The following is a 57671-nucleotide window of genomic DNA, read 5'->3' as shown; positions in this document are numbered from 1 at the left end:
TGACAAAAGCAGATTCTTATAAAAATAACAGGGAAAAAAGAAAAAAGGAAGAGAAAAAGAAAAAGCTTCTGTTCCGTCTGAAGACGGCTCTGGCGGCAGTGATTATTGTACTGATTGTTGTCTGGATCGGATTTTCCGGATATCAGAAGATTGAAGAGAGCAGACCGAGAGCAAGTGTGACAGCTGATTATTCCGCGTTTGAGGAATATCTTAATGGCCTGAGCGGCACAGAAGAAACGGAATAAGATCCTATGTAATGAAAGGCGAAAAGGCAGTATGGTTTCATCCATACTGCCTTTTATTTTGTTCCGGGAAAAGCCCGCAGGACTCTTAACAGACGTGAAAACCTGTAAGAAATTATTAAGAATCATTTTGGAAAAAACACTTGAAAAAGCAGGGTGTGTGGTTTACAATGGTTTCAAGTGGTAGAAAGTGGAGAGAAGTGGTACAAAATGGTGGAGACCATCCCCATTTTGGAAGAAGGTGATTGTATGTTGAACGGAGAATTCAATCATAGTATTGATGCAAAAGGCCGCCTGATCATCCCTTCCAAGTTTCGCGAAAGTCTGGGAGAACATTTCGTGATAACAAAGGGAATGGACGGCTGTTTATTTGTGTATCCGGACGACGAATGGAGTGCCTTTGAGGAAAAACTCCGGGAATTACCACTTACAAACAAAAAAGCCAGAGACTTCAAACGTTTCTTTCTTGGAAGCGCTGTCGATGGTGAACTTGACAAACAAGGTCGAGTACTTATCTCTTCTGCCCTGAGAGCATATGCCGGACTGGAAAAGGAAGTGGTTCTGGCAGGTGTCCTTGACAAGATTGAAATCTGGGACAAGAAAGCCTGGGATGCACATAGTGAAGAAGTGGAAGCGGATATCGATGATATCGCAAGTGACATGGAAGATCTGGGCCTTAGTATTTAAGATCATATGATGGAGGAGAACGCCATGGCATTTGAACACAAATCAGTATTGTTGGAAGAGGTCGTAAATGGTCTGAACATCAAGCCAGACGGCATTTACGTAGATGGAACGCTTGGTGGAGGCGGACATGCTTTTGAAGTGTGTAAGCGGTTAAACGACAAGGGGAGTTTTATCGGAATAGACCAGGATGCCGCCGCGATTGAAGCGGCAGGAATCAGGCTTCGCAGTTTCGGGGAGAAGGTTACAATAGTAAGGAGCAATTATTGTGATATGAAGCTGCGGCTCCGGGAATTAGGCATTGACAAGGTGGATGGGATTGTCCTCGATCTGGGCGTATCGTCCTACCAGCTGGATACGGCAGAGCGTGGATTCTCATACACAAAAGATGCACCGCTCGATATGCGGATGGATACGAGGCAGACAAAGACGGCTGCCGATATTGTCAATGGATACAGTGAGATGGACCTTTTTCGGATTATCCGGGACTATGGAGAAGACAAATTTGCGAAGAATATTGCAAAGCATATTGTTCAGGCGAGGGAAAAAGGTCCTATTACAACCACTGGCGAGCTTACAGAGATTATAAAAGCATCGATTCCAATGAAGTTTCAGAAGATGTCAGGACATCCGGCCAAGAGGACGTTTCAGGCGATCCGGATTGAGCTGAATCAGGAACTGACAGTTTTGAAGGAATCTTTGGATGAGATGATTGATTTATTAAATTCAGGAGGAAGGATCTGTATTATCACTTTCCACTCACTGGAAGACCGGATTGTAAAGGAAGCATTCCGACGGAATGAAAATCCGTGTACATGTCCAAGTCATTTTCCGGTATGTGTATGCGGGAAGAAGTCAAAAGGAAAGGTCATCACCAGAAAGCCGATCCTTCCGGGGGAAACAGAAACCGAGGAAAACAGCAGATCAAAAAGTGCAAAGCTCCGTATTTTTGAACATATCTGATACGGGATGGAATACGAGAATACCAGACACAGAAAGAGGGAACGTGTATGGCAGCAGGAAAGAAAAGAAAACAGGGAAATGACATCTATATGTATGATAATCTTGTCCGGGTCAGACAGACACAGGCGGAGCAGAATACAGATGGTTACGAAGAAGAAAAGCAGGTGAGTCCTCAGACAAGGAAAAATCAGCGCAGAGCGATGAAACTCGGCTTTGGATATGTGACATTTCTGGCCGGGGCAGTGGCAGCGGCATTATTTGTCTGTTTCCATTATGTGGGAGTCCGGGCGGATCTGGATAAGCAGACAAGAAAGATTGAAAGCCTTCGCACGGAAATCACCAGCCTGAAAGAAAAAAATACATCGGAATACAACTATATTGCCAACTCTGTCAATCTGGAGGAAATCCGGGAAAGGGCTGAAGAACTTGGAATGGTCTACGCGGATTCGTCTCAGATCGTGAAATATCAGAGTGCAGGCACTCATGAAATCAGACAGTATGAAAGTATTCCGGAGGATGGGGAAGCATCGGATAAATAACAGCATATTGACAAGGGGAATTACATGATAAAAAGAAAAAAAAGAAATGAATTCCGACATTTTCCAAAAAAATTTCCAAAGAAAATGAAGATAAAGCTGGTAGGAGTGTTTACGGCAATCGTACTGGCTTTTGTTTTTTTGACAGGCAGGGCAGCGGCTTTAAATCTCACAAAAGGAGACGAATACCAAAAACAGGTGATGAGCCAGATGCGAAGCGGAAGTCAGACGATCCCGTTTAAACGGGGTGATATTCTGGATACGAATGGTACGGCGCTTGCGACAAGTGAACGCTCCTACAATGTGATTCTGGATGTGGCAGGGCTTCTGGAAACAAAAACGACATATCAGAACAAACGGATCAATGCTACAGTGGAGGCACTTGTAAGTGCATTTGGACTGGATGAGCCGGAGCTCCGGGAGATTTTGCAGGATCAGGCGGACAGCAGATATGTCATACTGAAATCCAATGTGGATTATGAGACAGGAAGAGACTTTCAGAGCCAGATGGATCAGAATGCCGATATTGTGTGTGTGACACTGGAAGATTCGTATGTAAGAACTTATCCTTATGGAACGCTGGCAAGCGATGTGATCGGATTTACCTCATCCGGAAATGTTGGGACGATCGGGCTGGAGGCATATTATAACAGCGAATTAAACGGAACGGACGGAAAGAGGACCGGATATCTGTCATCCGGATCAAGTTCGGAAAGTGTAATACAGAGCCCGACGGACGGCAATTCGATTGTTACAACAATTGACGCCAATCTCCAGGCGATCGTCGAAAAACATATTCTCGCATTGAACGATCGTCTGCGGGACAATGACCATGAAGGAGAAGGGACAAAAAATACAGCCGTCATCGTCATGGATCCGAATACGGGAGCCATTCTGGCTGAGGCGAGTTACCCGAATTTTGATCTGAATAATCCAAGGGATCTGTCAGAGTACTATACCACGGAGGAGCAGGAGGCAATGACGGATGAGGAACGTCTGGATACTCTGAATGCGCTCTGGAGAAACTTCTGTGTCAGTGACACGTTTGAGCCGGGATCTACAATGAAACCATTTACAATGGCGGCAGGATTTGAGACGGGAAAACTGACAGGAAATGAAACGTATGTCTGTACCGGTTCTTATTCCTATGAGGGAGTGGCAAATCCGGTTTCCTGTATTGCAAGAAACGGACATGGGACAGAAACATTAAAGCAGGTTTTGGAAAATTCATGCAATGTTGGTATGATGCAGATTGCTGAAGTGCTTGGTACGGACGATTTCTGCCGGTACCAGCATCTGTTCGGGTTTGGAGAATATACCGGAATTGATCTTCCGGGAGAGGGAGATACATCAAATCTTCTTTATTCGGCTGACAACATGCAGCCGATTGACCTTGGAACCAACTCGTTTGGTCAGAACTTTAATGTGACAATGACACAGCTTGCGGCCGGATTTTGTTCACTGATCAATGGCGGGAACTATTATGAGCCGTATCTTGTCAAAGAGATCCGCAATGCCAACGGAGATGTAGTGGAGACAAAAACACCGGTACTGGCGAGAAAAACGGTTTCTCAGGAGACCTGTGACATTCTGAAAGACTACATGTATGGAGTTGTGCAGGAAGGAAGCGGAACATCGGCCCAGGTAGAAGGATATGCAATTGGTGGAAAGACGGGAACAGCGGAAAAACTGCCAAGAAGTGAAGGAAAGAATCTGAACTCCTTTATCGGCTATGCGCCGCAGGAAAATCCGGAGGTCATGATCTACGTAATTGTGGACGAACCGAATCTTGCGCAGCAGGCAGCAAGTTATCTCGCAACGGGCCTTGCAGCAGATATTATGGAAGAAGCATTTCCATATCTGAATATCACAAAAACAGAATAAAAAGAATAACCTCACAGAAGGATTAATAAGTTATATCAATCACTTCTGTGAGGTTTTTTGATGAAAAACAAAACCTATAATAAAAAGAAGATACTGATTGTCTTTCTTGCCGCCACTGTCATGATTCTTGGACTGATCGGGAGGCTCTGCTATCTGATGATTTTGGACGCGGAATATTATCAGAAAAAGGCGGAAGATCTTCATGAGAGAGAACGGGAGATCAAAGCGGCAAGAGGGGAAATTGTAGACAGAAACGGCAAGGTGCTGGCTACCAACAAGACTGTCTGCACGGTTTCCGTGATACACAGTCAGATTGAAGACCCCGAGGCAGTAATCAGGGCGCTGAGCAGCACTCTGGAACTGGAAGAAAGCGAGGTGCGGAAAAAGGTGGAGAAGGTATCCTCCATGGAACGGATTAAGACCAATGTGGAAAAGGAGACCGGAGACAAGATCCGGGAGATGAACTTAGCGGGGGTCAAAGTGGATGAAGACTTTAAACGGTATTATCCATATGAAGAACTGGCGAGCAAGGTGCTTGGATTTACCGGAGGAGACAACCAGGGAATCATCGGGCTGGAAGTAAAATATGAAGACTATCTGAAAGGAGAAAACGGGAAAATTCTCTCGACAACAGATGCCAGAGGAGTGGAACTGGAAGGTATAGCGGAAGACCGGATTGAACCGTCAGCGGGAAATACGCTTCAGATCAGCATCGATTATAATATCCAGAAATACGCACAGCAGATGGCACAGAAGGTGATGGAGGAAAAACAGGCGGATAAAGTGGCCATCATCCTGATGAACCCGCAAAACGGGGAGATCTGTGCGATGGTCAACTGGCCGGAATTTAATCTGAATGAGCCGTTTGAACTGCCGGAAGGCGTATCTGCCTCCTCGGAGGAAGAAAAGCAGGAACTTCTGAATCAGATGTGGAGAAACGGGTGTATCAATGATACCTATGAACCGGGATCCACCTTTAAGATCATCACCTCCAGCGCCTGCCTGGAAGAAGGGGTAGTCGATCTGGATGATACATTTGTGTGCCCTGGATATAAGATTGTAGAGGATCGGAGAATCCGGTGCCACAAAGTAGGAGGACACGGGGCGGAGACATTCGTGGAAGGAGTGCAGAATTCCTGTAATCCGGTTTTTATGGAGATCGGGCTCAGACTGGGAGCGGAGCGGTTCTGCGATTATTTCGAGCAGTTCGGCCTGATGGAAAAAACCGGGGTGGATCTCCCGGGAGAGGCAGGAACAATCATGCACCGGCTGGAAGATATCGGGGAGGTGGAACTTGCCACCATGACTTTTGGCCAGTCGTTCCAGGTAACGCCGGTTCAGATGGCAGCGACAGTCAGTTCGCTCATTAACGGGGGAAAACGTGTGACACCGCACTTTGCGGTATCGGTACAGGACGGTGAGAGAGGGAGGACGATCAAGACATTTTCCGATAAGCAGGGAAAACGGATTGTTTCGGAAGAAACATCGAAGACCATGCAGAAAATTCTGGAAAGTGTCGTGTCAGAAGGCTCCGGGAAAAATGCCTATATCGAAGGATACAGCATCGGAGGGAAAACAGCGACATCTCAGACGCTTCCAAGAAGTGCCAATAAATACATCTCTTCCTTTATCGGTTTTGCTCCTGCCGAGGATCCGCAGGTTCTGGGAATGTGTGTCATTTACGATCCCCAGGGAATCTATTATGGCGGAACGATCGCAGCTCCGGTCGTGAGGGAGATTTTCGATGATGTGCTTCCGTATCTGGGAATTGAAAAAGAAGAGTGAGCGCAGGCGGTAAGCTTGCAAAGACAGGGCAAATACGTTATAATTGAACGCAGGCATAAGGCCTGTTTAGAAACCAAAGGATGAAGAGGTGCAGATATGGATTATACATTTGTAATTCCGGTTCTTATATCATTTGTGCTGAGTGTGATTATGGGGCCGATCGTGATTCCAATTTTACGAAAAATGAAGATGAAGCAGACAGAACGTGTGGAGGGAGTGGAGTCCCACCTTCAGAAGGCGGGCACACCGACGATGGGAGGAGTCATGATACTGGCTTCGATTGTCATTACATCCCTTTTTTATGTGAAAGATTATCCGAAGATCATTCCGATTCTGTTTGTAACACTTGGATTTGGACTGATCGGTTTTCTGGATGATTATTTGAAAGTAGTGATGAAGCGTTCCGACGGGCTGTATCCAAAACAGAAATTCGCACTTCAGATTGTAGTTACGGCAGTATTTGCCTATTATCTTGTCAATGTCACCAATACACCGCTTACACTTTTGATCCCGTTTTCCGGGGGAAAATACTGGAACATTGGATGGCTTGCCATTCCGCTTTTGTTTGTAGCGGTGATTGGTACGGTAAACGGTGTCAATTTTACAGACGGACTGGACGGTCTTGCCTCCAGCGTGACAGTGCTGGTTGCTACCTTTTTCACGGTTGTCGCAGTGGGAACAAAGAGCGGGATCGAACCGGTCACCTGCGCGGTAGTAGGAGCTCTGATGGGATTTTTGCTGTTTAATGTCTATCCGGCCAGTGTTTTTATGGGAGATACGGGTTCGCTGGCACTTGGGGGATTTGTGGCATCCACGGCTTATATGCTTCAGATGCCGATTTTCATTATTATTGTCGGCCTGATTTATCTTGTTGAAGTGGCTTCCGTCATGATTCAGGTCACATACTTTAAAAAGACAGGCGGAAAAAGAATCTTTAAAATGGCCCCGATCCACCATCATTTTGAACTTTGCGGGTGGTCGGAGACAAGGATTGTGGCAGTATTCTCAATTATAACGGCGATTTTATGTCTGATTGCGTTGCTGGCACTGTAAGATAAGAAAGGACGGGAAGAAGATGTTTGACGGTAATGGAAAAAAGGTACTTGTGTTTGGCTCGGGAAAAAGCGGAATCGGCGCTGTAACACTGCTTGAGCACGAAGGTGTTGAGACGATTTTGTATGACGGAAATGAAAAGCTGAGCAGAGAGGAAGTGGCAGGCCGTCTTCCGGAAGGATGCAGAGCAGAGATTGTAATCGGAGCATTTCCGTACGAGAGAGTGGATGAGATTGGGATGCTTGTGCTAAGCCCGGGAGTCCCGACTGATCTTCCGGTTGTGCAGGATATGGAAAAGGCCGGAATTCCTGTCTGGGGAGAAGTGGAACTTGCAAGCTGCTTTGGAAAAGGAGATGTGCTGGCGATTACCGGAACGAATGGAAAAACGACGACGACAACACTCCTTGGAGAGATTATGAAAGCATACAAACCGGAAGTTTTCGTTGTGGGCAATATAGGAAATCCGTATACGCTGGAAGCATTGAAGATGACACCGGCCAGTGTGACAGTTGCGGAAATCAGCAGTTTCCAGCTGGAGACGATCCACCGGTTTGCTCCGAAAATCAGCGCGATCCTGAATATCACACCGGATCATCTGAACCGTCACCATACAATGGAAAACTACATCAAGGCCAAAGAGGCAATTACAGAAAATCAGACAAAAGAAGAGTTCTGTGTACTGAATTATGAGGATGAAGTCCTCAGAGAGTTTGGAGAAAAGACGAATGCGACTCCATTTTTCTTCAGCAGTAAACGAGAACTGGAAACGGGAATTTTCTTAAAGGACGGGGAGATTATCTTCCGGAATCCGGATGAGGTACGGGTGTGCAAAACAAACGAGCTTCAGCTCCTTGGCACACACAATTATGAAAATGTGATGGCAGCTGTCGCCATGGCGGCACTTTACGGCGTCCCGATGGATACGATCCGGGATGTTATCCGAAGATTCTCAGGAGTGGAACACCGGATCGAGTACGTGACGGAAAAGAACGGCGTAGCTTATTACAATGATTCCAAGGGAACGAATCCGGATGCTGCAATCCGGGGAATCACTGCGATGAACCGTCCTACGGTCCTGATCGGAGGAGGCTTTGATAAGCAGTCGGAATACGATGAGTGGATTGAGAGTTTCCACGGAAAAGTGAAAAAGCTGATTCTGATCGGCGAAACAAAAAAGAAGATCGCCGAGACGGCCAGAAAGTGCGGCTTTACAGCGTATATGTTTGCGGATACACTGGAAGAGGCGGTGACACTTGCAAGCCGTGAGGCAAAAGAGGGAGATGCGGTACTGTTATCTCCTGCATGTGCAAGCTGGGATATGTTCGGAAGTTATGAAGAACGTGGAGAGAAATTCAAAGAGTTGGTAAAATCGCTGTAAGGAGAGGATAGATTGAAGCAGGCGGAAAAACCGGAGTCCGGAGGAATTGACAAAGTCCTTCTGGTGATCGTTTTTTTACTTGTGATAACGGGATTGGTGATCCTGTACAGTACCAGTTCCTATAATGGAAGGATAAAATTTGGAGATTCTTTCTATTATTTAAAAAAACAGATATTTGCTACAACGCTTGGCATTGCCGGGATGTACGCAGTGGCAAAGACCGATTATCATATCTGGGCGAAGCTTGCTGTACCAGGATATATTCTGGCGATTGTGCTCTGCATCGCCGTCATGCTGTTTGGCGATGAATACAATGGTTCCAAAAGATGGCTGTCTTTGGGACCATTTTCTTTTCAGCCATCAGAGTACGTCAAAGTTGCTCTGATCGTGTTTCTGGCATGGCTTGTGACAAGAAATGCAAAGAAGATCGGAAAGCTTACCACCTTGTTTCGGATCATGCTTTTCGCTCTGCCGGTTGTGGGTCTTGTAGGAGCAAGCAACTTAAGCACGGCAGTAATCATTCTTGGAATCGCCGTGATCCTGATTTTTACGGCCAGTCCCAAATATGGCCAGTTCATCTGGATGGCGGTGACAGGGACCGGCTTTATGGCAGTCTTTCTCGGCCTGGAAAGTTACCGTCTGGAGCGGATCGCGATCTGGCAGAATCCGGAGAAGTATGAGAAAGGATATCAGACCCTTCAGGGGCTTTACGCCATCGGATCAGGAGGACTGTTCGGGAAAGGACTTGGAAGCAGTATCCAGAAGCTGGGTTTTGTCCCGGAGGCGCAGAACGATATGATTTTCTCTATTATATGTGAGGAACTGGGGCTTGTGGGAGCGGTTCTTGTTATTCTGCTGTTCTTCCTTTTGATCTGGCGCTTCTTTGTGATCGCATCTCACGCACCGGATCTTTTCGGGGCACTGATTGCGGCAGGAGCCATGGGGCATATGATGATTCAGGTGATTTTGAATATAGCCGTTGTAACCAATACAATTCCCAATACCGGAATTACCCTTCCTTTTATCAGTTATGGAGGAACATCTGTTGTTTTCCTTCTCGTGGAAATGGGGCTTGTATTCAGCGTTGCCAGTTGGTAAAATAAAAGCGTTAATGATAGGAAAAATACAGGAGGCACATCCATGAATGATCAGATTGTGCAAAGGGATGAGAAGAGAAAGAGGATCAAGCGTACCAGGCGAAGGCAGATTCTGACAAGACTGGGAACAGGGGCAGCTGTCATTGCCGGCATCATCGTGTTTCTTCTTTTGTTCCAGCTCAGAGATATCCGGGTGAGGGGGAACGATTTTCTTACAGACAGCGAAGTAAGCCGGTACATCCGTGAACAGGGAGGGGATGGGAATTCTCTGGTTCTGCTTTTAAGCACAAAACTGGGAGACTATCCGGAGCCGCCGACTGTCGAAAGTATGGAATTTCATATGGTGAATCCCTGGACGATCCGGGTGGATGTGAAGGAAAAAAGTCCGGCCGGGTATGCCAGACGGGATGAGGAATATGTCTATTTTGACAACGAAGGCATGGTTCTCGGGGTTACGGATAGCCAGAGAGACGGTCTCAGTCTTGTAGAGGGGCTTGATGTTTCGAAAGCCGAAAAAGGAAAGAAACTTACCGTTCAGGATTCTTCCGTATTTGAATATATTGTCCGGATCCAGGAAATTCTTGGAAGAAGCGGGGTCAGCCCGGACCGGATTGTATGCGATGGAGAAAATCTGACACTGTATTTCGGGAACATCTGCGCGGAACTTGGAAGCGGGGATCCGCAGGAGAAGGCGGCACAGCTTCCGGCTATTCTTGAGAAGCTGGAAGGACAGAGCGGGACGCTCCATCTGGAACATTATGGAGAGCTGACGGAGACGATCCGCTTTGAAAAAAGTGAAACAACAGAGGAATCAAATACCTGAAAGTACCATAGGAATCTGGCGTAAAAAAATCGAAAAATAGGAAAAATTCTATTGAAATTTAGAAAGAAAGACTATATTATATAGTATATATGGCAGAATACATGAACTAGTAGGGTGTATAAATAATAAAGCATAACAAAGGAGGAGACACTCTTGTTAGAAATTAAGACAAATGAATCAGAAGCAGCAGCAAAAATTATCGTCGTTGGTGTAGGTGGAGGCGGTAATAATGCTGTCAACCGCATGATAGATGAGCAGATTGCTGGAGTAGAATTTATCGCCATCAACACAGACAAACAGGCTCTCTCATTCTGCAAGGCCCCTACACTGATGCAGATCGGAGACAAGCTCACAAAAGGACTTGGAGCAGGAGCAAAGCCGGAAGTTGGAGAAAAAGCAGCAGAAGAAAGCGCAGATGAGATCGCGGCAGCACTCAAAGGCGCAGACATGGTATTTGTTACATGCGGAATGGGCGGCGGTACAGGTACAGGTGCAACACCGGTTGTAGCACGTATCGCAAAAGAGCAGGGATCCCTGACAGTCGGCGTTGTTACAAAGCCTTTCCGTTTTGAATCCAGAGCCCGTATGAATAATGCACTTGCCGGCATTGAAAAATTAAAAGAAAATGTAGACACACTGATTGTCATTCCGAATGATAAGCTTCTTGAGATTGTCGACAGAAGAACAACGATGCCGGATGCACTGAAAAAGGCAGACGAAGTACTTCAGCAGGGTATCCAGGGAATCACTGACCTGATCAATGTACCATCCCTGATCAACCTTGACTTTGCCGACATTCAGACAGTTATGATCGACAAGGGTATCGCCCATATCGGAATCGGACACGGAAGAGGAGATGACAAGGCGCTGGAGGCTGTAAAACAGGCTGTATCCAGTCCGCTGCTTGAGACAACAATCTCAGGAGCATCTCATGTCATCATCAATATTTCCGGTGATATCACTCTTATGGATGCAAGCGACGCAGCAGAGCATGTTCAGGAGCTTGCAGGAGAAGATGCAAACATCATCTTCGGTGCTATGTATGATGAATCCAAGTCTGATGAAGCAACAGTGACGGTCATCGCGACGGGTTTACATAACAGCAAGGAAAGTACAGCATCCAAGCTGAAATCCAAAATCGGAACAGCCAGACCGGCAGGATCTGTATTTGCCGAGACTCAGGATACATCCTCTCTTAAATCAGATATGGGGAGAGTGACAAGAATGCCGCAGCAGCCGAGGACATCTGCAGCACCGGAAAGCAGCACAACTGCTCAGTCTTCCACACCATCCTACTCTGCAGGAACGGGAAGAGTAAAAGAGCAGACTATCAAGATTCCGGATTTCTTTAAAAAATAAAAAGTGAATTAAGATAATCAGAAGGTATGGAGGCGAGAGTTTCCATACCTTTTTTCTATGTTTGCATGTCGAAAGAAAACAAGTTTCTCTGTCAGTTTCTGACAAAATTTCAAGTTCCTTTTTTTTATAATACTATTTGTTCGTATACTGAATCGATTTAGCAGCGACAGGAGAAAAGAGGGTGAAGCATGTATTATGAAATCTACATGGATGTATTCTTCCTCGTCAATTTTATGATGGATTATCTGCTTTTAGCAGCGGTGTGCAGGATGCTGGCCGGTGATTTCCGGAGAAGACGGGTGCTTCCGGGAGCGGTTCTGGGCTCTTTGCTGACCTGTCTTACGATGATGCTCCCGGTCCCCGGCTTTGTGAAACTGCTGCTATACCATGTGGCGGTGAATACGGTTATGATCAAAGCGGCAATTCCCGTACACGGCATGAGGGAGTTTGTGAAAGCTTTTTTTATGCTTTACGGGGGCGGATTTCTGTTGGGCGGTATTTTTAGCTTTTTCGGGCAATATATTCGTACAGGAAGTCTTTTTTTTCTGTTTGCCGTCGTCAGCTATGAACTGATGCAGGCGGTGTGGGCATTCTGGCGTCAGATGCAAAGGCAGAATCAATATACCTGCGAACTTCTGGTGGAACAGTCCGGGAGGAAGGTACGGCTGAAAGGGCTGATTGATACGGGAAACAGCCTGACGGATCCGCTTACCGGACAGCCGGTCTGTATCGTGGAAAGAGAGGCGGTCGAAAGCCTTATGGAGAGCACGCAGAAAAGGCGCTATATCGGTTTTCGGTCTGTCGGAAATGAGCATGCCAGACTGCTTCTGGTACAGTTTGACAGTCTATATCTGCCGAGGAAAGAGAAAAAGCAGATCTGTGATATCTGGATCGGGATATCGGATACCAGGATTTCAACAGACGGAACATACCGGATACTTGTAAATCCGGATATTTTTAGGAGGGGATGTAAATGATTATGAACATTACGGTGCCGAACACATTCAGACAGAAAATTTTTCCGGCTTTCCGGACATGGCTTTTTCCGGAAAAGCAGGAAGTGTATTACATAGGAGGTTCAGATATTCTTCCGCCGCCACTGGAAGTGGAAGAAGAGGCAAAGGCGATTGAACAGCTCTGTACGGAACAGCATGAGGACGCAAGAAAGCAGCTCATCGAGCATAATCTGCGGCTTGTTGTTTATATCGCAAAAAAATTCGACAATACAGGAGTCGGAGTGGAAGATCTGATTTCGATCGGTACAATCGGCCTGATCAAAGCGATCAATACATTTAATCCGGATAAAAATATCAAGCTTGCGACGTATGCATCCAGATGTATTGAGAATGAGATTCTGATGTATCTCAGACGCAACAGCAAGACAAGACTGGAGGTTTCCATAGATGAGCCGCTCAATGTAGACTGGGACGGAAATGAACTGCTGCTTTCTGATATTCTCGGAACAGAAGAAGATACAATCTACAAGGATATGGAAACGGAAGCGGAGAAAAACATGCTGATCCGGGCCGTGGGGAGACTTTCTGTCAGAGAGCGCAGAATTGTAAATATGCGGTTCGGGCTGGGAACTCCGGACGGAGAGGAAATGACACAAAAAGAAGTGGCGGACGTGCTTGGAATCTCACAGTCTTACATATCCAGACTGGAAAAAAAGATTATGATACGTCTGAAAAAAGAAATTACGAAACTGGAATAAAAATTCAGAAAAAGGGAGAAGAAACTGATAAAAAGTGATACAATATCTACATACGATACCACAGGAAAAGGGGCGATGTTATGAAACTAAGATTTATAGGTGCGGCACATGAAGTGACGGGAAGCTGCCATCTTCTGGAAGCGTGCAATAAACATATTCTGGTAGACTGCGGGATGGAACAGGGGCCGGATCTGTACGAAAATCAGGAAATCCCGGTGTCGGCGTCCGAGATAGACTATGTACTCCTGACCCATGCACACATTGACCATTCCGGTAATCTGCCACTCCTTGTCAAGAACGGATTTCAGGGAGATATTGTATCGACCTTTGCGACTGCGGATCTGTGCAGCATTATGCTTCGTGACAGTGCGCATATCCAGGAATTCGAGGCGGAATGGAGAAACCGTAAGGCCAGAAGAAGCGGCGCACCATTCTATGAGCCTCTATACACGATGCAGGACGCGGTGGATGCGGCGGCATTGTTTTCACCATGTGACTACGGACAGAAGATTGTACTTTGTGACGGGATTGAAGTCCGGTTCAGCGATGTGGGACATCTTCTCGGCTCAGCATGCATTGAGGTGTGGATCACAGAAGACGGAGAAACGAGAAAGATCGTATTTTCCGGCGATGTAGGAAATATCAATCAGCCGATTATCAAGGATCCGTCGACGGTTAAAGCAGCAGATTATGTGGTCATTGAATCTACATACGGAAACCGGACACATGGCGCGGGAATTCCGGACTATGTGGGCGATTTCACGAAAGTGATACGGGAAACATTTGCAAAAGGCGGAAATGTTGTTGTACCGTCCTTTGCGGTAGGAAGAACACAGGAACTGCTTTATTTTATCCGGGAGATCAAGGAAAAAAATCTCCTTCCGGAGTATCCGGACTTTGAAGTGTACGTGGACAGTCCACTGGCCATTGAGGCAACCAATGTGTTTAATAAAAATATGCTGGGATGTTTCGATGAAGAAGCAATGGAGCTCGTGAATAAAGGAATCAATCCGCTCCGGTTTTCCGGATTGAAACTGACGACAACAAGCGAAGAATCCAAACAGATCAACTTTGACGAAAAGCCGAAGATTATCCTTTCTGCTTCCGGTATGTGCGAGGCGGGACGGATCCGGCATCATCTGAAACATAATCTGTGGAGAAAAGAGTGCACGGTTCTTTTTGTCGGCTATCAGGCAGCGGGAACGCTGGGACGCAAACTGATAGAAGGAGCGGAGTGTGTCAAGCTGTTCGGAGAAAATGTAGAAGTCAATGCCAGAATCTGTACACTTCAGGGAATCAGCGGGCATGCGGATAAAAACGGGCTGCTGAACTGGCTTTCCGCTTTTGAAACGCCGTTGAAGCATGTGTTTGTCGTACACGGGGAAGACCAGGTGACGGATGAATTTGCCGCATCCATCAAAGAGACACTCGGATACGAAGCGTTTGCGCCGTACTCCGGAGCATGTGTGGATCTGATAGAGGATGAAATCTTAAGCGAGGGAGTCAGAGTGCCGAAGAAGTCTTCCGAGAAACCGGCCAGAATCCGCGCAAATCAGGTGTTTGGCCGTGCGGTTTCCGCGGCAAAACATCTGCTGGATGTTGTTATGAAAAACGAAGGGCTTTCCAATAAAGATCTCGCGAAGCTGGAAAGTCAGATTTTGAATCTTGCTGACAAATGGGACAGAAATGATTAGTACCTGTTAAGAAGAGCCGAATTGTCAAGGACTAAAAGTTTTTTTATTTTTTTCCATACTGAATAAGAGGATGCCGGGATGTGCATGATTTCTGTTAGAAAGGCAGAGTTGCCGTGACAGGAGGATGTACGATGGCATTGAACAAAGTAGAAATATGCGGAGTGAATACTGCAAAACTTCCGCTTTTGAAAGAGGAAGAAAAAGAGGAACTGTTTGCCCGGATCAAAGAAGGAGACGAAGAGGCAAAAGAAAAATACATCAAGGGAAATTTAAGACTGGTGCTCAGCGTGATCAAGAGGTTCGCGGGAAGCAATGAAAATCCGGATGATCTCTTTCAGATCGGCTGTATCGGCCTGATCAAAGCGGTTAATAATTTTAATACGGAGCTGGACGTCCGGTTCTCTACTTATGCGGTGCCGATGATTATCGGAGAAATCCGAAGATACATGCGGGACAACAATTCCATCCGCGTCAGCCGGTCGCTGCGGGACACAGCATACAAGGCGATCTATGCGAAAGAAAATTATGTCAAAAAGAATTTAAGAGAACCGACCGTTCAGGAGATTTCCGAAGAGATCGGAATTGCAAAAGAGGATATCGTATTTGCGCTGGATGCAATCCAGGCTCCGGTCAGCTTGAATGAGCCGGTTTATAATGACAGCGGAGATGCACTGTATGTGATGGATCAGATCAGTGATAAAAAGAACAAAGAGGAGAGGTGGATTGAAGATCTGTCTTTGCAGGCGGCGATGGAACACCTGAATGAAAGAGAAAAATATATTATCCGTCTCCGTTTTTTCGAAGGGAAAACCCAGATGGAGGTGGCCAGAGAAGTAAATATCTCCCAGGCTCAGGTGAGCAGACTGGAAAAAAATGCGCTCCGTCTGATGCGGCAGTATCTGGACTAAGGAAAAAGAACGCCTGCCGGGCGTTCTTTTTTTGTTGAAATTTTGGCAGGCATATATTATGCTATACGTGTAGAAAGTACTAAGAAAAGAATGAGGCAAAGAAAATGTATAAGGCTTGTATTTTTGATCTGGATGGAACATTGACAGATACATTGGAGTCCATGACACGCTCGGTAAATCTGACTCTGGAGCGGATGGGGCTGCCGGTGATTACCCTGGAACAGTGCCGGGAGTTTGTAGGAAGCGGCGCAAGAAAGCTCATGGAGAGGACATTAAAGGCGTGCGGAGATGAAGATCTTGTGCGTATTGAGGAAGCCATGGAGATTTACGGCAGGGTATTTGCAGAAAACTGTACGTATCATGTAAAGCCGTATGACGGAATTGAAAAGATGTTAAAGGCACTCAAGGAAAGAGGGATTTATCTGGCTGTTCTTTCCAATAAGCCGGACGGACAGACAAAGGATGTGGTCCATACTTTTTTTGGAGATGCAATATTTGACTATGTACAGGGACAAAAGGAAGAGATTCCGAGGAAACCGGACCCGGCAGCTGTCTTTGCGATTATGGAGATGGCAGGGATCAGCCGGGAAGAATGTGTCTATATCGGGGATTCCGATGTGGACATGTGCACCGGAAACAATGCCGGGGTAATGACGGTCGGTGTCAGCTGGGGATTCCGGTCAAGAGAAATCCTGAAGGAAACAGGGGCGGATGTGATTATCGATCATCCGGAAGAACTGACCGTGATCGTAAATAATACCAAAGGTGAGGAGGGAAAGAATGAACGGATTTAGTGAAGAATGTATCGAAGTGTTTTTAAGAGATCAGTCACAGCTTTTTGATGAACCGGTCGCTGAGACACCGGAAGAGGCGGAAGCTTTCCTCGAGGACTGCATGGCAGTTGTGCTGGATTCGCTCGAAGAGGTAAAAGAATATCTGGAAGAGTCCGGAGCGGATGTGGATGGAATGACACTGCAGGAAATCGAAGATGCGTCCGAAGTGTTTGTGCTTCCGGAAGGGAAGTATCTGGTTGTAGAAGGATAAGGGAAAGCCGGGGCAGCATATCAGTCTGCCTCGGCTTTTTTCAGCGCTTTTTGGATGGTATCAAGAATCAGGTTGGAAGTATAGGAATCGTCCTCTCCGGATTTGATCTGATCTGCCGACTGCGTTTCGATGATCTGTCCGGCAATTTCTTCCATGGCCGGCTGAACAAGAGGATACATGGTTTCCACGCTTTCATCCAGATTGGAAAAACGGATAGAGTTGATATGATTTTTGTCGACCGAAACTTCCACTTCCAGCGGCGTGTTATTCAATGTCATGCTGGCTGTGTAGATGCCGGGAGTGTATTCTTTGGACGTCTGCTTTTTTCCGGAATGATCCGGAAGGAACATAAAAAGAAGCAGAAGCACAAGAAGAATGCCAAGGGCTGCAAAAATGGCGGTATAGATAATTTCCTTCATGTGAAAAACGACGATTCTGGTTTTGGAACTCATAAGTGAAAAGACCTCCTTTCAGTAATGATGAATCCTGCAGCACCACGGGATTATGTCTTTATAAATATATGTGACGTCGGAAAAAATTATGCGGCGTTGCCAAACGCGGCTTTTTGCGGTAGAATAGAAAAATACGAAAAAGAGAGGTAGAGATGCATGTTTATTATCGCAGGATTAGGAAATCCGGGATCAAAGTATGAAGACACACGGCACAACGTCGGTTTTGATGTCATAGACCGAATTTCGAAAGAATACCATATAGCAGTTGATACAAGAAAACACCGGGCGCTGATCGGAAAAGGGGTTATCGACGGCGTAAAAGTGATTCTCGCAAAACCCCAGACCTTTATGAATCTAAGCGGGGAAAGTATCCGGGAGCTGGTGGACTATTATAAGGTGGATGAGGCCACGGAGCTGATTGTTATATATGATGATATCAGTCTGGATGTGGGTCAGCTCAGGATCCGGAAAAAGGGGAGCGCCGGCGGACATAACGGAATTAAAAATATTATCGCCCACCTTGGGCATGATGTATTCATGCGTGTGAAGGTCGGTGTCGGGGAGAAGCCGAAGGGCTATGATCTGGCGGATTATGTACTGGGCCATTTCTCAAAGGAAGAGAAAGAGAAGATGGAAGTGGCATATGAAAAGGCAGTACAGGCCGTCAGAATGGCCGGACTTGGAGAAATTGACGAAGCGATGAATCAGTTTAACCGGAAAGGCTGATGGAAGGAGGAGAACACAATGAAGGCTTTTACGGAACCTCTTTTGGAGCTTGCGGAATTCGAGACGATTCAGAAGACAAAATACCGGGGAAAAGGGATGATTCAGATTGCCGGAAGTACCGGTTCGCAGAAAAGCCATCTTGCGTATGCTCTTTCTGGAGACGGCCGGAGGATTCTTTATATTCTTGCAGATGAAGAAAAGGCAAAGGAAGTTCTTGAAGAATATCAGTTTCTGGATGGGGAAGTCCTGTTCTATCCGGCGAAGGACTTCCTCTTTTATCGGGCGGATATCAGAGGAAAATATCTGGTCAAGCAGCGGATGGAAGTATTCCGCGCACTGAAAGAAGAGGAAAATGTAACGGTTATTACAACGATCTGCGCGTTGATGGACGGGGTACGTCCACCGTTGAAGATCGATGAGGAAGTTTTTTCTGTCCGCACAGGGGAGACGTCAGATCTGGAAGAACTTGTTCAAAGGTTATCCGCAATGGGATATGACAGGGAAGTACAGATTGAAGGGCCGGGGCAGTTTGCGGTGCGTGGAGGAATTGTCGATATCTTTCCTTTGACAGAGGAGATGCCGGTGAGGATTGAATTCTGGGACGATGAGATTGATTCGATCCGTACCTTTGATGCCCAGACACAAAGATCCATAGAAAACAGGGAGGAGATCACGGTGTATCCGGCCCGGGATGAGGCGGATGAGCAGGAGGAGGTCTCTTTCCTGCGCTATTTCCGTCCGGAAGAGACGCTTTTGTTTCTGGATGAGCCGGCAAGACTCTACGAACGTGGAGAAGTCATCGAGGAGGAAGTCCGGCAGGCCAGGGAGCGAAGAGAGGAAGAAGAAAAGCTTCCGGAAGGAGAAAAAGACATCAGGATCTTTCCGGTCCACGAGATTGCAGGTTTGATCAATCAGTATCACAGTATCGGATTTACAGCACTGGAGGGCAAAGTAAAAGAATTTCTGGTCCGGGATGTATACAGCATTCTGGCTAAAAACGTGAACCCGTATAACAGCAGTTTTGAGGTGCTGACGAGAGACTTAAAAAGGCTGAAGCGAAACGGGTACCGGGTGATTCTGCTTTCGGGTTCCCGGACAAGGGCAAGAAGGCTTGCGGAAGATCTCAGGGACTATGATCTGAACAGTTTTTATGATGAAGATCCCGAAAGACTGGTAAAACCGGGAGAAATTCTTGTGTCCTACGGTCATGTGGCAGTTGGGTATGAGTACCCGATGCTGAAGTTTACCGTGATTTCGGAGACCGATATTTTCGGGAAAAAGAAGAAAAAGAAACGAAGAAGGATTTACGAAGGGGAAAAGATCCAGAGTTTTACCGACTTAAAGCCGGGGGACTATGTAGTTCATGAGAATCATGGGCTTGGAATTTATCAGGGAATCGAGAAAATCGAGATAGACCGGATTGAGAAGGATTACATGAAGATTTCCTATGCAGGAGGCGGAAATCTCTACATCCCGGCTACTCAGATGGATCTGATCCAGAAATACGCATCGGCGGATGCAAAGAAACCGAAACTCAACCGTCTGGGCGGACAGGACTGGGAGCGTACCAAGACAAGAGTCCGTAAAGCGGTACAGGTGATCGCGAGAGATCTGGTGGAGCTCTATGCCGCACGGCAGGAAAAGGAAGGATATGCCTATGAGCCGGATACGGTGTGGCAGAAAGAATTTGAGGAGATGTTTCCGTTTGAGGAGACAGACGATCAGGCAGCGGCCATCGAAGAGACAAAAAAGGATATGGAAAGCCACAAGATCATGGACCGTCTGATCTGCGGAGATGTTGGCTTTGGAAAAACCGAGGTGGCGATCCGGGCGGCCTTTAAAGCAGTGCAGGAGAATAAGCAGGTGGCATTTCTTGTACCGACCACCATTCTGGCGCAGCAGCATTACAACACCCTTGTTCAGAGGATGAAAGACTTCCCGGTTCGGGTGGATCTGATGTGCCGTTTCCGTACCCCGTCCCAGCAGAAAAAGACGCTGGAAGACCTGAAAAAAGGCCAGGTGGATATTCTGGTGGGAACCCACCGGATTTTGAGTCAGGACGTCTGCTTCAAAGATCTGGGACTTCTTGTGATCGACGAGGAGCAGAGGTTTGGAGTGCAGCACAAGGAAAAGATCAAAAAACTGCGGGAAAATGTGGATGTCCTGACATTGACAGCTACTCCGATTCCAAGAACTCTCCATATGAGCCTGATTGGAATCCGGGATATGAGTGTGCTGGAAGAGGCTCCGATGGACCGGATGCCGATCCAGACCTATGTCATGGAATATCAGGATGAGATGGTAAGGGAGGCAATTGTAAGAGAGTTGTCCAGACAGGGGCAGGTGTACTATGTCTATAATAAAGTCAAGGATATTGCGGAGATCACGGCCAGAGTCCAGAGCCTTGTTCCGGAGGCAAATGTTGCCTACGCTCACGGGCAGATGAGGGAACATCAGCTGGAGCGGATCATGTATGACTTTATCAACGGGGATATCGATGTGCTTGTTTCCACGACTATTATTGAAACCGGGCTTGATATTTCCAATGCCAATACGATGATTATCCATGATGCGGACAAACTGGGGCTCTCCCAGCTATACCAGCTGCGAGGAAGAGTCGGGCGTTCTAACCGGATGGCCTATGCCTTTCTTCTCTACCGGAGAGACTGTCTGCTCAGAGAGGTGGCGGAAAAGCGGCTTGCCGCGATCCGGGAGTTTACGGATCTTGGATCTGGATTCAAGATTGCCATGCGGGATCTGGAAATCCGGGGAGCAGGAAATCTGCTTGGAGAAGCACAGCACGGTCATATGGAGGCAGTCGGGTATGACCTCTACTGTAAGATGCTCAATGAAGCGGTCAAAAACATGAAACAGGGCACTTCCCAGGAAGAAGCCGCAAGCTTTACAACAACGGTGGATCTGAATGTGGATGCCTTTATTCCGGCTTCCTATATTCCGGATGAATATCAGAAGCTGGATATCTACAAACGGATCGCGCTGATTGAGACCGAAGAAGAGATGGATGATATGATGGAAGAGCTGATTGACCGGTTCGGAGACATTCCGAAAAAGGTACAGAAGCTGATCCTGATTGCAAGGCTGAAAGCCTTTGCACATTCCGTGTATGTGACTTCGATTGAGCAGAAAGGGCAGACGCTGAAGATCACCATGTATGAGCGGGCGAAGGTACGTGGCGAGGAGATACCGAAACTTCTGGAGCGCAGGAAAGGAGAACTTGTTTTTAAGAATGATACGCCGCCGTATTTTCTCTATGAGCAGAAAAAGCGGAACCGGAAGGAAAAGGACCCGGATATTCTGGAAGTCGTGAAAAATCTGTTAAATGATATAAAAACATTGATTGTCCAGGAAAAACCGGATATAATAGGGTAGTTAGAAATACGAAGGAGGCTTTTGACAGTATGAAAAAGCGTTTGGCAGTAGTCCTTTTGACTGCCGCTGTGGCAGCAGGAGCAATGACAGGCTGCGGACAGCAGACGATTGAAGACAGCGATGTCGTTGCGACCGTGGGAGATACAGAAATTAAAGGAAATGTGGCAAATTTCTTTGCAAGATATCAGCAGGCAATGTATGAGACTTATTACAGCTCTATGCTGGGAGAAAACATGTGGACAACCGAGGTTGAGGAAGGAACGACTTACGAAGAGTCGGCCAAGGAGACGATCATGCAGTCGCTGGAGGAACTCTATCTGGTTAACGAGCATGCCGGCGATTACAGCGTTTCACTGACAGACGAAGAAAAGAAGTCGATTGAAGATGCTGCGGACCAGTTTGTAGAGGCAAACGATGCGGAGGTCCGGGATGTGATTTCCGGCGACAAGGAGACGGTGCAGAAGGTTCTGGAACTCTTTACAATCCAGCAGAAAGTACAGACTGAGATGCTAAAAGATGTGGACCGGAATGTTTCCGATGAGGAGGCCGCCCAGAAAGCGCTGCAGTATGTAGCATTTACCTACTCGGATACGGAGGAATCCGAAGAAAGTGATTCCGAAAATACTTCAGATACAAAGGAAGAGGCAAAAGCGAAGGCGGAAACATTTTTGAACGCGGTGAACAGCGGCACAGATTTCAGTCAGGCCGCAGAGGATCAGGAGAAATCAGCAGTGGATCTGACGTTTGACTCCAGTACGACATCCCCGAATGAGGAGCTCATTCAGGCGGCGGACAAACTGGAAGCAGGCCAGGTAACTGATGTGATAGAGACAGATACCGGATACTATGTGGCAAAGGTGACATCCACATTTGATCAGAGCGCAACGGACAGCAAGAAACAGGAGATCATCTCCGAACGTGAGTCTGAGCGATACAATGAGATCCTTGATGGCTGGAAAGAAGACACTGACATCAAGGAAAACAAGGATGTCTGGGAAAAGATCGACTTTAACGGTCAGGGGGTTGCCCTGAAGACAGAGGACAGCTCAGAAGACAGCGGCAGTACAGAAGGCTCTTCAGAAAACACAGATGGAGAAGATACTTCTGACAGTGCAGATGGAGAAGATACTTCCGACAGCACAGACAGTGGAGAATCCACTGATTCCGAAAATACAGATAATACAGAAGAAGCAGCCGAATAGGCTGCTTCATTTTTGTCTTTTATTCAAAAAATGTGCTGACAAGTTCGTTTACAAGTTTGCCATCGGCTTTTCCTTTGACCTTCGGCATCAGCTCTTTCATGATCTTTCCCTTGTCTTTTGCAGTCGGATGATCCAGACCCATATCAGAGAGAACTGAGGCGATGACAGATCTGATCTCCTCTTCATCCATCATCTTCGGGGCAAATTCTTCAAGAACCGCGATCCGTGCCCGGCATTCTTCAATGATTTCAGTACGGTCTTCCGGGGTCATCTCCAGAGTCTCTTTTGTCTGTTTGATCTCCTTTAAGACAACCTGTACTTCCTCTTCCTCAGTCAGATCTTCCCGCTTGTCGATTGCTTTATTTTTCAGAGCGGCAAGAAGAGAAGACAGAGTTTCTTTTCTTGCCTTGTCGCCGGCCTTCATGGCAGCGACCATTTCTTTTCTTACATCATCGATTTTACTCATAGCCTTATGGACCTCCTAAACGTTTTTCTCTATTTTACTATCTCTTAAGAAAAAGTGCAAACAGAATAAAAATTTTCCTTTTGCAGATACTAGCCTTATGTGAAAGCCGGAAAAAAGCGGCTGATTTGTGAAATGGAGGGAACTTTACAGAAATGAAAGCGACGGGAATTGTGCGAAGAATCGACGATCTTGGAAGGGTGGTTGTTCCAAAAGAAATACGCAGAACACTGGGAATCCGCGAGGGAACTCCGCTGGAAATCTTTACGGGCCAGGACGGCGAGGTTATTCTGAAGAAGTATTCTCCGCTTGGAGAAATATATACATTTGCGCAGAACTATGCAGAGAGTCTGGCGCAGGCATCGGGAATGCTTTCCTGCATTACGGATATGGAAAAGGTGATTGCTGCTTCCGGAACAGGGAGAAAAGATGTAGCAGAACAGGAGGTATCAGAGGAGTTTGTCTGTCTTCTGGAAGAACGGAGAGCGGTATCCATAAGCCACAGCGGGGGATCTGGTATCAATTTTCTGAAAGAAAAGATGGTGGACTATGGAGAAATTTTTGTCTGTCCGGTGCTGGCAGGAGGCGATGTGATCGGATCAGTTCTTTTTGTCAGACCGGAGCGGCAAAAAGGCATTTCCGAAGAAATCTGTCAGAAACTGGCTCAGTGCGCGGCTGCATTTCTTGGGAGTCAGATGGAAACGTAGTCATAAAGAGAAAATCCGCATCATACAATAGTCTTAGAAAAACGGGACAAGGGGGGATGCGATGAGAGTAAAAGGACAAAAATCGGGGGTCATGCGGATCTTTCAGGCACTTCTGGTATCCTACATCGTTACGGGAATCCTGCTTCTGGTGCTGGCGGTGCTGCTTTATAAGCTGAATCTGGATAAAGGAAAAGTGACGGCAGGAATTACCGGTATCTATGTTGTGTCCGCGTTTGCGGGAGGTTTTCTGATCGGGAAGCTGCAGAAAGTACGGAAATTTATCTGGGGACTGATTCTTGGAATGCTATATTTTCTGCTCCTGGTACTGGTGTCCGTTGGTGTATATCACACCCTTCAGGGCGATACGATGCAGATTGTGACAACGCTGATACTGTGCGCGGCCGGAGGAATGCTTGGCGGAATGCTGTCGTAAACGAAAAAAAGGCTTTAAAAAAGAAACCGCCTATGATATAATAATTTCTAGCAAAATGCATAAGGAGGAAATCAGGATGAAACACATTAAAACATTAAATACACAGACTTTAAACAACACAATGAAAAAAGGCGGATGCGGAGAATGCCAGACATCCTGCCAGTCAGCATGCAAGACTTCCTGCACAGTAGGAAACCAGACCTGCGAACAGAAGAAATAGGCAGACAGGACTTATAAGTGAAATTACAGGACAGCGGCTATTTGGTCGCTGTCTCTTGATGTCTACAGAAAAAGAGAAAGGGGTACACAAAGTGATCCATCAGTACCAGAATAATGGATATAATATCGTTCTGGATGTTAACAGCGGATGTGTCCATGTCGTAGATCAGATGGGATACGATCTGATCGCAGCACTGACCGCGATGAATCCGGAGCAGACAGCCGATACCATCCGGGAGGGTGAGACAAAGGAAAAAATCAAAAAACAGTATCAGGAGAAATATAATCCGCAGGAGATTGACGAGGTGCTCGATGATCTCGCTGAACTAGCGGAGGCAGGACAGCTCTTCGCACCGGATACTCATGAGTCCTGTATACAGGATGTCATGAAAAGAAAGACAGTAGTAAAGGCGCTCTGTCTCCATATTGCCCATGACTGCAATCTGGCGTGCAAATACTGTTTTGCCGAGGAGGGCGAATATCATGGAAGACGTGCGATGATGTCCTATGAAGTAGGGAAAAAGGCGCTGGATTTCCTGATCGCAAATTCCGGAAGCAGAAGAAACCTGGAAGTAGACTTCTTCGGCGGGGAGCCGCTGATGAACTGGCAGGTTGTCAAAGATCTTGTGGCATATGGAAGAGAGCAGGAGAAGATTCACGATAAACATTTCCGTTTTACTGTTACGACAAACGGCGTACTGCTGAATGATGAAATTCAGGAGTTTATCAACAAGGAGATGGACAATGTCGTGCTGAGCCTGGACGGAAGAAGGGAAGTCAATGACCGGATGCGTCCGTTCCGGAATGGAAAAGGAAGCTACGATCTGATTGTTCCAAAGTTCCAGAAACTTGCCGAGAGCAGAAACCAGCAGAAATACTATGTGCGCGGTACATTTACGAGACAGAACCTGGATTTTTCAGAGGATGTGCGCCATTTTGTAGATCTCGGATTTCAGCAGATGTCTATCGAGCCGGTTGTCGGTGATGATACAGACCCGTACGCAATCAGGGAGGAAGACCTGCCTCAGATTTTTGAGGAGTATGATAAACTCGCAAAATATATGATTCAGAGAGAAAAAGAAGGAAATGGATTTAATTTCTTCCATTTTATGATCGACCTGGAAGGCGGACCGTGCCTTGCGAAACGGTTGTCAGGATGCGGTTCGGGAACCGAATATCTGGCTGTAACACCGTGGGGAGACCTCTATCCTTGTCATCAGTTTGTAGGAGATGAGGATTTCCTGATGGGAAATGTAGATGAGGGTATTACAAAGCCTGAGATTGCGGACGCATTCCGGTGCTGTAATGTCTACTCAAAAGAAAAATGTAAAAACTGCTTTGCGAAGTTCTACTGCAGCGGCGGATGTATGGCGAATGCATACCATTTTGAGGGAAATCTGAATGATGCATATGACATCGGATGCGAGATGGAAAGAAAACGTGTGGAATGCGCCATCATGATCAAAGCGGCGCTGGCGGACAACTCCGGAGAGAGCGAAGAAGCTTAGAGAAGGGGATGTAAAGTGTGAAGAAGAGCAGAGGGATCGCAGGATTGATTGTGACAGTCCTTATAATCGGACTGCTGGTATATACGACAGCCATCGGATGGGGCCGTTCCCAAAGCGTTGCCATGGAAAACATCAAACTCGGGCTGGATCTGGCCGGCGGGGTCAGCATTACCTATCAGGCAAAAGAGGAAAACCCGTCGCCGGAAGAGATGCGGGACACCATCTACAAACTGCAGAAGAGAGTAGAAGCATACAGTACGGAAGCGAATGTATACCAGGAGGGAGACAATCGTATCAGCATTTCCATTCCGGGAGTGTCGGATGCCAATGAGATTCTGGAAGAGCTTGGACAGCCGGGATCGCTGGAATTTCAGACAGCAGATGGCGAGACGGTTCTGACAGGAAGCGACATTAAAACCGCAAAGGCGATGAGCGGTCAGAACCAGACGACAGGAGCAAATGAATATACGGTAGAGCTTCAGTTAAATGAGCAGGGAAAAGAAAAGTTTACCGAGGCGACAGAGAAGAATGTCGGAAAGGAAATTTCCATTATCTATGACGGCGAGGTAATCAGCTCCCCGACTGTGAATGAAGCTATTACTGTGGATACCGCTTATATTGACGGAATGGCAAGTTATGAAGAAGCCGAAGAGCTTGCTTCCGCAATCCGGATCGGCGGTCTTTCCCTGGAACTGGAAGAGCTCAACTCACAGGTGCAGGGAGCCCAGCTTGGCGGGGAGGCAATCAGTACAAGTCTTCTGGCAGGAGCAGTCGGACTTGCGGCAGTCATCCTTTTTATGATTGCTGTTTATCTGCTTCCGGGACTTGCTGCAGGGCTTGCACTTCTGATCTATACCGGACTGGTGCTGGTGCTGTTGAACGCATTTGACATCACTCTTTCCCTTCCGGGAATTGCAGGAATCATTTTGTCCATTGGAATGGCTGTGGATGCAAACGTCATTATCTTTGCAAGGGTGAGGGAAGAAATCGCGTCCGGAAAGAGTGTGCAGAACGCGCTGAAGAGCGGATTTCACAAGGCACTTTCCGCAATCATTGACGGAAATGTCACGACGCTGATTGCAGCAGCGGTACTCTGGTTTCGGGGATCGGGAACGGTCAAAGGATTTGCGCAGACACTGGCTCTTGGCATCGTCGTTTCCATGTTTACCGCGCTGGTAATTACACGGATGATCATCAATTCGTTCTATGCGGTGGAAATCCGGAACGAGAAGTTCTATGCAAAGAAAATGAAGGAAAGAAAGCCGGTAGACTTCCTTGGAAAGAGAAAGATCTGCTTTGCTGTTTCCCTGCTTGTGATCCTTGCCGGATTTGCCGTGATGGGATATCATCATGTGAAAGAAAACGGTATGCTGGCCTACAGTCTGGAATTCCGGGGAGGAACATCCACGACAGTGGATTTTCAGAAAGATTATTCGATTTCGCAAATTGAATCCCGGATTGTTCCGGTGGTTGAGAAAGCATCCGGAGACTCGGAAGTACAGACACAGAAGGTAAAAGGAAGCACTGAGATTGTTATCCGGACGAAAGCCCTTGATCTTGACCAGAGGGAGGCATTAAATCAGGCACTGGCTGATGAGTTCCAGGTGTCGGATTCGGACATTACCTATTCCAGCATCAGTTCTACGATCAGTGCGGAGATGAGGCAGGATGCGGTCGTTGCGGTGATTATCTCCACAGTCTGCATGCTTCTTTATATCTGGTTCCGGTTTAAGGACATCCGGTTTGCCACAAGCGCGGTGACGGCCCTGATTCATGACGTCCTCGTCGTGCTTGCCTTTTACGCCGTATCCCGTATTACAGTCGGAAGTACCTTTATTGCGTGTATGCTGACAATTGTAGGATATTCGATCAATGCAACCATTGTAATATTTGACCGGATCCGGGAGGAGCTGAAAGCGCGGAGGAAGAAAGAACCACTTGCCGAACTTGTAAACAGATGTATCACAATGACGCTGACAAGAAGCATCTATACTTCTCTGACGACGTTTATTATGGTGTTTGCGCTCTTTGTTTTTGGTGTCACATCAGTCAGAGAATTTGCACTGCCTCTGATGGTCGGTATCGTGTGCGGTGCATATTCTTCCGTATGTATCACGGGAGCACTCTGGTACGTTATGAAGACAAGAACCGGAAAGAAGAAATAAAACATGAAAAGGATGCAGCAGGATGGAAAGTATGGATCTTGCGGCATCCTTTTGCTTTTTTGGAGGAATACAATCGATGAAAAACTGGGTACTGCTTAGAAAGGGAGGAAATTTTACAGAGCTGGGGAAACGGTTTGGGATCCGGCCGAGAACAGCGGCGCTGATCCGCAACCGGGATATTATCGGAGAGGAGGCTTTTGACCGTTATCTGAATGGAACCATCGCGGATCTGTATGATGGAATGCTTATGAAAGATATGGATAAGGCGGTGGATCTTCTGAAGGAAAAGATTGTGGAGAAACAGAGTATCCGCATTATCGGAGATTATGACATTGACGGAGTCAATGCTACATATATTCTTCTGGAGGGGTTGAAAGGACTGGGCGCAGAAGTGGATTATGACATCCCGGATCGTGTCAGGGACGGATACGGGTTAAATATTGATCTGATTGACCGTGCGCTGGATGACAATATTGATACAATTGTGACATGTGACAACGGAATCGCAGCGCGCGAAGAGATCGCGTATGGGAAAAGTATGGGAATGGCTGTCGTTGTAACAGACCATCATGAAGTGCCGTATGAAGAATACGAAGACGGTACACGCGGCTACCTGATTCCGCCTGCCGACGCGGTGGTGGATATCAAAAGAGAGGACTGCCTGTACCCGTTCAAAGGACTGTGTGGAGCAGCTGTGGCCTACAAGCTGGTCGAGGCACTTTACAATGCCATGGGAAGAGATCCGGAAGATGTGGATTATCTGATGGAAAATGTAGCCATCGCGACGGTAGGAGACGTTATGGATCTGACCGACGAAAACCGGATTTTTGTAAAACAGGGGCTGGAAATGCTGAAGAGAACGAAAAATCCGGGACTTGCCGCGCTGATGGAATGTACCGGAGTCCATACGGACCGACTGTCTGCCTATCATATCGGCTTTGTGATCGGACCGTGCATCAATGCCGGGGGGCGTCTGGATACAGCCAGACGGGCACTGGAGCTCCTGTGCGCAAAGACAAAAAAAGAAGCGGACCTTCTGGCGGGAGATCTGAAAGCTCTCAATGACAGCCGGAAGAATCTGACAGAGGAAGCAGTGAAAGAGGCGGTGGTCCAGGTGGAGACAACCGGATTAAAGGAGGATAAAGTACTTGTGGTGTATCTGCCAAAATGTCATGAAAGCATAGCGGGAATTGTGGCAGGACGTCTGCGGGAGCGGTACTACAAACCGGTGTTTGTCCTGACAAAGGCAGAAGAAGGAGCAAAAGGCTCCGGGCGGTCGATTGAAACCTACCATATGTACGATGAGCTGAGCAGATGCAAAGATCTTCTGACACGTTTCGGCGGACATCGTCTGGCAGCGGGGCTTTCGCTCCCGGAAGAAAAAATTCTGTCTCTTCGGAAAAAACTGAACGAAAATACGACAATGACGGAAGAAGACCTGACGGAGAAAGTTGTGATCGACATGCAGCTTCCTCTGTGTGAGATTACCGAGGATTTTGTGCAGGAACTTTCTCTTCTGGAGCCGTTTGGGAAAGGAAATACGAAACCGGTGTTTGCCCGGAGAAAGCTGCTTTTTCGGCGGGGACGGGTTATCGGAAAGCATCAAAATGTGTTGAAACTGGAAGTAGAAGATGCGGACCACACCACTATGGATGCCATCTTTTTTGGTGATCTGGAGACCTTCTTTTCCTGTCTGTCACAAAAGTACGGACCGGATGCAAAAGACCATCTTTTATATGGAAGAGGAAATCCGATTTTGATGGATGTTACTTACTATCCGGGGATCAACGATTACATGGGAAGAAGGACGCTTCAGATTACAATTCTCGATTATCGGTAATACTGATAAGAAAAAAGGCAGGATTACGCGAAAAACCTGTAGAATGCTCTGCTTTACACATTCTGGAAATAATGATATACTAAAGGATATATTCCAAAAAACGACATAATATTTGAGAGTAAAGCAGTGAAGAAACAGGTAAAGGAGGGGAATGATATGGCAGAAAAAATCAGACCGGAAGAAGTTACGACAGAAGTCCGCCAGGGGATGCGGATTGTGGACGGCCATGCTGTAAAAGAGCCTGAGGACTATCAGGACCCGGATGAGCTGTACCGTTATCTGATCGGGCATATCCATAAATATCACCCGTCAGCAGATGTTTCGCTGATTGAAAAAGCATATCAGCTGGCGAGCAAGGCCCATGCAAATCAGTTCCGAAAATCCGGAGAGGCATATATCATTCATCCTCTTTGGGTAGGCATTATTCTGGCACAGCTTGAGATGGACAAGGAAACGATTGCGGCCGGCATTCTGCATGATGTGGTAGAAGATACCGAGGTTACAAAAGAGGATATTGAAAAAGAATTCGGAGAGGAAGTAGCGCTTCTTGTGGATGGTGTTACAAAGCTGGGACAGCTTTCCTATTCTTCGGATAAGCTTGAAATGCAGGCGGAGAATTTAAGAAAGATGTTTCTCGCCATGGCAAAGGATATCCGTGTCATCATTATCAAGCTTGCCGACCGCCTTCATAATATGCGCACGCTGCAGTTTATGAAGCCGGAGAAGCAGAAGGAAAAAGCGAAAGAGACGATGGACATCTATTCTCCGATCGCCCAGAGACTCGGTATTTCCAAAGTGAAGACAGAGCTGGATGACCTTGCGCTTAAGTATCTCCATCCGGAGATTTTCTATGACCTGGTGCAGCAGATTAATGAGAGAAAGACCGAGCGGGAAGAGTTTGTGGCTCAGATTGTAAGGGAAGTCTCACAGCATATGGAAAATGCCCATATCAGGGCGGAAGTCAATGGAAGAGTCAAGCATTTCTTCAGTATCTACAAAAAGATGGTTAATCAGGATAAGACGGTAGACCAGATTTACGATCTTTTTGCAGTACGGATTATTGTTGACACGGTGAAAGACTGTTACGCGGCCCTCGGCGTGATCCATGAGATGTATACACCGGTACCTGGCAGGTTTAAAGATTACATTGCCATGCCGAAGCCGAATATGTATCAGTCACTTCACACGACGCTGATGAGTTCCGTCGGACAGCCGTTTGAGATTCAGATCCGTACAAAGGAGATGCACAAGACGGCCGAATACGGAATCGCAGCCCACTGGAAATACAAAGAGTCCAATGACGGAAAGAAGAATATCAAGGCTCAGGAAGAAGAAAAGTTAAGCTGGCTCCGCCAGATCCTCGACTGGCAGAAAGACATGTCGGATAACCGGGAGTTTTTGAATCTGATCAAAGGAGACCTGGATCTGTTCGCGGAAGATGTGTACTGCTTCACCCCGAATGGAGATGTCAAAAATCTTCCGAACGGTTCCACGCCGATCGATTTTGCATACGCGATCCACAGTGCGGTGGGAAATAAAATGGTCGGTGCAAGAGTCAACGGAAAACTTGTCAAAGTAGACTACAAGATTCAGAACGGCGACCGCATCGAGATTCTGACTTCTCAGAATTCCAAGGGACCGAGCCGCGACTGGCTGAACATTGTCAAGAGCACGCAGGCTAAGAACAAGATCAACCAGTGGTTCAAAAAGCAGTTTAAAGAAGAAAATATTGTCAAAGGAAAAGAAATGCTGATTTCCTACTGCAAGGCCAAAGGCTATGAGCAGGGTAATCTGATGAAACCGAAATATCAGCAGATCGTGCAGCAGAAATACGGCTTCAAGGACTGGGATTCCGTCCTTGCGGCAATCGGACACGGCGGACTGAAAGAAGGTCAGATTGTTAACCGTCTTGCAGAAGAATATAACAAAGACCACAGACAGGAGATTACGGATGAGGCTGTACTTGAAAAGGTAGCAGAGGCATCGAAGAACGTGGTACACATCGCAAAATCGAAAAGCGGTGTCATTGTCAAAGGAATCGATGACATGGCGGTGCGCTTTTCCAGATGCTGTAATCCGCTTCCGGGCGATGAGATCGTAGGATTTGTAACCAGAGGAAGGGGTCTTACGATTCACAGGACAGACTGTATCAATGTCCTTCATCTGACAGAGAGAGAGAGAGCAAGACTCATTCCGGTAGAATGGGAGGCCGATGCTGCGGAAACTTCCGAAGGCAAATATTTTGCGGAAATCAAAATGTTTGTGGAAGATAAGCCGGGTATGCTGATGGAGATTTCCAAAGTCTTTACCGAGGCGGAGATCGATATCAAGACGATGAATGTGCGCACAAGCAAGAAGGGCGTATCTACCGTGGAGATGGGATTTGTTGTAAGAGGAAAAGAAGAGATGGGACGCCTTGTAGGCAAACTCAGACAGATTGAAAATGTAATTGATATAGAAAGGACGACGGGCTAAAGAAAGGCCGGGGCAAAAAAAGATGAAGATTCAGACATTTGTAACAGGCATTATCGGGACAAATACCTACGTTTTATACGATGAAAACACAAAAGAGGCCGTGCTGGTCGATCCGGCAGCATGTCCGAAAAAGCTGATGAACTTTATTCAGGAGGAGGGCCTTGACATGAAGGCTGTTCTCCTGACCCACGGACATTTTGACCATATTATGGGAATCCAGGATTTCCGGAAGGTCTATGATGTGCCGGTTTACGCAGGGGAGAGGGAAGCGGCGCTTTTACAGGATGCCCACTGGAATCAGTCCGATATCTATACGAACGGATACACGTTTTCCGATGCGGTCTATGTAAAAGACGGAGAAATGCTCCACATCGCCGGTTTTGACATTCAGGTGTTTTTTACGCCGGGCCATACGCCGGGCGGAGTCTGCTATTATCTGGCGGATGAGGGAATTCTCTTCAGCGGGGATACTCTGTTCCACCATTCTGTAGGACGCACGGATTTTGAGGGAGGAAGCATGTCAGATCTGGTACGCGGGATTGAGGAAAAGCTCCTCTGTCTTCCGGATGAGACGAAAGTCCTGCCTGGTCATATGGATGCGACCACCATCGGCGAAGAGAAAAAATACAATCCGTTTTTGAGAAAATAAAACGCGGGAGAGACTATGATGAAGCTGACATGTAATGATACTTTATACACATATGACGCGTATCATCTGTTGAAAGCTTTTTATCCGGACGAAGAAATCGAACAGCAGGTTAATGAAGAGCAAGAGTCACAGGTCAGGATCGAGACAGACCGTGATTCTTGTTTTTGTGTCAGCCTGGCCGGAGAAAAAGGTGAAATCGGGCAGATGGACAGAAGCAGGAGAAAGCATCTGGTAGTAAGTGCACTTTATGAGAAACTGAGTAAAATGGCAGGAAAGAAACTGCCGTGGGGAAGTCTCACCGGGGTGCGGCCGACCAAAATGTTCATGCAGAAATTAGAAGAAGGAGTGCCGGATCAGGAGATTCTGAACTGGATTGAAAAGGAGCACTTTGTCTCGGAAGAGAAGGCGGAACTGGGACTGGCAATTGCAAAAAGGGAAAAGGAGCTGTTGTCCAGACTGGATTACGAGAATGGATACAGTCTCTATATCGGAATCCCGTTCTGCCCGACAACCTGTGCATATTGTTCCTTTACTTCTTACCCGATTGCGCAGTATCTTGATCGGATGGACGATTACCTGGATGCGCTCTGCCGGGAGCTTTCCTATATTGCAGATGTTTCCAAAGAGAAAAAACTCAATACGATCTATCTGGGAGGCGGGACGCCGACATCCCTTAGTGCATCCCGGCTTGACCGTCTGCTGACTCATCTGGAGCAGCAGTTTTCCTATGAACATCTTCTGGAGCTTACCGTGGAGGCCGGGCGGCCGGACAGCATCACAAGGGAGAAGCTGGAGGTTTTAAGAAACCACGGAATCAGCCGGATTTCAGTCAATCCTCAGACCATGCAGCAGAAGACACTGGATCTGGTAGGAAGAAGGCATACAGTGGAGGATGTGGTGCAGACGTTTCGTCTGGCCAGGGAACTCGGCTTTGAGAATATCAATATGGATCTGATTGCCGGACTGCCTGGGGAGGCGCCGGAAGATATGGAAGATACGCTGCGGCAGATCCGGGAGCTTCACCCGGACAGTCTGACGGTGCATGCCCTTGCCATCAAGCGGGCATCGAGACTGCGCCAGGAACAGAGAAGCGGAGAAGGCTTTACAGGTCACCTGCTTTCGGCAGAAGACCTGACGGCCATGATCGATGCGGCGTACCGGTGCGCGGAGGAGATGGGGCTTGTCCCGTACTATCTGTACCGCCAGAAAAATATGGCCGGAAATTTTGAGAATGTCGGATATGCAGAGGTTGACAAAGCGGGAATTTACAATATACTAATTATGGAGGAAAAACAGTCGATTATTGCGGCGGGAGCGGGTGCTTCCACGAAGATTGTCCTCCCGGAGGAAGTAGAGATGCCGGGCAGCAAAAAGAAAAAGATGACAAATCTGATCCGCATTGAAAATGTGAAAAATGTGGACGAGTACATTGCCCGGATTGACGAGATGATAGAGCGAAAAGGAGAATGGCTATGGCGTTAAAGAAAAAACCGGTCACCGGAATGAACGATATGCTCCCAAGAGAGATGGAAATCCGTGACTATGTGATACAGATGATCAAAGAGACATACCGTACATTTGGATTTTCTTCGATTGAAACTCCGTGTGTGGAACACATTGATAATCTTCTCAGCAAACAGGGAGGAGAAAATGAGCAGCTTATCTTCAAAATTTTAAAAAGAGGGGCGAAGCTGAATCTGGAGACAGCAAAGACAGAGGCGGATCTGGTGGACGGAGGACTCCGTTACGATCTGACACTGCCGCTTTCCAGATATTATGCAAATCACGCGAATGAACTGCCGTCTCCGTTTAAGGCACTGCAGATCGGAAATGTGTGGAGAGCAGACCGTCCGCAGAGAGGAAGATACCGCCAGTTCATGCAGTGCGATATCGACATCCTGGGCGAGCCGTCCAATCTTGCGGAGATCGAGCTGATCCTTGCCACAAGTACACTCCTTGGAAAACTGGATTTCAAGAACTTTACTATCCGGATCAATGACAGACAGATCTTAAAGGCAATGGCTGCTTTCAGTGGATTTGCTCCGGAAAGCTTTGACGAAGTATTCATCATTCTGGACAAGATGGACAAGATCGGTCTGGAAGGTGTGGAAAGCGAGTTAAAAGAAGCGGGATATGAAGCACAGGTTGTGGAGACTTACCTGACACTGTTCAAGGAAGTGACACGTGATGTGGAAGGTATCCGTTACCTGAAAGAGAAGCTTGATGGATTTCTGGATCCGGAAGTGGCAGACGGCCTGGAGACGATCATTTCCAGCGTGGAAGCGGTAAAAGAAGCGGAGTTCAAGATGAGCTTTGACCCGACACTTGTCAGGGGAATGTCCTACTACACCGGTACGATTTTTGAGATCTCCATGGATGAGTTCGGAGGATCAGTAGGCGGAGGCGGACGCTACGACAAGATGATCGGAAAGTTTACGGGACAGGATACGCCGGCATGTGGATTTTCCATCGGATTCGAGCGGATTGTCCTGCTGCTTTTAGAAAGCGGCTATCAGGTTCCGACCAGGAAGGAAAAGAAAGCATTCCTGATTGAAAAAGGAATGCCGTCGGAAGGCATTACCCGAATCCTGGAGCTTGCGAAAGAAGAACGGGCAAAGGGATGTCAGGTTCTTGTTTCCAATATGAAGAAAAACAAGAAATTCCAGAAAGAGCAGCTTGCGCAGGACGGCTACACGGATGTGACAGAGTGCTTTGTACGGGAATTTGCGCCAAAGAGCGAAGAATAGAGCAAGAATAAATGGAGGAAGAGAAAATGGCAGAATCAATGAAAGGTCTGAAAAGGACCCACCGTTGCGCAGAACTTGGCACAGCGAATATCGGTGAGACCGTCACCGTCATGGGGTGGGTGCAGAAGAACAGAAATAAAGGCGGTATTATCTTTGTTGACTTAAGAGACCGCTCCGGGATCCTGCAGTTGATATTTGAGAACGGAAGTATCGATGAAGAAGGATTTGAAAAAGCAGGAAAGCTCAGAAGCGAGTTTGTCATTGCGGCAGTAGGAACCGTGGAGGCACGTTCCGGAGCTGTCAATGAAAATCTTGCTACAGGGGCCATCGAGATACGTGTGAAAGAGCTTCGGATCCTGTCCGAGTCCGAGACTCCGCCGTTCCCGATTGAGGAAGACAGCAAGACAAAGGAAGAACTGCGTCTGAAATACCGGTTCCTGGACTTAAGAAGACCGGATATGCAGCGGAATCTCCGCATGAGAAGCCAGATCGCCACACTGACGAGACAGTTCCTGGCAGATGAAGGATTCCTTGAAATCGAGACACCGACACTGGTAAAGAGTACACCGGAAGGAGCAAGAGACTATCTGGTACCAAGTCGTGTACATCCGGGAAGCTTTTATGCGCTGCCGCAGTCTCCTCAGACATTAAAGCAGCTGCTGATGTGCTCCGGATGCGACCGCTATTTCCAGCTTGCAAGATGCTACCGGGACGAAGATCTCCGTGCAGACCGCCAGCCGGAATTTACACAGATCGACATGGAGCTTTCCTTTGTTGATGTAGATGATGTTCTGGAAGTCAACGAGCGTCTCCTTACTTATTTGTTTAAAGAAGTTCTGGATGTGGATGTAAAGCTTCCGATCCAGAGAATGACATGGCAGGATGCAATGGACCGCTACGGTTCCGACAAGCCGGACACCCGTTTCGGAATGGAGCTTGTCAATGTCAGCGAGATCGTAAAGGACTGCGGATTCGGCGTCTTTACCGGAGCTCTGGAGCAGGGCGGAAGCGTCCGCGGAATCAATGCCAAAGAACAGGGTGCAATGCCGCGTAAAAAGATTGATAAGCTTGTAGAATTTGCAAAAGGATATGGTGCAAAAGGACTTGCATATATTGCGATTCAGGAAGATGGAAGCGTGAAATCCTCCTTTGCAAAATTCATGACAGAAGAGGAAATGGTTTCCCTGATCCAGGCAATGGACGGACAGCCGGGAGACCTTCTGCTCTTTGCGGCTGACAAGAATAAGATTGTATGGGATGTACTTGGAAATCTCCGTCTTGAAATTGCAAGACAGCTGGATCTTCTGGACAAGAGCCAGTACAATTTCCTCTGGGTAACAGAGTTCCCGCTGCTTGAGTGGAATGAAGACGAGAACCGTTTCGTGGCAATGCACCATCCGTTTACCATGCCGATGGAGGAGGATCTTCAGTATCTGGACAGTGATCCGGGAAGAGTGCGCGCGAAAGCATACGATATTGTATTAAATGGAACCGAGCTCGGCGGAGGAAGTGTCCGAATCCACCAGAATGACATCCAGACAAAGATGTTTGAAGTGATCGGATTTACAAAAGAAGAGGCCGAAGAGCAGTTCGGATTCCTTCTGAATGCGTTCAAGTACGGGGTACCGCCTCATGCAGGACTTGCCTACGGACTGGACCGTCTTGTCATGCTCATGGCGAAAGAAGACAGCATCCGTGATGTCATTGCATTCCCGAAGGTGAAAGATGCATCAGACATGATGCTGGAGGCACCGTCTGAAGTAGCAGTAAAACAGCTGGAAGAGCTGGGAATCGGTGTCATCAGAAAAGAAGAGGCGGAAGCGGAAACAGAAGAGTAATTTCGTGAGAAAGAAGAAAAAGGGTGTTGTGGGAAACTGCAGCATCCTTTTCAATTAACAGAAAACTTTGTCCTTTGTTCTGAGAGTATCTGGCATACAGGTTTCGGGGATACAGCTGTCTGAGAAAAGAAAAAACACGATTCATTTGAATCGTGTTTTAAGAGCGACAGACGGGGCTCGAACCCGCGACCCCAACCTTGGCAAGGTTGTACTCTACCAACTGAGCCACTGTCGCATGAATATCAAATTTTGAAAAAGAAGAGCGACAGACGGGGCTCGAACCCGCGACCCCGACCTTGGCAAGGTCGTACTCTACCAACTGAGCCACTGTCGCTTAATGTTTTTTGTTCACTCGGAACAAAATGTATGATACTATAAAAGAAAAGAAATGTCAACATGTTTTTTAAAAAAATTTTAAATAGAATTTACAAAGAACCGGGGGTGTCAAAATGGAGCAGAACAGTACAAAAACAGTATGGAATGAAAGACGGATGGACGGAATCGATCTGAGTGGTAAAATCCTGGAATGGGGAGATTTTACCGCCGTCAGTTTCCGGAATGCCGACTTTACAGGGTGCAGGCTTTCTAATTCAAGATTTCGGGACTGTGATCTGGAAGGAGCAAAATTTTGCAGGGCAGATTTGCAAGGGGCGGACCTTCGGGGATGCAGTCTTAAAAATGCAGACTTCCGGGGTGCGGATATCCGGCTTTCAACACTGGAAAATGCAGACCTGACCGGGGCGCGCATGGATGAGACAACCGTGGGGTATCCTATGCGCTGCCCGGAGAAAGGAGCGTTTGTAGCATACAAGAAATGTGTGTATGACCGGATTGTACAGCTCCTTGTTCCGGCAGATGCAAAGCGGAGCTCGGCCACAGGTCCGACATGCCGGTGTGATAAGGCAAAAGTACTGACAATCAGAAACTTTGACGGCACAAGGGAATTTGATGAGGCATGGTCGCTGGTGGATGAAAACTTCGTCTACCGGAAAGGGGAGTGGGTATACGCTGACTCTTTTACAGAAGACCGGTGGAAAGACTCCACTCATGGGATCCATTTCTGGATGACGAGAGAGGAGGCAATGGCATACTGAGAAATCTCTTTACGATCAGAGGACTTCGTGCTATAATCAGAGACGAAATGAACAGGCAGAGTAGAAATATGTGCGTTAAGTGCCATTCGGACGGGGAGTTGCCGGTGGACGAAAAGAAATTTCTTGCGGTACATATTTCGCATCCCGCTGCTGCACATAGACAGAGATTGATATACCTGCTGTGCGTGGCAAAAGGACTACTGCAAAGGAGGTATATTTTTATGGAAAAATGCAAGAAACTACGAGACATGTTCCGGGAATCAGCCCGTGAACTCAAAGACAGCCATACCATGGTTGTCATAGCGATGCTTCTGGCACTCGCTGTGGTGCTGGGATTTTTTGGAACCGTGCAGGTGACGGACTTTCTGAAGATCGGATTTTCCTTCCTGCCAAATGAACTGGCAGCAATGCTGTTTGGACCGTCTGTGGGCGGTATTGTCGCGGGAGCGGCGGATATTCTGAAGTATCTGGTAAAGCCGACGGGAGCCTTTTTCCCGGGATTTACCATCAGTGCCGTGGCGGGCGGCATCCTCTATGGAATGGTTCTGTACCGGAAGCCGCTTTCCGTGGGGCGGATTGTATTTGCGAAAGTACTTGTCGCAGTTCTGGTCAACACCTGTCTGAACACGTACTGGCTTACTGTCATGTACGGAAGTTCCTTTGCGGCGCTGCTTCCGGCAAGACTTCTGAAACAGATGGTGATGGTGCCGGTGGAGACGGTGCTGTTTTATCTCGTAGTACGGACATTATCCAGAGCAAAAGTATTTGCATTGATGAAATCAAATTAAAATGGAGAAAAACGGAGGTAGCAATATGAGTTATGCGGATCAGGTATTTGTCAGCATGTGCAGAGACATTATCGATCACGGCACAAGTACAGAAGGAGAAAAGGTGCGGCCAAAGTGGGAAGACGGAACACCTGCCTATACGATCAAGAAGTTTGCGGTTGTAAACCGGTATGATCTTGCGAAAGAATTTCCGGCACTGACCCTTCGGAAAACAGGGATCAAGAGCTGTACCGATGAGATGCTCTGGATCTGGCAGCGCAAATCCAACAACATCCATGACCTGAAACCTCATATCTGGGACAGCTGGGCAGATGAAGACGGATCCATCGGAAAGGCGTACGGATATCAGATGGGAGTGAAACATCAGTATAAGGAAGGAATGATGGATCAGGTAGACCGTGTTATCTATGATCTGAAGCACAATCCGTACAGCAGGCGGATTCTGACCAACATCTATGTTCATCAGGATCTGCATGAAATGAATCTGTATCCGTGTGCATACAGCATGACCTTCAACGTGACGAAGCGTCCGGACAGTGAAAAACTGGTGCTGAACGGAATCCTGAACCAGCGTTCCCAGGACGTGCTGGCGGCAAACAACTGGAATGTCTGTCAGTATGCGGTGCTGATGCATATGATGGCGCAGGTTTGTGACATGCAGGTGGGCGAGTTTGTTCATGTGATCGCGGACGCGCACATTTATGATCGTCACATTCCGCTTGTGGAGGAGCTGATTTCAAGAGAGCAGCACGAAGCGCCTAAATTCTGGCTGAACCCGGATGTAAAAGATTTCTATGACTTTACGCCGGATGACGTCCGTCTGGATGATTATGCGACAGGACCACAGATTAAAAATATTCCGATTGCGGTATAAAGAAGAGGAGGCACACAGATGAATCTGATTGTGAATGTAGACAAAAACTGGGCTATCGGGAATAAAAACAAGCTGCTTGTCAGCATCCCGGCAGATATGAAGTTTTTCCGGGAGACAACAACAGGAAACGTGGTTGTTATGGGCAGAAAGACACTGGAAAGCTTTCCTGGCGGACAGCCGTTGAAGAACAGAACGAATATCGTCCTTACAAGAGACGCGCATTATCAGGTAAAAGGAGCAGTTGTAGTACACAGTCTGGAGGAACTTCTGGAGGAACTGAAGCAGTATCCGGATGAGAGTATCTATGTGATCGGAGGGGAGAGCGTTTACCGGATGATGCTCCCGTACTGTACCGAGGCTTATGTGACAAAGACGGACCATGCCTATGACGCGGATACATATTTCCCGAATCTGGATGAAGAGGAAGACTGGATCCTGGAAGGAGAGTCTGACGAGCAGACATATTTTGATCTGGAATACATATTTACAAGATACAGAAAAAGAACTACAAAAGACTGATGCCGGAGAAAAAGCTTGACAACAGATATCCCCACCCCGTATAATGTCAATAATTACTTTAACGAGACAGAGAAATGTAGTGAGTGGGAGGAGTACCTCCCGGCCGGATGCAAAGAGAGAAGGCGGGTGGTGGAAGTCTTCGTGACGGCGGGTGGGAACTGGCCCATGAACAGCGGACTGAAAAGGTCTTATCCGATGCAGGAAGTAAGATGTGATTAGGCTCCGACGTTGTTCCAGCGTTATCGGGAAACAGTATGAAAGTACTGGTTGAGTGCAGAGAAATTCTGAAGTTAGGTGGTATCACGGAGTTATTCGCCCTAAGCAAAGGCTTAGGGCGTTTTTTTCTACAGGAAGTCTTTTCGGATGCCCTGGGGAATAAAATTTCCGTACAGATGCAGGGAAGAATAGAGAGCCTTGACAAGGAGAAGGAAAAGGAGGAAACGGCATGAGGAAAATCAGTGGAAACAAGCTTCTTGTAAAAGCATTAAAAGAAGAAGGTGTGGATACGCTCTTTGGTTATCCGGGGGCATGTACGATTGATATCAGCGATGAGCTTTATAAACAGGGAGATATCAAGATCATTCTCCCAAGGCACGAGCAGGCGCTGGTTCACGAGGCGGATGCTTACGCAAGATCAACGGGCAAGGTCGGGGTCTGCCTTGTAACAAGCGGACCCGGAGCGACGAACCTGGTAACCGGTCTTGCCACGGCAAACTATGACAGTGTGCCGCTTGTATGTTTTACAGGACAGGTGGCGCGGCATCTGATTGGAAATGACGCATTCCAGGAGGTCGACATTGTAGGAATTACAAGAAGCATCACCAAATACGGAGTGACGGTACATAGAAGAGAAGATCTGGGAAGAATTATAAAAGAAGCGTTCTACATCGCAAGAAGCGGGAAACCGGGACCTGTTCTCGTAGATCTTCCGAAAGACGTGATGGGTGAGCTTGGCTCTCCGGAATATCCGTCAGAGGTCAATATCCGCGGCTATAAGCCAAACACCAGCGTTCACATCGGCCAGTTAAAACGCGCGGTCAAGCTGTTAAACCACGCGAAGAGACCGCTGTTTCTTGCAGGAGGCGGAGTGAATATTGCGGAAGCCAATGAAGCCTTTACAAGACTTGTGGAAAAGACGAAAATTCCGGTGGTCACAACGGTAATGGGAAGAGGCGCTGTTCCGACGAATCATCCGTATTATGTGGCAAACCTTGGTATGCACGGAGCCTACGCAGCCAATATGGCGGTGGAAGAGTGCGATGTGCTGTTTTCCATCGGTACAAGATTCAATGACCGGATCACAGGAAAGCTGCATGCGTTTGCGCCGAACGCAAAGATTGTACATATCGATATTGATACGGCGTCCATCTCCAAGAATATCCATGTGGATGTGCCGATTGTAGCGGACGCAAAGGAAGCAATCGAAAAGATGCTGGAGTACGCGGAAGAGAAGGATACAAAAGAGTGGATGGAGAAAATTCAGGGCTGGGAGCAGGAACACCCGCTTCAGATGAAGAAGAGGGGAAATGTCATGCTTCCGCAGGATATTATCGAGGGAATCAATCATGTTTTTGATGAAGGAATCATTGTAACGGATGTAGGACAGCATCAGATGTTCGCGGCACAGTATGCGGAGATTACGCCGAAGAAACGCCTTCTGATGTCGGGAGGACTTGGCACGATGGGATATGGATTCCCGGGAGGAATCGGAGCAAAGATCGGCAATCCGGATAAACCGGTGATCGTTATTTCCGGTGATGGAGGCATGCAGATGAATATTCAGGAATTTGCCACAGCGGTTCTCGAAGAGCTGCCGATTATTATCTGTGTTCTGAATAATACCTACCTTGGAATGGTGCGTCAGTGGCAGAAGCTGTTTTACGGCAAACGCTACGCCATGACCAATCTTCTTGCAGGGGCTGCTCTGCGCCGCGGGGATGAAAAGCTGCCGGAATATACACCGGACTTTGTGAAACTTGCAGAAAGCTACGGGGCAAAGGGAATGCGTGTGGAGAAGAAAGAGGATATCGAGGCGGCACTTCTGGAAGCCTCAAAAGAGACGAAGGTACCGACACTGATCGAATTCATCATTGATCCGGAAGAAGTGGTCTACCCGATGGTGAAGCCAAACGGTACGCTCCATGAGATGCTGATGGACTGCTAGAGAAGGAGGAAATGGAAATGAATGGAATGTTGAAAAAAAGATGGATCTCTCTTTATGTGGAAAATCAGATTGGTGTGCTTTCCAAGATTTCCGGGTTGTTTTCGGCAAAATGCTATAATCTGGAAAGTCTGACGGTGGGACGGACAGAAGACCCGACGATTTCCAGAATGACGATCGAAACGCATTGTGATGAGGAGACTTTTGAACAGATTAAAAAACAGCTGAACCGGATGGTGGAAGTGATCAAGGTCATCGATTTTACGGATCTTTCAGTCTGCATGAAGGAGATCCTGTATGTCAAAGTGAAAAAATGCAGTCTGGAGGAAAAGACAGAGCTTTTCCAGATTGCCGAGACCTTCAAGGCGGAAGTGATCGATTACGGGAAAGACAGTATGCTGCTTGAATTTTTGCAGACGGCCACCAAAAATGATGCGGTTGTCAAGCTTTTGAAAGAAGAATTCCGGGATGTGGAAGTCGTGCGGGGCGGAAGCGTCGGAATTGAAGCAATCAGTATGGCAGAGCGGTAGCAGGAAAATCATACGGATTCAAAAAAACAGAGCGCACTCTTGAATTTTTTCCAAAACAGTCTTATACTAGAAAAATAAGAAAACAAGATTGGAGTGGATGGAAATGGAAAAGAAAAATTTGGACTGGTCAAATCTGGGTTTCAAGTATATCCAGACCGATAAAAGATATGTTTCCAATTTTAAAGACGGTGCGTGGGACGATGGATGTCTGACATCCGATGCCAGTATCGTACTCAACGAGTGTGCGGGTGTGTTCCAGTATGCACAGACCGTATTTGAAGGATTAAAGGCATACACAACAGAAGACGGAAAGATTGTAACATTCCGTCCGGACTTAAATGCTGAGAGAATGATTGATTCGGCAAAGAGACTGGAAATGCCGGCATTTCCGAAAGAGCGCTTTATCGATGCGGTTACACAGACAGTAAAAGCAAATGCCGCATGGGTACCTCCATTCGGTTCCGGGGCAACCCTTTACATCCGGCCTTATATGTTCGGTTCCAGTCCGGTGATCGGTGTGAGTCCGGCGGCTGAATACCAGTTCCGCATTTTAACCACTCCGGTCGGACCATATTTTAAAGGCGGAGCAAAGCCGATTACGATCAAGGTTTCTGATTTTGACAGAGCGGCACCGCACGGAACCGGCCATATCAAGGCAGGACTGAACTACGCCATGAGCCTTCATGCAATTGTGACAGCACACGAAGAAGGCTATGCTGAAAACATGTATCTCGACGCCGCTACAAGAACAAAGGTAGAGGAGACAGGCGGAGCCAACTTTATCTTTATCACAAAAGATAAAAAAGTTGTAACACCGAAATCATCCTCCATTCTTCCGTCCATTACAAGACGCTCGCTCCTTTACGTGGCAAAAGAGTATCTTGGGCTTGAGACAGAAGAACGGGAAGTGACTCTGGAAGAAGTTCCGGAATTTGCGGAATGCGGACTGTGCGGTACAGCTGCCGTTGTTTCTCCGGTGGGCAAGATTGTAGACCACGGAAGAGAAATCTGTTTTGCAAGCGGCATGGATGAGATGGGACCGGTGACAAAACAGCTCTATGACACATTGACAGGAATCCAGATGGGGCGGATCGAGGCTCCGGAAGGATGGATTCATGTAATTGAATAAGGAAAATGGAACAGATCCTCCGGGCAAGATGTCCGGGGGATTTTGATTTCCCCTTTAAAAAATATGGAAATCATGCTATAATAAGCCGGATTTATAGTCGGCGGGAGATGATCAAATGGATGCATATACAGGATTTGCGGAAGTATACGATACATTTATGGACAATGTCCCATATGCAGAATGGACAGAATATTATGCGGGGATTCTGAAAGAAAACGGAATCCGGGACGGGCTCGTTCTGGATCTTGGATGCGGCACCGGAAGCATGACAGAGCTTCTGGCAGGGCTTGGCTATGACATGATTGGAGTGGATAATTCGGAAGAGATGCTGGAGATTGCTTCGGAGAAGAAAGCGGCTTCCGGACATGATATCCTTTATCTTCTTCAGGATATGAGGGAGTTTGAGCTCTACGGTACGGTCCGCGCAGTCATAAGCGCCTGTGATTCCGTCAATTATATTACGGAGCCCGAAGAGCTGGCAGAGATGTTTGCACTGGTGAACAACTATCTGGATCCGGGCGGACTGTTTTTGTTTGATTTTAATACAGAATATAAATACAGGGAGATCCTGGGGGATACAACGATTGCGGAAAACAGAGACGAGTGCAGTTTTATCTGGGAGAATTTTTATGACCCTCAGGAGCGGATCAACGAGTATGATCTGACGATTTTTGTACGTGAGGGAGAACTGTACAGAAAGTTTGAAGAAACCCATTTTCAGAGAGGCTATACGGTCAGGGAAGTGACGGACTGCCTGAGGGAAGCCGGCATGGAACTTGTTGCGATGTATGACGGCTTTACGAAAGAGCAGCCGGACGAAGAAAGCACCCGCATCTGTGTAGTGGCAAGAGAATGTGGAAAGAACAGAGCCGAATAAAGAAAGAAATGAGGAATCAGTAATGAAAGATTATTTAGTAAGAGCAACCGCGGCGGGCAGCCAGATCCGTGCGTTTGCGGTGACATCGACAGAGATGGTAGAGACAGCACGACAGCACCACAATACAAGCCCTGTTGCGACCGCTGCGCTTGGAAGACTGCTGACAGCCGGAGCCATGATGGGAAGCATGATGAAAAATGATACGGACATCCTGACCATCCAGATCAAATGTGACGGACCGATTCAGGGACTGACGGTGACAGCAGACAGCAAAGCCAATGTCAAAGGATATGTGGAAAATCCGGATGTGATGCTTCCGCCGAAGAACGGTAAGCTGGATGTAGGCGGCGCACTGGGACTTGGCATTTTAAATGTCATCAAAGATATGGGATTGAAAGAGCCGTATGTGGGACAGACGATCCTTCAGACCGGTGAAATCGGAGATGACCTGACTTATTACTTTGCAAATTCCGAACAGGTACCGTCCTCGGTAGGACTGGGAGTTCTGATGGAAAAAGACAATACGGTGAAATGTGCCGGAGGATTTATCGTGCAGGTAATGCCGTTTGTGGAAGAAAAAGTGCTGGAACAGCTGGAGGAAAATATCAGCAACATCCATTCTGTGACTGCGCTTCTGGAACAGGGACATACACCGGAATCTCTGCTTCAGGAAGTATTAAAAGGAATGGATATTGAGATTACTGATACCCTTCCGACACAGTTCTACTGTGACTGTTCTAAGACAAAGATTGAAAAGGCAATCATCAGTATCGGGGAAAAAGAGATCAAAGAGATGATTGATGAAGGAAAAGACATTGAAGTGAAGTGCCATTTCTGTAACACTGCATACAGCTTCAGTGTGGACGAGCTTTCCGCTCTGTTAAAACAGGCAAAGAAAAAATAAAAAGGAAAAGAGGAACGGGGCATGAAACAGGGATTTATCAAAGTGGCGGCGGCTACACCTGATATCCGTGTGGCAGATACGGCATTTAATACAGAAGAAATTATAAAAAAGATGAAAGAGGCAGCGGGAAACGGCGCAAAGATCATTGTCTTTCCGGAGCTTTGCATTACCGGATATACCTGTGGTGATCTGTTTACCCAGGATATTCTTCTGAAACAGGCAAAAGCAGGACTTTGCAGGATTGCCGAAGAAACAAAAGAACTGGAATCGGTTGTTTTTGTCGGATGTCCTCTTGCGGTGGACGGTGAGCTGTACAACACGGCAGCGGCCCTGAATAAGGGAAAGATTCTTGGATTTACAACAAAGACGTTCCTTCCGAATTACGGAGAGTTTTATGAAATGCGTCAGTTCACTCCGGGACCGGAAGAGGTAAGAATGATCCGGTTTGCAGGAGAAGAAATACCATTCGGTCCGCAGATCCTTTTTGAGTCCATGGAGACTGAGGGACTGATCCTGTCAGCGGAGATCTGTGAGGATGTGTGGTCCCCGGTTCCGCCAAGCATCAAGGCGGCGCTGGAAGGAGCTGTGATTCTTGTGAACTGCTCCGCGAGTGATGAGACAATCGGAAAGAACCGTTACCGGGAGGAATTGATCAAAGGACAGTCAGCCAGACTGATTGCGGGATATGTTTACGCCAACGCAGGGGAAGGAGAGTCCACCACGGATGTTGTGTTCGGCGGACACAATCTGATTGCGGAAAACGGGACGATACTGAAAGCTTCCCGGCGGTTTGCGAATGAAACAATCTACAGCGAAATTGATATCAAGCGGCTGCTGTCCGAGCGCCGGAAAAATACGACATTCCGTTCTGCGGCAAAAAAGACACTGCCGGTTGTTCCGTTTTCCGTCAAAGAAGAGGAGACGGCCCTTACAAGAACCTTTTCCCCGGCACCATTCGTTCCGCAGGATGAAAAGGAACGTGCCGCAAGATGCGAAGAGATTCTGTCTATTCAGGCTATGGGGCTGAAAAAAAGACTGGTTCATACAAAGGCTTCCGGAGCAGTAGTCGGCATTTCCGGTGGACTGGACTCCACTTTGGCGCTCCTTGTGACGGCAAAGGCTTTTGATATGATTGGAATTCCAAGATCCCGGATCAAGGCGGTGACCATGCCTTGCTTCGGGACGACAGACCGGACATACAGAAACGCCTGCCAGATGTCATGCAGACTTGGTGCTTCTCTTCTGGAAGTGCCGATCCGGGAAGCGGTGACTGTACATTTCCGCGATATCGGCCATGATCTGAATGACCACAGTGTGACATATGAAAACGGTCAGGCAAGGGAACGGACACAGGTGCTGATGGATCTTGCCAACAAAGACGGAGGACTTGTCATCGGAACGGGGGATATGTCAGAGCTTGCTCTTGGCTGGGCGACGTATAACGGAGACCACATGTCCATGTACGGTGTCAACGCCTCTGTACCGAAAACGCTGGTGCGCCATCTGGTACAGTACTATGCGGACACCTGCGGGGATGAAGAGCTTCAGAAGATTCTGCTGGATGTGCTGGATACACCGGTAAGTCCGGAGCTTCTGCCGCCGGAGGACGGTCAGATTGCGCAGAAGACAGAAGATCTGGTGGGACCGTATGAGCTTCATGATTTTTACCTTTATTATGTGCTGCGTTTTGGATATGAGCCGTCCAAAATTTACCGGATTGCAAAGCATGCATTTAAAAGTGTCTATGATGATGAGACGATTCTGAAATGGCTGAAGAAATTCTACTGGAGATTCTTCTCACAGCAGTTTAAGCGTTCCTGCCTTCCGGATGGACCGAAAGTAGGTACGGTGGCTCTGTCTCCAAGGGGAGACTGGAGGATGCCAAGCGATGCTTCGGCGGCTGTCTGGATTCAGGATCTGGAACGGTTATAAGAGAAAGAGATAAAAGAAAGAGGGCGGATATCTTCCGGACTGTCCGGACATGAATCCGCCCCGGCTGTTTCAACCAGAACTGTCTGAAGAGGAATTACAGTTTGATATTTTTGAAAAGATCTCCAAGATTTGTTCCGATCTCTTCGGATTTTGGAAGCTCTACATGCAGTTCTTCTGTCTCTTCTTCTTTTTCTTCGGAAAGAGCTTTGATACTCAGGCTCAGTTTTCCATCTTTGATTCCGATGACTTTGACATTGACACGGTCTCCTGTCTTCAGGACATCGGCCGGTGTTTTGATCCGTTTTTCGCAGATCTGGGATACATGGACAAGTCCGGAGAGACCATCGTCAAAGCGGACAAACGCGCCGTAGGACTGAATGGATTCCACGGTGCCTTCCATAACACTTCCAACCTGGATCTTTGAGATGCGTTCGGCACGCTCTCTGGCTTCTTCTTCTTTTAAAATCTCACGGGCGGAAAGAATGAGGCGGTGTTCTTCCGGATCTGCCTCAATGACGCGGACGGTGATTTCTTTCAGAAGATAGCTTTCCAGATCTTCGATATAGGAAAGAGAAAGTCTGGATGCCGGGACAAAACCGCGAAGGCCTTCCACCTTGACGATCACGCCGCCGTTGACCACACCTTCTACTTTCAATGTAAGGTTTGTACGGTTGTCCATATAGTTTTGTACGATATGCCATGGATCGGCGATATCAAACTGGTCTTCATAGTCTTTCATGGACTCTGCCTGCGGTTCCAGGGCAGATGTTTTTGTTTCTAATTCTTCGTTCATTGATGATGCACCCCTTTTTGTGTTTTCTCTAGAAAGTATATCATAGATTTTTTGTTAGAGAAAGCAAAGTGAAAGAATATTTTTATGAAAACCGAAAAAACAGTTGGCGCGGAATCAAAAAGATGATACTCTATTTTTATATCAAGTAAAAGATTGGCCGGCACGTACGGCATATGGGAGGAAATGTAAAAAGTATGTCAGATAATCAGAAAGACAGAAAGGTATATGTGGTAGGACATAAAAATCCGGATACGGATTCCATCTGTTCTGCCATTGCATACGCAGAATTAAAAAAGCAGATTACAGGAAAAAATTATGTGGCAAAAAGAGCCGGAGAGGTCTCGGAGGAGACCAGATATGTTCTTGACTATTTTCATGTGGAAGAGCCGGCGCTCCTTCAGAATGTATTTCAGCAGTTAAAAGATGTGGATATCCGGAAGATTGACGGAGTTTCCAGCCAGGCGTCGATCAAAGAGGCCTGGGCGATGATGCGGGAAAACAGTATTCGGACGCTGCCGGTTCTGAATGAGCAGAAGCTGGAAGGAATTATCACGATTGGAGATATTGCCAATTCCTATATGGAGCTCTATGACAGTTATCTGTTGTCCGACGCACGGACACAGTACAGAAGCATTATGAATACACTGGACGGGAAGATCGTCACAGGGAACGAGCATGCATATTTCGTGAAAGGAAAAGTTGTTATCGCAGCCTCCTCTCCGGATATGATGGAGAATTTTATCGATGAAGACGATCTTGTCATCGTTGGAAACAGGTACGAGTCTCAGCTTTGTGCGATAGAAATGGATGCAAGCTGCCTTGTCATCTGCCAGGGAGCGGAAGTATCGAAGACGATCCGGAAGCTGGCATCCGAGAGAGATGTAGTGATTATCAGTACGCCGCATGACACCTTTACGACCGCCCGTCTGATCAATCAAAGTATTCCGGTCAAATATTTTATGACCAAAGAACATTTGAGCACGTTCCATATGAATGATTACCTGGAGGAAGTACGGGATGTCATGTCCAAGAAAAGATACCGTGATTTTCCGGTTATTGACAAAAAGGGACGGTTCACCGGATTTATTTCCAGACGGAGACTGTTAAAGCCGAGGCGCAAACAGGTCGTTCTTGTCGATCATAACGAAAAGACGCAGGCGGTAGACGGAATTGAAGAGGCGGAAATTCTTGAGATCATCGATCACCACAGAATCGGAAATCTGGAGACGATGGGTCCGGTTTATTTTAGAAACCAACCGCTTGGCTGTACTGCGACCATTATCTATCAGATGTATCAGGAAAACCAGATTACTCCGTCCAGAGAGACAGCAGGTCTTCTCTGTGCAGCGATTATTTCCGATACCCTGTTGTTCCAGTCGCCGACCTGCACTCCGATGGATGAAGCGACTGCGAGAACGCTTGCTCAGATTGCGGGAATAAATATCGATGAGTTCGCAAAAGAGATGTTCAAAGCAGGAAGCAATCTTGCGAATAAATCTGTTTCCGAGATCTGTTTCCAGGATTTCAAGGAGTTCCATGTCAATGAGCTGACGTTCGGAGTGGGACAGATCAATTCCATGAGCAGCGAGGAACTGCAGGAGATCCGGGAAAAGGTATGTCCGGAACTGCCGGATGTGCTGAAAGAAAGCGGACTGGATATGGTATTCTTTATGCTTACGAATATTGTAGACCAGTCTACAGAGCTTCTCTGCTGTGGAGGAAGTGCAAGGCAGACCGTGATCGATGCTTTTGAGCTTCCGGAAGATACAGATCAGATCGTATTAAACGGTGTCGTATCCAGAAAGAAACAGCTGATCCCGACACTGGTGAGCGAACTGCAGCAGTAGGAGGGAGTATATGACAGACAAGGTGATTTTTAAACCAGGCAATATGCTGTACCCGCTCCCGGCAGTGATGGTAAGCTGTGCAGGGAAAGACGGAACAGACAATATCCTGACGGTGGCGTGGACGGGAACGGTCTGTTCAGATCCGCCGATGCTCTATATTTCTGTCCGGCCGAACCGGTTTTCCCACCATATGATCGAGGAAACCGGAGAGTTTGTTGTCAACCTTACGACGGAACAGCTTGCAAAGGCGGCCGATTACTGCGGTGTGCGTTCCGGAAAAGACGTCGATAAATGGAACGAGATGAAACTCACAAGAAAAAAGACAGAGTCCCTTCAGTATGCGCCTGCAATTGCGGAATGTCCGGTGAATATTGAGTGTAAAGTCAGAGAGATTATACGTCTTGGAACACATGATATGTTTCTGGCGGATGTAACGGGCGTTCAGGTGAGCAGTGAGTACATGAATGAAAATGGAAAGTTCGAGTTGAACAAGACAGGGCTGATTGCCTATTCCCATGGGGAGTATTTAACTCTTGGGAAGCAGCTCGGAACTTTCGGGTTCAGTGTGAAAAAGAAGAAAAAGAAAAAAAGAAAATAAACTTTGCAAAAAAAGGGAAGAACCCGGAGGCTGGAAAAATTTGTTCCAGATTCCGGGTTCTATCTGTATCTCCCGGTGAATAAAGTTACAGGAGAGAAGAATGAGGCGGGCACAGCGTGAAGGAATTCGGAAAACAGTGGAGACTTACAGCGGAGATCATCCTGATTGCGGCAGTCTGCATGGCGGGAATGTGGCAGAACACAAAGAAAACGATCGAAAGCATCAGCGATGTGAAGAAAAAAGAGGAGGAAAAGAGGATTGCCATTACATTTGATGATGGACCGGACGGTATATCTACTCCTGTACTTCTGGACGGTTTGAAAGAGAGGGGAGTCAGAGCAAGCTTTTTTGTGATCGGTCAGGAGGCGGAGGAACATCCGGATCTGATCCGGAGGATGCAAAAAGAAGGACACCTGATCGGGAATCATACGTACCATCATGTGGAACTGACGAAAGTAGATCAGGAGACGGAAAGAAAGGAGATTGAAAAGACGAATGAAGTAATCGAAAATATCACGGGGGAAACGGTTGCTTTTATCCGGCCTCCGTACGGCTCGTGGAGAGAAGAAACTTTGGAAGAAATCGATCTGATTCCGGTAAAATGGGATATTGATCCTCTTGACTGGTGCACGAAAAGTACCGGGGAAATCGTAAGAAAGGTAGTGACGCAGGCAGAAGAAAATGGTATTATTTTATTACATGACTGTTACGGGACTTCCGTGGAGGCGGGACTTCAGATCATAGATACCCTGCAGGAGGAAGGATACCGGTTTGTGACAGTCGATGAACTGATTATGGATTAAGGAAAGTGAAATAAGATGCTGCATGAATTTTCGAGGACAGAATTATTATTAGGAACAGAAGGAATGGACAGGCTGAGACACTCCTGCGTTACCGTGCTTGGGGTAGGAGGTGTCGGGTCTCACTGTATCGAGGCACTGGCCAGAAGCGGTGTGGGACATTTGATTCTCGTGGACCATGACAAGGTATCTCTGACAAATATCAACAGGCAGTCCATTGCCCTTCACAGTACGGTCGGACAGTATAAAACGAAAGTCATGAAAGCAAAGATTGCCGACATTTCACCGGAGATTCAGGTGATGACTTACGAGGAGTTTGTACTGGAAGAAAATCTGGAACAGGTGTTTGAAATCCGCCCGGATTATATTGTGGATGCTATCGATACCGTGACGGCAAAGCTTGCGGTGGCAGAGTATGCCAAAGAGCATCAGATTCCGCTGATCAGCAGTATGGGAACCGGAAACAAGCTGCATCCGGAGATGTTTGAGATTGATGATATCCGAAATACATCCGTATGCCCGCTGTGCCGCGTGATGCGAAAAGAGCTGAAAAAGAGGAATGTGGAGAGCCTTAAGGTACTGTATTCCAAAGAAAAGCCGGTGGATATTTCCGACCGGGTGACAGAAGAGGAAAAGGGGGCCAGAAGATCGCTTCCGGGCAGTATTTCTTTTGTTCCGCCTGTGGCCGGGCTGATGATCGCCGGAGAAGTGATCCGTAATTTGAGCGGATACCGGGAGGGAGACAGATAGAGATGGATTTATTTGAATATGCAAGGGAAAAGCAAAAAGAGACAGAGTCGCCGCTTGCGTCAAGGCTCAGGCCGGAGACACTGGAAGAAGTAGCAGGACAGCAGCATATCATCGGGAAGGACAAGCTGCTTTATCGTGCAATCAAGGCGGACAAGCTAAGTTCCGTCATTTTTTACGGCCCGCCGGGGACCGGAAAAACGACGCTTGCCAAAGTCATCGCCAATGCAACAAGCGCAAGATTCTGCCAGATCAACGCGACGGTTGCAGGGAAAAAAGATATGGAAGCGGTGGTGGAAGAGGCAAAAAAGGCAAGGGGAATGTACCAGCAGAAGACGATTCTGTTTATCGATGAGATCCACCGGTTTAACAAAGGACAGCAGGATTACCTCCTGCCGTTTGTGGAGGATGGTACGGTGATTCTGATCGGGGCGACGACGGAGAATCCGTATTTTGAAGTAAACCGGGCGCTGATTTCCCGGTCCACCGTCTTTGAATTAAAGCCGTTGTCCAAGGAGGATGTGGAAAGCCTGATTCACCGGGCTGTCTACGATGAGAAGAAGGGAATGGGAAGCTATCACGCCAGGATCGATCCGGATGCAAGCGCATTTCTGGCAGATATGTCGGGTGGCGATGCCAGACTGGCGCTCAATGCGGTGGAGCTTGCCGTTTTGACTACCGAAAGAAGCAGTGACGGGTTCATTCATCTGACACTGGATGTTGTATCAGAATGCATCCAGAAAAGAGTAGTCCGTTACGATAAGGACGGGGACAACCATTATGATACCATATCCGCCTTTATCAAAAGCATGCGGGGATCCGACCCGGACGCTGCGGTGTACTATCTGGCAAAGATGCTTTATGCCGGAGAGGATATCCGGTTTATTGCCCGCAGAATCATGATCTGCGCATCGGAGGATGTGGGAAACGCAGACCCGATGGCACTGACCGTGGCGGTATCGGCAGCCCAGGCAGTGGAGCGGATCGGGATGCCGGAGGCACAGATTATTCTGTCCCAGGCCGTGCTTTACGTGGCTTCCGCTCCGAAGAGCAACTCTGCAGTGCGGGCGGTTTCCGAGGCAATGGAAAGTGTGAAAAGCAAAAAGACAACGGTTCCTGCGCATCTTCAGGATGCCCATTATGGAGGGCACGAGCAGCTGGGACATGGAATCGGTTACCGGTACGCACACGATTATCCGAACCACTACGTTGACCAGCAGTATCTTCCGGATGAAATCAAGGAAAGTGTATTCTACCATCCGGGAGATCTGGGAAAAGAAAAAGAATTAAAAGACTGGCTTTCCTATATCAGGAAACAGTAAAGAAGCGGATGTCCTCATCCGGAATATTATATGCAAAAAAGAACCCCGTGAGAATTCTGGAGCTGCAAACCGGAATCTCACGGGGGTTTATTCTTTTCAATACAAATTACAGCAGATGTGTCATAATGTAGGCGTAGATTTCCTGATTCTTTGCGGCCCAGTTCGCCGCCATGGTTTCAGCCTCCTCGTGAGAAGGGACCGTAACTGTCAGATCGATCAGAGGCATGGAGTGTTCGATCACCTGGCAGTGTACGGAGAATTCTCCATTTGTGTTCCGATAGTAATCGGATTTCACAGACACTTCATTTTTCAGCGAAAATTTCTTCTCGATAAAAAAGTCTTCAATATCCTTTTTAATTGCATCTGAAATTTTATTCTCGAAAAAGCAGATTGATTCGGCTCCTTCCTCGGTCAGATGGTACATCGTACGGTTGTGTGTTGTCTCCTCCCGGATCAGACCTGACTCGGTAAGTTCGGAGAGCGCTTTTTGGAGGGTAAAGTAAGTCGTATACCCTTTTCCAAGAACAAAATCGGAAATCTGAGCGTTTGCAAGAGGAAAATCCACCTTGCTGAGCATGTACAAAATGATCAGTTTATAGAGTGTGAATGTTTCTGCCATAGTGCATACTCCTTTCTAAAGAGCGTGATAGTGTTTGCCCTGCCAGATATCTCTTTCTCTGAAAGATTTTTCCATCTGATTGAGAACCAGCCGCTTGTTTCCGGTCCAGAGGGGAGCGGCAAGCAACGATTTCGGACCGTCCCCGGTCAGACGGTGGATAACAATATCAGGTCTGAGACAGCACAGGCAGGTCCCCAGAAATTCCAGATATTCTTCCATGGTTGGAAGAAAAAATGGGTGCTCCAGATAATAGTCGTACAGATCGGTATCCTTGAGTACGTGGAGCAGCTGAAGCTTGATCCCCTGGATATCCTGTCTGTTCAGATACTCTATTGTTTCCAGCATATCAGCCTCGGATTCACCGGGCAGATATAAAATCGTATGGACGATCACAGAAAGACCAAGGGCACGGAGTTTTTTCAACGCCTCCTCAAAAACCGGAAGAGGATAACCTCTCCGGATAAACTCGGCTGTGGATTCATGAATCGTCTGAAGGCCAAGCTCAATCCAGACCGGTTTGATCAGGGAGAGCCGCTCCAGGAGGTCAAGAATTTCCGCAGAGAGACAGTCCGGACGGGTAGCAATGGAAAGCACCTTCACCTCCGGATCTGTCAAAGCCTGGGTAAATGCCTTTTCCAGAACTTCCAAAGGGCCGTATGTATTCGTGTAGGCCTGAAAATAAGCAATATAAGAATGTCCCGAGTATTTGGATTTCTTTTTTTCTTTTTCCACCCGGAGCTGTTCCGGGATGGAAAGAGAAACGTCCGCCGCGAAATCACCGCTGCCTCCACGGCTGCAGAAGATACAGCCACGTGTTCCGCAGGTGCCGTCACGGTTCGGACAGGTACAGCCGGCATTCAGGGACAGTTTGTACAGTTTTTCATGGAAAGTCTCTTTGATATAATAATCCAGCGAATTATACCGCTTTTCGCCCCAGCGTACAGTCGCGTCCATCTTACGGAATCAGAGCCTTGATGGCTTCGCTCACGGCATCGGCTACACGAGGATCAAATGCTTCCGGAAGAATGCTGGTTTCGCTCAGTTCCTCCTCCGGAACAAGAGAGGCGATGGCATTGGCAGCAGCCAGCTTCATCTCTTCCGTGATCTGGGAGGCACGTCCTTCGAGGGCACCCCGGAAGATGCCAGGAAAGGCAATTACGTTATTGACCTGATTCGGGAAGTCACTCCGCCCGGTTCCGACAACCTTTGCCCCGGCTTCCTTTGCAAGATCCGGCATGATTTCCGGTACCGGATTTGCCATGGCAAAGAGGATGGAATCCTGATTCATGGATGCCACCATCTCCCTGGTGACGATATTCGGGGCGGAGACACCGATGAAAATGTCCGCACCTTTTAACGCATCCGCAAGGGTACCGTGGATCTGATCCGGATTCGTCAGTTCGGCCATCCGTTTCTGCATCCAGTTCAGATGCTCGGAATCCCGGCAGATCGTTCCATTGATATCGCACATGGTGATGTGGGAAAATCCATAGGTCAGGAGGAGCTTTGTGATAGCAACTCCGGCGGAACCTGCACCGTTTACGACAACGCGGCAGGATTCCTTTGATTTTCCGACAACCTTCAGCGCATTGATGACGCCTGCAAGAACGACAATGGCAGTGCCGTGCTGGTCATCATGGAAGACCGGAATGTCCAGAAGCTCTTTTAACCGTTCTTCGATCTCGAAACATCTCGGGGCGGAGATGTCTTCCAGATTGATGCCTCCGAAGGCAGGGGCAATATTCACTACGGTACGGATAATCTCTTCTGTATCCTGTGTATCCAGACAGATCGGAACTGCATTGACCTGTCCGAATTCTTTAAACAGAACCGCTTTTCCCTCCATGACAGGCATTGCGGCACGGGCTCCGATATTGCCAAGACCAAGAACCGCGCTTCCATCGGAGACAACGGCAACCGTATTTGCCTTCATGGTGTATTTGTACACGGCTTCAGGATCTTTGGCGATTACTTTGCAAGGTTCCGCAACTCCGGGCGTATATGCGACCGCCAGGTCCTCCCTTGAACGGACATGGGCCTTTGCCGTCGTTTCGATCTTTCCGTTCCAGATTTCATGCATTTTCAGTGCTTTTTCCAATGTATTGTTTTCTGCCATACTATTCACCTTTTCTTCTCTATTATAATATACACTTCTTCAA

The 57671-nt window shown here is 47.4% G+C and carries 52 protein-coding genes, 2 tRNA genes, 1 riboswitch and 1 other annotated feature (1 of these 56 running past the window's edge); of the genes, 46 read left to right on the top strand and 8 right to left on the bottom strand.

Going from position 1 to position 57671, the window contains the following annotated elements; genetic code table 11:
* The 17 genes from B5E64_RS09780 to B5E64_RS09700 form a co-directional block, all read left to right on the top strand.
* Window positions 1–245, top strand: partial view of a hypothetical protein gene (locus tag B5E64_RS09780; RefSeq protein WP_087168333.1) — the 3' portion only. Its footprint begins 7 nt before the window's first position; the window shows 245 of its 252 coding nt (coding positions 8–252); its start codon lies beyond the left edge, outside the window; the stop codon is at window positions 243–245.
* Between the two features lie 246 nt (window positions 246–491).
* Window positions 492–929, top strand: a complete 438-nt coding sequence (gene mraZ, locus B5E64_RS09775) for a division/cell wall cluster transcriptional repressor MraZ (RefSeq protein WP_087168376.1) — start codon at window positions 492–494, stop codon at window positions 927–929.
* Window positions 930–953: 24 nt separating this feature from the next.
* Window positions 954–1889, top strand: coding sequence for a 16S rRNA (cytosine(1402)-N(4))-methyltransferase RsmH (gene rsmH, locus B5E64_RS09770; protein WP_087168332.1), 936 nt, complete (start codon window positions 954–956; stop codon window positions 1887–1889).
* A gap of 47 nt (window positions 1890–1936) precedes the next feature.
* Window positions 1937–2428: a LapA family protein gene (locus tag B5E64_RS09765; protein WP_087168331.1), complete on the top strand. Its 492-nt coding sequence runs from the start codon at window positions 1937–1939 to the stop codon at window positions 2426–2428.
* 84 nt (window positions 2429–2512) lie between these two features.
* The gene (locus tag B5E64_RS09760) at window positions 2513–4309 is read left to right on the top strand and encodes a penicillin-binding protein 2 (protein ID WP_242960140.1); all 1797 of its coding nucleotides are present in this window, start codon (window positions 2513–2515) and stop codon (window positions 4307–4309) included.
* Window positions 4310–4369: 60 nt separating this feature from the next.
* Window positions 4370–6094, top strand: coding sequence for a penicillin-binding transpeptidase domain-containing protein (locus B5E64_RS09755; protein WP_087168329.1), 1725 nt, complete (start codon window positions 4370–4372; stop codon window positions 6092–6094).
* Between the two features lie 96 nt (window positions 6095–6190).
* A complete protein-coding gene (gene mraY / locus B5E64_RS09750; protein WP_087168328.1) occupies window positions 6191–7147 on the top strand; it encodes a phospho-N-acetylmuramoyl-pentapeptide-transferase in 957 nt (318 codons plus the stop codon).
* Between the two features lie 22 nt (window positions 7148–7169).
* Complete coding sequence (gene murD, locus B5E64_RS09745) at window positions 7170–8525, top strand: UDP-N-acetylmuramoyl-L-alanine--D-glutamate ligase (protein ID WP_087168327.1); 1356 nt, start codon at window positions 7170–7172, stop codon at window positions 8523–8525.
* 12 nt (window positions 8526–8537) lie between these two features.
* A complete protein-coding gene (locus tag B5E64_RS09740; RefSeq protein ID WP_242960139.1) occupies window positions 8538–9623 on the top strand; it encodes a putative peptidoglycan glycosyltransferase FtsW in 1086 nt (361 codons plus the stop codon).
* Between the two features lie 42 nt (window positions 9624–9665).
* On the top strand, window positions 9666–10445 hold the full coding sequence (locus B5E64_RS09735) for a hypothetical protein (RefSeq protein WP_087168326.1): 780 nt from the start codon (window positions 9666–9668) through the stop codon (window positions 10443–10445).
* Window positions 10446–10598: 153 nt separating this feature from the next.
* Window positions 10599–11804 carry a cell division protein FtsZ gene (gene ftsZ / locus B5E64_RS09730; protein WP_087168325.1) on the top strand — a complete coding sequence of 402 codons (1206 nt, stop codon included), beginning with the start codon at window positions 10599–10601 and terminating at the stop codon, window positions 11802–11804.
* Between the two features lie 188 nt (window positions 11805–11992).
* On the top strand, window positions 11993–12781 hold the full coding sequence (locus B5E64_RS09725; protein ID WP_087168324.1) for a sigma-E processing peptidase SpoIIGA: 789 nt from the start codon (window positions 11993–11995) through the stop codon (window positions 12779–12781).
* On the top strand, window positions 12778–13518 hold the full coding sequence (gene sigE, locus B5E64_RS09720; protein ID WP_087168323.1) for an RNA polymerase sporulation sigma factor SigE: 741 nt from the start codon (window positions 12778–12780) through the stop codon (window positions 13516–13518). Before B5E64_RS09725 ends, sigE begins: the two co-directional genes overlap by 4 nt.
* 80 nt (window positions 13519–13598) lie before the next feature.
* Window positions 13599–15212, top strand: a complete 1614-nt coding sequence (locus tag B5E64_RS09715; RefSeq protein ID WP_087168322.1) for an MBL fold metallo-hydrolase — start codon at window positions 13599–13601, stop codon at window positions 15210–15212.
* Between the two features lie 131 nt (window positions 15213–15343).
* On the top strand, window positions 15344–16120 hold the full coding sequence (gene sigG, locus B5E64_RS09710) for an RNA polymerase sporulation sigma factor SigG (RefSeq protein WP_087168321.1): 777 nt from the start codon (window positions 15344–15346) through the stop codon (window positions 16118–16120).
* 104 nt (window positions 16121–16224) lie between these two features.
* Complete coding sequence (locus B5E64_RS09705; RefSeq protein ID WP_087168320.1) at window positions 16225–16914, top strand: HAD family hydrolase; 690 nt, start codon at window positions 16225–16227, stop codon at window positions 16912–16914.
* The gene (locus tag B5E64_RS09700) at window positions 16901–17164 is read left to right on the top strand and encodes a glyoxalase (RefSeq protein WP_087168319.1); all 264 of its coding nucleotides are present in this window, start codon (window positions 16901–16903) and stop codon (window positions 17162–17164) included. The genes B5E64_RS09705 and B5E64_RS09700 overlap by 14 nt, the downstream gene beginning before the upstream one ends.
* Before the next feature lie 20 nt (window positions 17165–17184).
* Here B5E64_RS09700 and B5E64_RS09695 read toward each other — a convergent pair whose 3' ends face one another.
* Entirely contained in the window at window positions 17185–17616 is a 432-nt protein-coding gene (locus B5E64_RS09695; RefSeq protein ID WP_087168318.1) for a hypothetical protein, read from the bottom strand.
* A 156-nt stretch (window positions 17617–17772) separates the two neighbouring features.
* Here B5E64_RS09695 and pth point away from each other — a divergent pair, with 156 nt between their 5' ends.
* Genes pth through B5E64_RS09680 form a run of 3 tightly spaced genes read left to right on the top strand, consistent with a single transcriptional unit; the run spans window position 17773 to window position 22934 of the window.
* The gene (gene pth, locus B5E64_RS09690) at window positions 17773–18342 is read left to right on the top strand and encodes an aminoacyl-tRNA hydrolase (RefSeq protein WP_087168317.1); all 570 of its coding nucleotides are present in this window, start codon (window positions 17773–17775) and stop codon (window positions 18340–18342) included.
* Window positions 18343–18360: 18 nt separating this feature from the next.
* Window positions 18361–21732 (top strand): transcription-repair coupling factor, encoded by a 3372-nt coding sequence (mfd, locus tag B5E64_RS09685; protein ID WP_087168316.1) that lies wholly within the window; start codon window positions 18361–18363, stop codon window positions 21730–21732.
* 29 nt (window positions 21733–21761) lie between these two features.
* Window positions 21762–22934: a peptidyl-prolyl cis-trans isomerase gene (locus tag B5E64_RS09680; protein WP_087168315.1), complete on the top strand. Its 1173-nt coding sequence runs from the start codon at window positions 21762–21764 to the stop codon at window positions 22932–22934.
* Window positions 22935–22953: 19 nt separating this feature from the next.
* Here the strand turns inward: B5E64_RS09680 and B5E64_RS09675 are convergent, their stop codons facing one another.
* Window positions 22954–23400, bottom strand: coding sequence for a GatB/YqeY domain-containing protein (locus B5E64_RS09675; RefSeq protein ID WP_087168314.1), 447 nt, complete (start codon window positions 23398–23400; stop codon window positions 22954–22956).
* Window positions 23401–23552: 152 nt separating this feature from the next.
* Between B5E64_RS09675 and B5E64_RS09670 the strand changes: the two genes are divergently transcribed.
* From B5E64_RS09670 to aspS, 11 genes are all read left to right on the top strand, one after another.
* Complete coding sequence (locus B5E64_RS09670) at window positions 23553–24104, top strand: stage V sporulation T C-terminal domain-containing protein (protein ID WP_087168313.1); 552 nt, start codon at window positions 23553–23555, stop codon at window positions 24102–24104.
* 61 nt (window positions 24105–24165) lie between these two features.
* Window positions 24166–24537 carry a TIGR04086 family membrane protein gene (locus B5E64_RS09665; RefSeq protein ID WP_087168312.1) on the top strand — a complete coding sequence of 124 codons (372 nt, stop codon included), beginning with the start codon at window positions 24166–24168 and terminating at the stop codon, window positions 24535–24537.
* Window positions 24538–24613: 76 nt separating this feature from the next.
* Window positions 24614–24757, top strand: a complete 144-nt coding sequence (scfA, locus tag B5E64_RS09660) for a six-cysteine ranthipeptide SCIFF (protein ID WP_008976445.1) — start codon at window positions 24614–24616, stop codon at window positions 24755–24757.
* A gap of 91 nt (window positions 24758–24848) precedes the next feature.
* On the top strand, window positions 24849–26264 hold the full coding sequence (scfB, locus tag B5E64_RS09655) for a thioether cross-link-forming SCIFF peptide maturase (RefSeq protein ID WP_087168374.1): 1416 nt from the start codon (window positions 24849–24851) through the stop codon (window positions 26262–26264).
* A gap of 17 nt (window positions 26265–26281) precedes the next feature.
* The gene (gene secD / locus B5E64_RS09650; protein ID WP_087168311.1) at window positions 26282–28429 is read left to right on the top strand and encodes a protein translocase subunit SecD; all 2148 of its coding nucleotides are present in this window, start codon (window positions 26282–26284) and stop codon (window positions 28427–28429) included.
* Between the two features lie 22 nt (window positions 28430–28451).
* Entirely contained in the window at window positions 28452–30269 is a 1818-nt protein-coding gene (recJ, locus tag B5E64_RS09645) for a single-stranded-DNA-specific exonuclease RecJ (RefSeq protein WP_330616788.1), read from the top strand.
* A gap of 207 nt (window positions 30270–30476) precedes the next feature.
* Complete coding sequence (locus tag B5E64_RS09640; RefSeq protein WP_343284057.1) at window positions 30477–32744, top strand: bifunctional (p)ppGpp synthetase/guanosine-3',5'-bis(diphosphate) 3'-pyrophosphohydrolase; 2268 nt, start codon at window positions 30477–30479, stop codon at window positions 32742–32744.
* Window positions 32745–32766: 22 nt separating this feature from the next.
* A complete protein-coding gene (locus tag B5E64_RS09635; protein ID WP_087168309.1) occupies window positions 32767–33393 on the top strand; it encodes an MBL fold metallo-hydrolase in 627 nt (208 codons plus the stop codon).
* Between the two features lie 15 nt (window positions 33394–33408).
* Window positions 33409–34875 carry a coproporphyrinogen dehydrogenase HemZ gene (gene hemZ / locus B5E64_RS09630; protein WP_087168308.1) on the top strand — a complete coding sequence of 489 codons (1467 nt, stop codon included), beginning with the start codon at window positions 33409–33411 and terminating at the stop codon, window positions 34873–34875.
* Complete coding sequence (gene hisS / locus B5E64_RS09625) at window positions 34866–36140, top strand: histidine--tRNA ligase (RefSeq protein WP_087168307.1); 1275 nt, start codon at window positions 34866–34868, stop codon at window positions 36138–36140. Before hemZ ends, hisS begins: the two co-directional genes overlap by 10 nt.
* A 26-nt stretch (window positions 36141–36166) precedes the next feature.
* A complete protein-coding gene (aspS, locus tag B5E64_RS09620; protein WP_087168306.1) occupies window positions 36167–37978 on the top strand; it encodes an aspartate--tRNA ligase in 1812 nt (603 codons plus the stop codon).
* Window positions 37979–38140: 162 nt separating this feature from the next.
* Here the strand turns inward: aspS and B5E64_RS09615 are convergent.
* Window positions 38141–38213, bottom strand: a tRNA-Gly gene (locus tag B5E64_RS09615).
* Window positions 38214–38239: 26 nt separating this feature from the next.
* Window positions 38240–38312 (bottom strand) — tRNA-Gly (locus B5E64_RS09610).
* Window positions 38313–38427: 115 nt separating this feature from the next.
* Between B5E64_RS09610 and B5E64_RS09605 the strand changes: the two genes are divergently transcribed.
* The 10 genes from B5E64_RS09605 (at window position 38428) to B5E64_RS09550 (ending at window position 48786) form a co-directional block, all read left to right on the top strand.
* Window positions 38428–39072, top strand: coding sequence for a pentapeptide repeat-containing protein (locus B5E64_RS09605; RefSeq protein ID WP_087168305.1), 645 nt, complete (start codon window positions 38428–38430; stop codon window positions 39070–39072).
* Window positions 39073–39126: 54 nt separating this feature from the next.
* Window positions 39127–39224: riboswitch (THF riboswitch) on the top strand.
* Between the two features lie 69 nt (window positions 39225–39293).
* Window positions 39294–39860 (top strand): folate family ECF transporter S component, encoded by a 567-nt coding sequence (locus B5E64_RS09600; RefSeq protein WP_207651995.1) that lies wholly within the window; start codon window positions 39294–39296, stop codon window positions 39858–39860.
* A 25-nt stretch (window positions 39861–39885) separates the two neighbouring features.
* On the top strand, window positions 39886–40734 hold the full coding sequence (gene thyA, locus B5E64_RS09595; RefSeq protein WP_087168304.1) for a thymidylate synthase: 849 nt from the start codon (window positions 39886–39888) through the stop codon (window positions 40732–40734).
* 18 nt (window positions 40735–40752) lie between these two features.
* Complete coding sequence (locus B5E64_RS09590) at window positions 40753–41253, top strand: dihydrofolate reductase (protein ID WP_087168303.1); 501 nt, start codon at window positions 40753–40755, stop codon at window positions 41251–41253.
* 70 nt (window positions 41254–41323) lie between these two features.
* Window positions 41324–41576 (top strand) — a binding site (T-box leader).
* A gap of 122 nt (window positions 41577–41698) precedes the next feature.
* Entirely contained in the window at window positions 41699–43417 is a 1719-nt protein-coding gene (gene ilvB, locus B5E64_RS09575) for a biosynthetic-type acetolactate synthase large subunit (protein WP_087168300.1), read from the top strand.
* A gap of 17 nt (window positions 43418–43434) precedes the next feature.
* Entirely contained in the window at window positions 43435–43944 is a 510-nt protein-coding gene (gene ilvN, locus B5E64_RS09570; protein WP_087168299.1) for an acetolactate synthase small subunit, read from the top strand.
* Between the two features lie 88 nt (window positions 43945–44032).
* On the top strand, window positions 44033–45073 hold the full coding sequence (locus tag B5E64_RS09565) for a branched-chain amino acid aminotransferase (protein ID WP_330616786.1): 1041 nt from the start codon (window positions 44033–44035) through the stop codon (window positions 45071–45073).
* 115 nt (window positions 45074–45188) lie between these two features.
* Window positions 45189–45950, top strand: coding sequence for a class I SAM-dependent methyltransferase (locus B5E64_RS09560; RefSeq protein WP_087168297.1), 762 nt, complete (start codon window positions 45189–45191; stop codon window positions 45948–45950).
* 22 nt (window positions 45951–45972) lie between these two features.
* Window positions 45973–46854 carry an Hsp33 family molecular chaperone HslO gene (hslO, locus tag B5E64_RS09555; protein WP_087168296.1) on the top strand — a complete coding sequence of 294 codons (882 nt, stop codon included), beginning with the start codon at window positions 45973–45975 and terminating at the stop codon, window positions 46852–46854.
* Between the two features lie 21 nt (window positions 46855–46875).
* Window positions 46876–48786, top strand: coding sequence for an NAD(+) synthase (locus B5E64_RS09550; protein WP_087168295.1), 1911 nt, complete (start codon window positions 46876–46878; stop codon window positions 48784–48786).
* 94 nt (window positions 48787–48880) lie between these two features.
* Here the strand turns inward: B5E64_RS09550 and B5E64_RS09545 are convergent, their stop codons facing one another.
* On the bottom strand, window positions 48881–49579 hold the full coding sequence (locus B5E64_RS09545; RefSeq protein WP_087168294.1) for a S1 RNA-binding domain-containing protein: 699 nt from the start codon (window positions 49577–49579) through the stop codon (window positions 48881–48883).
* Between the two features lie 194 nt (window positions 49580–49773).
* Here B5E64_RS09545 and B5E64_RS09540 point away from each other — a divergent pair, with 194 nt between their 5' ends.
* From B5E64_RS09540 to B5E64_RS09520, 5 genes are all read left to right on the top strand, one after another.
* Entirely contained in the window at window positions 49774–51426 is a 1653-nt protein-coding gene (locus tag B5E64_RS09540; RefSeq protein WP_087168293.1) for a putative manganese-dependent inorganic diphosphatase, read from the top strand.
* 10 nt (window positions 51427–51436) lie between these two features.
* Window positions 51437–52024 carry a flavin reductase family protein gene (locus tag B5E64_RS09535; RefSeq protein WP_087168292.1) on the top strand — a complete coding sequence of 196 codons (588 nt, stop codon included), beginning with the start codon at window positions 51437–51439 and terminating at the stop codon, window positions 52022–52024.
* Window positions 52025–52140: 116 nt separating this feature from the next.
* The gene (locus tag B5E64_RS09530) at window positions 52141–52827 is read left to right on the top strand and encodes a polysaccharide deacetylase family protein (protein ID WP_242958952.1); all 687 of its coding nucleotides are present in this window, start codon (window positions 52141–52143) and stop codon (window positions 52825–52827) included.
* A 15-nt stretch (window positions 52828–52842) separates the two neighbouring features.
* Window positions 52843–53574 (top strand): tRNA threonylcarbamoyladenosine dehydratase, encoded by a 732-nt coding sequence (locus B5E64_RS09525; RefSeq protein WP_087168291.1) that lies wholly within the window; start codon window positions 52843–52845, stop codon window positions 53572–53574.
* A 2-nt stretch (window positions 53575–53576) separates the two neighbouring features.
* Window positions 53577–54893: a replication-associated recombination protein A gene (locus B5E64_RS09520; RefSeq protein ID WP_087168290.1), complete on the top strand. Its 1317-nt coding sequence runs from the start codon at window positions 53577–53579 to the stop codon at window positions 54891–54893.
* Window positions 54894–54999: 106 nt separating this feature from the next.
* On the opposite strand, the gene B5E64_RS09515 is transcribed toward B5E64_RS09520, so the two are convergent.
* The 3 genes from B5E64_RS09515 to B5E64_RS09505 are packed head-to-tail and all read right to left on the bottom strand — an operon-like array spanning window position 55000 to window position 57628.
* Window positions 55000–55512, bottom strand: coding sequence for a DUF4364 family protein (locus B5E64_RS09515; RefSeq protein ID WP_087168289.1), 513 nt, complete (start codon window positions 55510–55512; stop codon window positions 55000–55002).
* Window positions 55513–55527: 15 nt separating this feature from the next.
* On the bottom strand, window positions 55528–56466 hold the full coding sequence (locus B5E64_RS09510; protein ID WP_087168288.1) for a TIGR01212 family radical SAM protein: 939 nt from the start codon (window positions 56464–56466) through the stop codon (window positions 55528–55530).
* Between the two features lies 1 nt (window position 56467).
* Window positions 56468–57628 carry an NADP-dependent malic enzyme gene (locus tag B5E64_RS09505; RefSeq protein WP_087168287.1) on the bottom strand — a complete coding sequence of 387 codons (1161 nt, stop codon included), beginning with the start codon at window positions 57626–57628 and terminating at the stop codon, window positions 56468–56470.
* Window positions 57629–57671: the final 43 nt, after the last annotated feature.

This window comes from Drancourtella sp. An12 (genome assembly GCF_002160935.1).
In the GTDB taxonomy this organism is placed as follows: Bacteria; Bacillota; Clostridia; order Lachnospirales; family Lachnospiraceae; genus Sellimonas; species Sellimonas catena.
The sequence above is the reverse complement of the archived record's forward strand: the minus strand, read 5'-3'. Positions and strand labels throughout refer to the sequence as shown.

Coding starts and splice junctions, on each gene's coding strand:
- B5E64_RS09760 (WP_242960140.1), top strand. CDS start 2,513: ATGAAGATAAAGCTGGTAGGAGTGTTTACGGCAATCGTACTGGCTTTT.
- ilvN (WP_087168299.1), top strand. CDS start 43,435: ATGAATGGAATGTTGAAAAAAAGATGGATCTCTCTTTATGTGGAAAAT.
- B5E64_RS09695 (WP_087168318.1), bottom strand. CDS start 17,616: ATGAGTTCCAAAACCAGAATCGTCGTTTTTCACATGAAGGAAATTATC.
- hisS (WP_087168307.1), top strand. CDS start 34,866: ATGGCGTTAAAGAAAAAACCGGTCACCGGAATGAACGATATGCTCCCA.
- B5E64_RS09545 (WP_087168294.1), bottom strand. CDS start 49,579: ATGAACGAAGAATTAGAAACAAAAACATCTGCCCTGGAACCGCAGGCA.
- recJ (WP_330616788.1), top strand. CDS start 28,452: ATGGAAAGTATGGATCTTGCGGCATCCTTTTGCTTTTTTGGAGGAATA.
- B5E64_RS09535 (WP_087168292.1), top strand. CDS start 51,437: ATGACAGACAAGGTGATTTTTAAACCAGGCAATATGCTGTACCCGCTC.
- B5E64_RS09550 (WP_087168295.1), top strand. CDS start 46,876: ATGAAACAGGGATTTATCAAAGTGGCGGCGGCTACACCTGATATCCGT.
- thyA (WP_087168304.1), top strand. CDS start 39,886: ATGAGTTATGCGGATCAGGTATTTGTCAGCATGTGCAGAGACATTATC.
- mraZ (WP_087168376.1), top strand. CDS start 492: ATGTTGAACGGAGAATTCAATCATAGTATTGATGCAAAAGGCCGCCTG.
- B5E64_RS09525 (WP_087168291.1), top strand. CDS start 52,843: ATGCTGCATGAATTTTCGAGGACAGAATTATTATTAGGAACAGAAGGA.
- rsmH (WP_087168332.1), top strand. CDS start 954: ATGGCATTTGAACACAAATCAGTATTGTTGGAAGAGGTCGTAAATGGT.
- B5E64_RS09635 (WP_087168309.1), top strand. CDS start 32,767: ATGAAGATTCAGACATTTGTAACAGGCATTATCGGGACAAATACCTAC.
- murD (WP_087168327.1), top strand. CDS start 7,170: ATGTTTGACGGTAATGGAAAAAAGGTACTTGTGTTTGGCTCGGGAAAA.
- B5E64_RS09590 (WP_087168303.1), top strand. CDS start 40,753: ATGAATCTGATTGTGAATGTAGACAAAAACTGGGCTATCGGGAATAAA.
- hemZ (WP_087168308.1), top strand. CDS start 33,409: ATGATGAAGCTGACATGTAATGATACTTTATACACATATGACGCGTAT.
- B5E64_RS09715 (WP_087168322.1), top strand. CDS start 13,599: ATGAAACTAAGATTTATAGGTGCGGCACATGAAGTGACGGGAAGCTGC.
- B5E64_RS09520 (WP_087168290.1), top strand. CDS start 53,577: ATGGATTTATTTGAATATGCAAGGGAAAAGCAAAAAGAGACAGAGTCG.
- hslO (WP_087168296.1), top strand. CDS start 45,973: ATGAAAGATTATTTAGTAAGAGCAACCGCGGCGGGCAGCCAGATCCGT.
- B5E64_RS09700 (WP_087168319.1), top strand. CDS start 16,901: ATGAACGGATTTAGTGAAGAATGTATCGAAGTGTTTTTAAGAGATCAG.
- ilvB (WP_087168300.1), top strand. CDS start 41,699: ATGAGGAAAATCAGTGGAAACAAGCTTCTTGTAAAAGCATTAAAAGAA.
- sigE (WP_087168323.1), top strand. CDS start 12,778: ATGATTATGAACATTACGGTGCCGAACACATTCAGACAGAAAATTTTT.
- mraY (WP_087168328.1), top strand. CDS start 6,191: ATGGATTATACATTTGTAATTCCGGTTCTTATATCATTTGTGCTGAGT.
- B5E64_RS09670 (WP_087168313.1), top strand. CDS start 23,553: ATGAAAGCGACGGGAATTGTGCGAAGAATCGACGATCTTGGAAGGGTG.
- B5E64_RS09680 (WP_087168315.1), top strand. CDS start 21,762: ATGAAAAAGCGTTTGGCAGTAGTCCTTTTGACTGCCGCTGTGGCAGCA.
- B5E64_RS09505 (WP_087168287.1), bottom strand. CDS start 57,628: ATGGCAGAAAACAATACATTGGAAAAAGCACTGAAAATGCATGAAATC.
- B5E64_RS09515 (WP_087168289.1), bottom strand. CDS start 55,512: ATGGCAGAAACATTCACACTCTATAAACTGATCATTTTGTACATGCTC.
- aspS (WP_087168306.1), top strand. CDS start 36,167: ATGGCAGAATCAATGAAAGGTCTGAAAAGGACCCACCGTTGCGCAGAA.
- B5E64_RS09735 (WP_087168326.1), top strand. CDS start 9,666: ATGAATGATCAGATTGTGCAAAGGGATGAGAAGAGAAAGAGGATCAAG.
- sigG (WP_087168321.1), top strand. CDS start 15,344: ATGGCATTGAACAAAGTAGAAATATGCGGAGTGAATACTGCAAAACTT.
- pth (WP_087168317.1), top strand. CDS start 17,773: ATGTTTATTATCGCAGGATTAGGAAATCCGGGATCAAAGTATGAAGAC.
- B5E64_RS09510 (WP_087168288.1), bottom strand. CDS start 56,466: ATGGACGCGACTGTACGCTGGGGCGAAAAGCGGTATAATTCGCTGGAT.
- B5E64_RS09755 (WP_087168329.1), top strand. CDS start 4,370: ATGAAAAACAAAACCTATAATAAAAAGAAGATACTGATTGTCTTTCTT.
- B5E64_RS09675 (WP_087168314.1), bottom strand. CDS start 23,400: ATGAGTAAAATCGATGATGTAAGAAAAGAAATGGTCGCTGCCATGAAG.
- B5E64_RS09640 (WP_343284057.1), top strand. CDS start 30,477: ATGCGGATTGTGGACGGCCATGCTGTAAAAGAGCCTGAGGACTATCAG.
- scfA (WP_008976445.1), top strand. CDS start 24,614: ATGAAACACATTAAAACATTAAATACACAGACTTTAAACAACACAATG.
- B5E64_RS09725 (WP_087168324.1), top strand. CDS start 11,993: ATGTATTATGAAATCTACATGGATGTATTCTTCCTCGTCAATTTTATG.
- B5E64_RS09600 (WP_207651995.1), top strand. CDS start 39,294: ATGGAAAAATGCAAGAAACTACGAGACATGTTCCGGGAATCAGCCCGT.
- B5E64_RS09560 (WP_087168297.1), top strand. CDS start 45,189: ATGGATGCATATACAGGATTTGCGGAAGTATACGATACATTTATGGAC.
- B5E64_RS09540 (WP_087168293.1), top strand. CDS start 49,774: ATGTCAGATAATCAGAAAGACAGAAAGGTATATGTGGTAGGACATAAA.
- B5E64_RS09605 (WP_087168305.1), top strand. CDS start 38,428: ATGGAGCAGAACAGTACAAAAACAGTATGGAATGAAAGACGGATGGAC.
- B5E64_RS09705 (WP_087168320.1), top strand. CDS start 16,225: ATGTATAAGGCTTGTATTTTTGATCTGGATGGAACATTGACAGATACA.
- B5E64_RS09665 (WP_087168312.1), top strand. CDS start 24,166: ATGAGAGTAAAAGGACAAAAATCGGGGGTCATGCGGATCTTTCAGGCA.
- mfd (WP_087168316.1), top strand. CDS start 18,361: ATGAAGGCTTTTACGGAACCTCTTTTGGAGCTTGCGGAATTCGAGACG.
- B5E64_RS09765 (WP_087168331.1), top strand. CDS start 1,937: ATGGCAGCAGGAAAGAAAAGAAAACAGGGAAATGACATCTATATGTAT.